The sequence below is a fragment of the Dulcicalothrix desertica PCC 7102 genome (assembly GCF_003991905.1).
Lineage (GTDB): Bacteria > Cyanobacteriota > Cyanobacteriia > Cyanobacteriales > Nostocaceae > Dulcicalothrix > Dulcicalothrix desertica.
The window spans coordinates 277,146-334,816 of the sequence record NZ_RSCL01000007.1 but is presented as its reverse complement, the minus strand read 5'-3'; the positions used below and the strand labels follow the sequence as shown (position 1 = coordinate 334,816).

The following is a 57,671-nucleotide window of genomic DNA, read 5'->3' as shown; positions in this document are numbered from 1 at the left end:
CTAAGCATAACAACCTAGATGTTTACCAAAAGAAACCTGGTTTCTCACGCTTGCATAACAACCTATAATAGCCCATCTACTAAGGACGGGCGAGGACGCCCATCCCACAAGATAGATACCTAATATACCTTCTTCTTGCTAGACTACCTTCGGTAAACAAATCGAGGGTACTTTATCATGATTGACCTATACACCTTCACAACACCCAACGGCTACAAACCCTCAATAATGCTAGAGGAAATACAACTTCCCTACAACATACACAAAATCGACATAACCAAAAACGACCAATTCAAACCCGAATATATAGCCATCAACCCTAACAGTAAAATACCTGCAATCATCGACCAAGAAACCGGAATTACAGTATTTGAATCCGGCGCCATTTTAATGTATCTAGCAGAGAAAACAGGAAAACTGCTGCCAAGCGACCAAAAAGGTAAATATCAAGTCATTGAATGGCTAATGTTCCAAATGGGAAGCGTTGGACCGATGTTTGGACAACTCAACCACTTTAAAAAATACGCTCCAGAAAAAATTCCCTACGCTATCGAACGCTACGAAAAAGAAACAATACGTTTGTACGGAGTTTTAGATAAACAACTTAGCAATAACGAGTATATATGTGGAGAATATTCAATTGCCGATATTGCCACATATCCTTGGGTAGCAATTTACGAGATGCAAGGTTTGACCTTAAATAATCATCTTCACCTCAAACGTTGGGTAGAAACCCTTCAGCAGCGTCCAGCAGTACAGAAGGGGATGAGTATAGCGTAAGCGCTCTTACTTACCATATCCAGGCGCCTTTTGGAAAACTGTAGCATGGGCGTTTCGCCTGTGCAGTACATGCATTTTGTTACCACAGAGACACAGAGAATACAGAGGAGAAAGTAAAACTAGGATGAACTCCTCAGAATTAATGACACAAGTGGGCATTAAAAATTGTAGTAAGTGAATCTACCTGGTAAACTATATAAAAGCGCTACTCTGTACATTCAATAGGCTGATAATTAATATGTCCGAGGAATCTACTATCTGGGTCGTAGTTGAAGACGTTCCTGAATCAACAAGTATAAGTGGAGCTAGAGACAGTATCGACACAGGAGGAGGTTTTGGTTCAAGAATAACGGAAAAATTATCCTCTGCAATTAAAAAACGAGTACAAATAGACGCATTCACCCTTAAAACTCAGATAAGTGGTTTAGTAAAAGTGGTAGGGGATGTATTTAATCAAGCAGAGCAACAAACAGGAATGAAACTTAGCGAAGTCGAAGTTTCTCTAGAAATAAATGCGGAAGGGCAGGTAAGTTTAATGGGAACAGGAAGTAAGGTTTCCAATAAAGGAGGAATTACCTTAAAATTTACTCGTCAGTGAACCAGAAATTAAAAGATATTTGGATTGCCATAACTTGACTAATGGTGAGAAACTGGGCTATCGCAATTGGGATTAATGAATACGATTATTTGGCTCCCCTCAACTATGCTAAACGTGATGCGGAGGCATTTAGAGCTTTTTGTTTTAATCAATTAGATTTTGAGGAAGTTTACTATTTTTCTGACGACTCACCTCCTATTCAGCAGGACTACGGTTCACCAATGCGCTCACAGCCTACTTATGGTACTCTCTCACGCTTTTTACGAGCACGCTTTGAGGAAAAGTTTTTAGGAGCAGGTGACAATATATGGTTTTTCTTTGCTGGGCATGGAAAAAGACATCTTAATCGAGATTACTTAATGCCTAGCGATGCTGACCCTGGCAATATACAACGTACAGCTATTTCAATTAATTACATTAGCGAACGATTACGTAGATGTGGTGCTGATAACGTGATTCTTTTTCTTGATGCTTGTCGCAATGAAGGTGACCGAGATGGAGAAGGAGTTGGGGTCGAAAAGCAACAGGGCATTGTTACTTTTTTTTCCTGTAGTCCTAATGAGCGTTCTTACGAAATTGATGAGTTTCAACATGGCTCATTCACGTACAGTTTGCTTCAAGCTTTACGAATACAGGGAAAGAATAATTGTGCAACCGTTGACCGTCTCTACCAATATTTACGTAATCAAGTTCCTGAAATCAATAGTCGCTATAAAAAGCCTCGACAAACGCCATACACGATTGCAGAGCCGGCGACAAAATTACATTTAATCTTATTACCTAAGCAAGCAACGCCCACAGATGTTAGTATTCTCAAAGCTGATGCCTTTGAAGCTGAGGCAGAAGGAAAATTAGAGTTGGCTGAACAACTGTGGATTAGAGTTTTAGAAGCTTCTATCATAGATAACCAAGCAATTAATGCAATTAAGCGCATTGCTTTAAAAACTTCTAAAACTCAAGCTGATATTCAAACAGAATTTCAACCAGATTATACTTCCAATAGCCGCAGCAGTGAAGAAAGTTCTACATTGTCAACAAATTATGACAAACCTAATCAAAAAGCTAGTTATGTAAAATTATCTAACAACGGCGCCGAATTAGCGAATCTTGCCAAGACAGAGAAAAAATTCACTTACGCAAAACTTGCTGAGGTATGTTGCATAAGTAAAAGTACAATTCTTCGCTTCTTTAAGCAAGAAATGCTTGATACTAGGAAGTTTGAAATTATTTGCGAAGCTTTGGGATTGGTGCCAGAAAGTGTAACAGAGAATCATTCTACTACCAAATCAGACTCCAATGAGACAATAAGCTTACTAAATATACCACCTCAAATATTGTCTTCTTCCTTTACTACTTCTACTTTTAAGTTTGAAGTAGTATCAATAGACCAGAAGGGGCAGGAGATACAACGTAATCAGCAAACAGCCGGACAATACATAGAAAAACGAGTTTCACTAGAGTTAGTGTTACTACCTGGTGGTAGATTTCTTATGGGTTCACCTGAAACAGAGGAAAGACGACTTCCGAATGAGGGACCTCAACATTCAGTAGTAACCAAACCATTCTTAATAGGGAAATATCCAGTAACTCAAGCACAGTGGAAAGCAGTAGCAACTCTAAATACAGTTAATAGGGATTTAGAACTAGACCCCTCACATTTTAAAGGGGCAAATTTACCTGTTGAACAAGTTTCTTGGTACGATGCAGTGGAATTTTGCCTACGTCTTTCTAGAGAAACAGGACACGATTATAGGCTGCCAACAGAAGCAGAATGGGAATATGCTTGTCGTGCAGGCACTAAAACTCCTTTTCATTTTGGAGAAACTATCACCTCCAAACTGGCAAACTATGACAGTAATTACAGCTATAGGTCACAACTTAAAGGAAACTTCAGAAAAAAAACAACTCCTGTTGAGTTTTTCCCTCTCGCTAATGCTTTTGGACTTTTCGATATGCATGGTAACGTTTGGGAGTGGTGCTTAGATTGCTGGAGTGAAAATTACAATAATGCTTTGAGCGATGGACAAGCATGGTTTGATGATAATAGTACCAATTTACGATTATTAAGAGGTGGTTCTTGGTATAACGACCCGAGAGATTGTCGTTCAGCCTTCCGTAAAAGTTGGGATTCAAATGATAAATTAAACCGCGTTGGCTTTCGTGTAGTATGTGTTGCTAAGTAATTGTAATGACTTATTAGTTCTGTTCATACTCATCATCATCCCACGAAGGCGTATAAGTTGATTGGGGGGCTTGAGTTTCACCGCGTTCAATAGCTTGTGTTTTATAAAATTCTTCTGCTTCTGCTATTTTAGTGAACCTAATTTCCGGTTTACTCACACTTTTGGTTTCTTCCGCAATTTTTTCAACAGCATTAGCTATTTCATCTAACGTAATCCGAAAAAACTCCTTACGCTCATTAACTTTGTTCAGGCTTTTGTTTCTAAAATAGTTATGTAATAAATTCTCCGTTTCTGGAGCATTTTCTGAAAATATCATTGCATGTACGTCAAACTTAAAAGGAACTGATGCTCCACTAAGTTCTTTAATGCGCTCTTCTGGTTCTAAGCGTCTTGTCATACCTATTTTGTAAACATTTCCCCAAATGAGCCAATATTAGAAATAACATAGACATACCCAGATTTTGTCATTTGAGCGCGCGATATAGCTCGTTCCTTATTTTCTAAAGCTGCCTGAAGCTGTTGATTGAGTTGCTGGAGTTTGTTTTCTAATACTTCTCGCTGTCTGCCAGTTGCTTGCTCTACCTCTTGACGAGCTTTTTCCAAAGCTAGTCTATAACGTTTCTCTTCTTTTTCGGCATCTTGTTTTGCTTTTTCTATTTCACGTAAAGCTCTTTCCTCATCTCGCATTTGTTCTTTAATCCTTCTTTGTTCTTCAAGCTCTTCCTGTTTTTTCTCTTGAAACTCATGTGTTAGATATAGCTCTTCTAACTTTGCATTAAAATAATCACGTGTGATAGCACAATGATTTGTCTCTGCTAGCTTATTTAAAGTTTCAAAAGCTTTGTTAATTCTTGTTTCTAGCTTAGTAATATTATTATATTTGACTTGAAGTATAGCAGCATCGCATTCTCCATTAAACGCTCTAAGTACTACAGTTAGGTAATCACTAATCATTTTTTTACCTTTTTTAGCGCTGTTTTCTACTTCCCACTTTGTATAACAAGTTGCAGCGGCATCATTTTTTAATAAGCTTTTTTGCTTATTTCTAATTTTGTCCAGTTTGAATTTATACTCCTCTGAACTCCCAAAATTGTATTTTGATTTATAAAAAGCAAATCTCTGAATATACTCTTCTTCGTGAACTTCGGTTAGTTTTTGCTGTATAGTTCGAGTTTGAGCATATATATTATCTTGCTCTATCTGTAATTTTTTGATTTCACTCTCTTTCAGAACAATATTCTCATCTAGTTTATCTTCATATTTTTCTTTCGAGACAAGTCCATCATATTTACTTAAGCTCTCCCTTAGCTTATCTTGCTCAATCTTGGCTTCTTTTTTAATTTTTTGAATTTGCTGTGTGAAGCCGATAGTTAATCCCAGTATTGCTAACAAGAGTAATGCTACTAACATAAGGCATAGTGGAGGTACTTACGTTTATTTTAATTTAGCGTAAAATTGGCACTTTATAAAATCCGTAAGCATCTTTTCTGGAAAAGTAAAATTCTCTGATTAAAAATAATTAGCAGAGTAGATACATAGCTATTCAATTCGAGAGTTGGCGCCAAATCTCTTCCTCTTCTCTCTGCGTACTCTGTAGTAAAAATAAATACAGGTAATGCACAGGCAGGGATGCCTGTTCCACAATGTTCCACAAGAGGTTTTACATAAATTGATATGTAAAAGACTTGGAGATATTGGCACGAGCATGGTCAAATAAAAATGACGCTCACTCACGAGCGCAGTTTACTACGGTTTTGCAGTCATTACAGATATTCTGCATAACCTGTGTGAAATGCATCTAATAAAGAGTAGAAACATTTTTATAATTTGGTCATGAAAAAAGTTATAACTAATACAATATTACTTACTGCTAGCGCTTTACTAGTTACAGCTTGTGCTGGTGGAAACGCTGGTAATACAAATAATGCTGGAAAAAGTGGCGCCATTCCCATTGGCATTGGTTTTGCTCAAACTAGTAATGTGGCATTACTTGGTCAAGATGGGATAAATGGAGTCAAAATAGCCGAGAAGTATTTTAATGATAAGGGGGGTGTGAACGGTACGCCGATTAGATTAGTGTACCAAGATACTGGTGGAGATGAACAAGGCGCCATCAATGCCTTTCAAGCTTTAATTAATAAAGATAGAGTCGTAGGAATTGTTGGGCCAACGTTATCGCAGCAAGCATTTAGCGCAAGTCCCATAGCTGACCGTGTAAAAGTACCAGTAATTGGAGCATCGAATACAGCTAAGGATATTCCAGAAATTGGCGATTATGTAGCGCGCGTTTCAGCACCTGTATCTATAGTGGCGCCAAACGCGATTAAAGCCGCATTAAAGCAAAATCCCAATATTAAAAAAGTCGCTGTCTTCTTTGCACAAAACGACGCTTTTAACAAGACGGAGACAGAAATTTTTCAAAAAGCCGTTAAGGATGCTGGTTTAGAAGTAGTTACAGTCCAAAAGTTTCAAACTACCGATACCGACTTTCAGGCACAAGCGACAAGTGCAATTAATGCCAAACCTGATTTAGTAATTATATCAGGACTGGCTGCTGATGGAGGTAATATAGTTCGACAGTTACGCGAACTTGGCTACAAAGGTTTAATTGTAGGTGGAAACGGGTTTAATACATCTAATATATTTAAAGTTTGTAAAGCTTTGTGTGATGGTGTAATGATAGCTCAAGCCTACAGTCCTGAACACAAGAGCGAAATTAACAAGACATTTCGTCAAGCATACTTTAACCAGTTTAAAACAGAACCACCGCAATTTAGCGCCCAAGCTTTTACAGCAGTCCAAGTTTATGTCGAAGCTTTGCAAGCACTAGATAAAAAGACAAAAGTTAGCACATTACAACTTCCACAACTGCGAACTGAGTTAAACAAGCAGTTATTAGCAGGTAAATATAACACTCCATTAGGTGAAATATCATTTACACCTGTAGGTGAAGTAGTACAAAAAGACTTCTATGTGGCGCAAATAAAAATGGAGAAGGACGGCAGTACAGGTACATTTGCGTTTATTAAATAGCTATTCTTGATTAAATAATGCTTACAATCTTTTTTCAACAGCTTCTTAACGGGTTATCTATTGGTAGTACCTATGCAATTTTTGCATTAGGGTATACGCTTGTCTATTCTATTTTAGGAATAATTAATTTATCGCACGGCGCCGTTTTTACGCTTGGTGCATATTTTACTTATGCGTTGATGGGGGGTGCGTTTGGGTTTAGTGGAGTATTGGCAAATACAACGTTACCTTTTGGTTTACCGTTTGTGTTAGCTGTAATACTAAGTAGTTGTTTGGCTGGTTTAGTTGGAGTTGCTATAGAACGAATAGCATTTTTACCTTTACGACGTAGAGGTTCTGACCCTTTGTTAACGGTGGTTTCTAGCTTGGGTGTTGGTGTAGTTATCGTTAACTTAATTCAATATTTAGTTGGCGCCGAAAATTATAATTTTCCTGCTAATACTTATGGTGACTTACCTTCTGCTATCAACTTTGGTACAGATGATAACCCTATACCTATTCGCACCGTCCAAATAGTTATCTTTATTGTTTCAGTAATAATTGTAGCGCTTTTAACTTACTTTATTAATCGCACTAAGTATGGAAAAGCGATGCAGGCAATTGCCGAAGACCCCACAACAGCAAGTTTACTAGGAATCAACGCCGACCAGTTTATAATACTAACGTTCTTTATTAGTAGTTTTTTAGCTGGTGTTGCGGGGAGTTTACTAGCTTCGAGTGTGAGTATTGCAGGGCCATATTTTGGTATTGCTTTTGGTTTACGAGGTTTAGCGGTAATTGTTTTAGGAGGTTTGGGGAGTATTCCTGGTGCTGTTGTCGGAGGATTTTTGATTGGTATTATTGAAGCATTTGTACCAGGTCAGTTTTCTGGCTATAAAGATGCTGTTGCCTTTGGTATTTTATTCATCATGCTACTGGTGCGACCACAAGGTTTACTGGGACGCAAGTTTATTCAAAAAGTCTAACGATTTTAGATTTTGGATTTTGGATTTTGGATTAAGTTTAGAGTTCCAAGTCTAAAATTCTCTAGTCTAAAATCTAAAATCTAAAATTTAAAATCTAAAATCCAAAATCCCAACATGGCTGATTTTTTTAATACTTATGGTTCGTTGATAGTCTCGATGGTGTTAGGTGCCTTGCTTGGACTATCATTATATTTACCTTTGATGGCAGGACAGTTATCGCTGGCAAGTCCTGGTTTTTATGCGCTGGGTGGATATATTGCGGCAATTTTATCGACGACTGTGTTTAAAAGTGATGGTGGATTTCCTGTATATTTGCTAATTCTTGAGATGGTAATTGCTGGTGTGGTGTCGGGGTTGTTAGGGGTAGTCGTGGGTATTCCTGCTTTGCGGTTGCGAGGTATTTATTTAGCTATTGCGACTATTGCGTTTGTGGAAGTACTGCGGGTATTAGCGCTTAATTTAGATATTACAGGTGGCGCCGTTGGTATTTTTAATATTCCTCAACCTTTTTTAAATCCAATTGAATATTTATGGGTGGGTTTACCGTTGTTGGTTGTGACGATGGTATTAATTTATCGTTTGGAACGAGTACGTGTAGGTAAGGCTTTGATTGCGATTCGTGAAGATGAGTTAGCTGCGGGGTCAATGGGGATTAATCCAACTTACTATAAGGTATTGGCTTTTACTTTAGGGTCAGTATTAGCTGGTGTTGTTGGTGCTATTAGCGCTCATTTTTTGAATACTTGGAATGCTCGTCAGGGTACTTTTGATGCGAGTATTATTTATTTGACTTTTGTGTTGATTGGTGGTTCGAGAACTTTTTTGGGGTCGGTGGTTGGTGCGATGGTGTTTACTGCTTTACCGGAGGTGTTGAGGGGGTTGGCTGATACGGGTGGGTTGCCTGTTTGGTTGGCTCAGTTTTTACGTGATGGTCGGTTGATTATTTTTGGAGTGTTAATTGTTGTGGGGACTATATTTTTTCCACAAGGGTTGGTTACTCCGAGGGTGTTTGGGAGGAAGAAGGGGTGAGATATGGATTTTTTTACCACAGAGACACAGAGAGCGCAGAGTAAGAGGGAAGATGAGTAATATTATTTTGGAGTCGCGGTCTTTAACACGACGTTTTGGTGGGTTGGTGGCAGTTAATGATGTTTCGTTTGCTGTGCATGAGCATGAAATATTTGGTTTAATTGGTCCGAACGGCGCCGGTAAGACTACTTTATTTAATTTGATTACTGGTTTGATTTCTCCTAGTGATGGTAAGTTGGTTTATAAGGGGACAGAAATATCTCAGAAAAAGCCTCATGATATTGCTTCGTTAGGTATTGCCCGAACTTTTCAGAACATCCGTTTGTTTGGTGAGCTTTCTGCTTTGGAAAATGTGATTATTGGTAGACATTTACATACCAAGAGTGGAATATTCACAGGTGTGTTTGGAATACCACCAGCACCCAAAGAAGAAATTGAAAGCAAACAAAAAGCATTAGAATTACTCGAACTAGTTGGTTTACAAGAGCGCGCGCATGAAAGTGCGAAAAACTTTCCCTATGGAGACCAACGTCGTTTAGAAATAGCACGTGCGCTTGCACTTGAACCAGAAATACTCCTACTCGATGAACCAGCAGCAGGAATGAACCCCAACGAAAAACAACAACTAAGCGACTTCATCCGACAAATACGTAACACATTCAACCTAACCATTATCCTTATAGAACATCACGTTCCCCTAGTTATGGGACTATGTTCACGCATAGCAGTATTAAACTTCGGTCAACTAATAGCCCTAGACAAACCCGACATAGTAAGAAACAACCCAGCAGTCATCGAAGCTTACCTAGGAAACGAATAATCCTCTCTTCCTCTGCGCTCTCTGTGCCTCTGTGGTAAAAAGAAAAAACATATGAACACCATAACAATCTTAGAAACAAAAGACCTCTGTGTAAACTACTCCGGAATTCAAGCTCTAAAAAACATCAACTTATACATTAACAGCGGCGAAGTAGTAACCTTAATAGGCGCCAACGGAGCAGGAAAAACAACTACCCTGCGAGCCATATCCAAAATCATCAACATAAAAAGCGGTGAAATACTATACTCAGGACGAAACATTATAAAACGCCCACCGCATGAAATAGTAAAACTAGGTATAGCACACTCACCCGAAGGAAGAAGAGTCCTCGCCAAACAAACAGTGTACGATAACCTAATGCTAGGCGCCTTCATTCACAACGACAAAGCGAAAATCCAAGCTGATATCAAACATCAATTTGAACTATTTCCAAGACTAGCCGAACGTCGCAACCAACTAGCAGGAACCCTCAGTGGAGGAGAACAGCAAATGTTAGCTATTGCGCGCGCATTAATGAGTAGACCCAAATTATTATTACTTGACGAACCTAGCTTAGGATTGGCGCCTGCAATAGTCAAAGAAATATTTACAATTATTCAAAACCTGCGTGAGACAGGTGTAACAATTTTACTAGTAGAACAAAACGCCAACTTAGCCTTACAAATAGCTGATAGAGGATACGTATTAGAAGCAGGTAGCATAACATTAACAGGCGCCGCATCAGAACTAATTACCGATGAACGTGTAATGAAAGCTTATTTAGGTTAGTTTTGAAATAGAAGTCGGGAATCTTCTTGCCGATGATGATACATAAACCGCATGTTGAGGGAACAATAATGTTGATCGAAAATCAACTTCTCAAACATGACATCAAACTCGGCTAGAGATTATCATACAAAGCGCCTAAAAAAAATACCCCTCCGACTAATTCTTGTAGTTCCCTTTATCCTACAAATATTTGCAGCAGTGGGATTAGTTGGGTGTTTATCGTTTATCCAAGGGCAAAAAGCAGTAAATGACCTTGCATCACAGTTGATGGACAAAACAAGCAAGCAAGTGGATGAACATTTAGATAAATATCTAGCTTTGCCTTCTCAGCTTATGCAGATGAACGCGGATGCGATAATTGATGGGCAGCTTAACTTGAATGACCAGAAAGCAAACGAACGTTATTTTTGGCGCCAAGCCAAAGCTTTTACAAGTATTAGCTATATCGGTTATATCTTACCAGATGGTAGAGAAGCAGGCGCCGGACGTTGGATTAACGGTGTGGATTTGCTAGTTTGCGAAAATCTGAAAGGAGATGGTAAAACTTCAGATTATATAGTTGATAACAAGGGAAATCGCGCGCAACTGTTGCAAAGCTATGATTTTGACCCATTATCACAAGCAGCGTATAAAGATGCAGTCAAAACAGGCAAACCTATTTGGGGTCAAGTCTTTAGCTTAGGCGCGACAAATATACAAATAAGCAACTCTGGTAAGGCTTTAGAAAAGAATGTTCCTAATACCAATATTGGCATGGATTATTACATGCTACCCGCAAGGAAAGCAATGTATAGTAGCGATGGCAAGCTGATTGGTGTTATGGCTATTGATATAATGTTAACGGATATTAGCAAGTTTATTAGTACCTTAAAAGTAAGTTATCATGGACATATTTTTATTATGGAAAAAGATAGCTTATTAATAGGAAGTTCAAAAAAAGATTCGATTTTATCTCAATTCAATGGCAAAACTGAAAGATACAGCGCGCTTCAAAGTCCTGACCCACTTACTCGTAACGTTGCTAGCGAGTTAAAAAAACAGTTTAATTCATTTCAAGAAATTAAACATAATTTAGAGACTAATATTACTTTCAACAAAAAATCTTATTTCGTCCGAGTTACACCTTGGAAAGAAGAGTCCGGTTTGGATTGGTTGGTAGTTATTGCTGTACCAGAATCCGACTTTATGGCACAAATTAATGCCAGTACTCGTACTACTATTTTACTGTGTATAACTGCTTTATTCGTTGCAATATTGATAGGAATATATACAGCGCGCAATATTACTCAACCAATTCTCAAATTGAGCGAAGCAAGTGAAGCTATTGCAACTGGTAAACTTAATCAGAACATTTCTGAAAATAAAATTAATGAATTAAATATTCTTGGTAGTTCATTTAATCGCATGGCACAGCAGTTACGCGATTCATTTACTGCTTTAGAACAAGCAAATTTAGAACTTGAAAAAACAAATGAAGAATTAGAAAATCGAGTTATTCAAAGAACAGAAACACTTACCCAAACTCTGAACGAGTTAAAACAAACACAAGCAAACTTAGTACAAGCAGAAAAAATGTCTTCTTTGGGGCAAATGGTCGCAGGAATAGCACATGAAATTAACAATCCCGTTAACTTTATCCACGGTAATTTATCCCATATAGATAATTATACCCAGGACTTGTTACAGTTAATAGAAGCATATCAAATATATTTTCCCAATCCTCCTGAAGCACTTCAAGAAATTATTGATACGATTGATTTAGATTATCTGACAGAAGACCTAAATAAAATTATCGCTTCGATGTCCACAGGCACTAAGCGGATCCGAGAGATTGTGCTATCGCTTCGCAATTTTTCCAGGCTTGATGAAGCCGAATGTAAAGAAGCAGATATTAACGAAGGTATAGATAGCACTTTAATGATTTTACAGCATCGTATGAAAGCGAAATCTAATCATCCAGAAATTAAAATCGTTAAAGATTACGGTCAATTACCGTTAGTTAATTGCTATGCTGGACAATTAAATCAGGTTTTTATGAATATTCTAGCAAACGCTATTGATGCTTTAGAAGATTCATCGATAAATAATCCAACAATTTGGATTCATACTCAGCTTACAGAGCATAATCATATATTAGTATCTATTGCCGATAACGGCGCCGGCATTCCAGAAAATGTTCTAAGTAAATTATTTGACCCTTTCTTTACGACCAAACCTGTAGGAAAAGGAACAGGTTTGGGGCTATCAATTAGTTATCAAATTATAGTTGAAAAGCACAAGGGTAAAATTTACTGTGATTCCAAGCTGGGAGAGGGGACAAAGTTTATAATTGAAATTCCAGCGTGCAGGTTATGAAGTAATTAAACAGGTGTAAATTTAATGTGTAGATTTTTTAAGCCACGAGCAAAAAATCCATACTCTTCGGGTAATTTATCATTAAATTGCATATTTTCCATACTATTCAATAATAAATTTGTGGCAATAATTACTTCTTCTCTCGCTAATTTTGTACCAATACAGAAATGTTTTCCTCCACCAAAAGCTAGATGATTTGCGGCGCCGGAAAATGCTCGATTCACATCTAAATCGTGACGAAAAATGTTAAAATTATCAGGTTCCGAATATTTGCGAGGGTCGCGATTAGCAGCAGCGATTAATCCGATAACCATTGAATTTGCAGGAATAGTGCCACCTGTCATTTTTACATCTTCAAGCGTCAAACGCATTAACCACTGTATAGGAGGTGAATAGCGTAGCGTTTCTGTAAAAGCTCTCTCAACTAGACTGCGGTCTGCAATAACTTGTTGTAACTGTTCTCGGTGTACAATCAAATTTCTAAACATTAAAGCTAGCGCTTTATCTGTCGTTTCTCCACCAGCACCAAACAATAGCATTGCCAGCGATGTAATTTCGTCATCAGTTAACTTGATACCGTCTATTTCAGCTATACATAAGCTAGATAGTAAATCATCTTCTGAATTTTGCTGTTTTCGCTTAATAATTGGCGCCAAGTAAGCTTGAAACTCTTTTCTAGATTGTAAACCAGCCGCAGTTACTTGTGGATTTTGTGATAAATTTGAAAGAAAATTGCTGATATCTATACACCATTTCTTTAGGAATGGCATATCTTCCTTCGGTAAGCCAAGTATAGTTCTGATAACGTTGAGAGGATAAATACTAGTGAACTCTTCAACTAGTTCCACTTCTCCTCTGCTGCTAAATTTACTCAGCAGTTCTCTAGCATTTTCTTCAATGAGTGGCAAAAACTTTTCGTTTAACTTGTAACTGCCAAGTGCTTGTATCACTAAATTACGATTTGTTGCATGTTCTCTGCCATCCATTTGTACCATCGTTCGACCATATACTGGTTCAAACTGCGCTTCTGCATGACGACTGGAAAATGCAGGGTCTTTAAATGCGCGTTCTACATCTTCGTAACGACTAACTACATAGCTGTTGGTAGCTTCATGAAAAAACAACGGGTAATTTTCACGTATATTTTCAAACAACTGGTAGGGAGATTTATCAAACTCTGCTGAGAGGATATTAGGCGCCTGCATGTTTTAAGGTTGTAGTTTAAATAACAAGAGAATCTAAATGTTTTACATTTTTACATAAAAAATGTTGAAAATACTGATAACTTTCACTCACTTTTTGGGAATTCTATAGTGTAAAGAATTATTTTGCAAGTCTCAGGTGAAATTATGCTGCCCATAGCAATTCCTGGTTATGAAATTACCGAAGTAGTCCGTGAAGGCTTAAACACAGTCATATACCGAGGTGTATCTAATCAACAGCTAGTTATCCTTAAAGTGTTGAAAGCAGAATATCCTAGTTTAGAGCAAATTACTCGCCTCAAGCACGAATATAAAGTTACCGAAAATCTTGAATTAGAGGGAGTTGTCAAAGTTTACGGGTTAGAAACATATCAAAACCGTTTAATTCTAGTTGCAGAAGACTTTGGTGGTATTTCCCTTAAAGAATTTTTAGTAAAAGAAAAATCTCAAAAATTGCCTTTGATTATCTTTCTCAGTATTGCTGTACAATTAGCGCAAGGGCTAGTATCGCTACACAAAAACCAAATTATTCACAAAGATATTAAACCTGCCAATATCATTATTAATCCCCAAACGGGACAAGTAAAACTAACAGACTTTAGTATTGCGAGTCGTCTGGGTCAAGAAACAGCATGTTTGACAAACCCAAACCAATTAGAGGGAACTCTTGCATATGCGTCTCCTGAGCAAACAGGTAGAATGAATCGCTCAGTAGATTTTCGTAGTGATTTTTACTCTTTGGGTGTAACTTTTTATGAAATTATCACAGGTCACTTACCTTTTATTAGCAATGACCCCTTGGAATTAGTACATTGCCATCTTGCTAAACAACCAACTCCAATTCAGGAATTAAATTTAGAAGTTCCGACAGTTTTGGTAGAAATTGTGAATAAACTTATGGAAAAAAATGCTGAAGACCGCTATCAAAGTGCTGAAGGGCTTTTGGCTGATTTACAGCAGTGTTTAATAGAGTTGAAACAAGGTAAAATTACTTCCTTTACACCGGGAGAATATGATAAAGCTTCTCAACTGCTTATTTCTCAAAAACTTTACGGACGAGAAAAGCAGGTAGAAATTTTGCTCGAAGCTTTTGAACGGGTAAGTAATGGTGGTTTTGAGCTTGTACTGGTGGGTGGTTATTCTGGAATTGGCAAAACTGCATTAATTAACGAAATTCTCCGAGGGTTAACTCGTCGCAAGGGATACTTTGCCAGTGGAAAGTTTGACCAATTTCAGCGTAATGTTCCTCTTGCTGCTTCAATACAAGCTCATCGAGATTTAATACGTCAACTTTTAACCGAAAGTGAGGAGCATCTAAAATATTGGAGAGAAAAGTTTACTGTTGCATTAGGCGCCAATGCTCAACTTATCATTAATATTATTCCAGAACTGGAGCTAATTATAGGCGCCCAACCACCTGTAGTAGAATTAGGGGCAATAGAAACAGCTAACCGTCTAAATCGAACATTCCAACAGTTTTCTCAAGTTTTTCAAAGTTCCAATCATCCAGTTGTACTATTTATGGATGATTTGCAATGGGCTGATATAGCTTCACTGCAGGCATTACAAACATTTATGAGTGATTCGACAAATTGCTATTGCCTTGTTATCGCTGCTTATCGCGATAACGAAGTAAGTTCTACCCATCCTTTTATGCAAACGGTAGAAGTAATTCGTCAAACTGGGGCAAAAATTAGTGATATTCAGCTAAAACCACTCTTCGTTGATGATGTTACGCAACTAGTAGCAGATACGTTGCGGGCACCATTAAAAAATGTTACGTCTTTAGCAAGTTTGTTATTTGAGAAAACCCAAGGAAACCCTTTTTTCTTAACGCAGTTGTTCAAGTCGTTGTATGATTCGGGTTTGCTGTCGTTTGAGACTCCCCTTTCATCCCCCCTACAGGGAGGACAGAGGGGGGTATGGCAGTGGGATTTAGAGAAAATTCATAAACAAGGTGTAACAGATAACGTTGTTGAGTTGATGATTAATAAAATTCATAAACTCGCGGCGCCAACACAAAAGATATTACAATTAGCTGCGTGTATTGGTAATAAGTTCGATTTACAAACCTTAGCAACAGTCGCACAACAGTCATACTCATCAGTTGCTGAGGATTTATGGTCAGCGCTCACTGTAGGTTTAATTGTACCAGTAGGAAATAATTACCTTTTGCCACAGGTATTTGGCGCCCAAGAAATAGTAGAAGTTATTCAAGGTGAAAATATTGAATATAGTTTCTTACATGACCGGGTACAGCAAGCAGCTTATGCGCTAATTATAGAAGAACAAAAACAAGCGACTCACGCTAAAATTGGAAAACTGCTGTTGCAAAAGTGTTCCATAGTTTCATCAACAGAAGAACTAGAAGCCAACATTTTCAAGATTCTTAATCATTTGAACATGGGTATTGATTTAATTCTAGAATCATCTGAAAAAATAAAGCTAGCAAGACTTAACTTAATCGCAGCGCAAAAAGCCAAAGCATCAGCAGCGTATGATGCAGCATTAAAATACTGCCGTACTGGTTTATCGTTGTTGCCAATTGATAGTTGGCAAATTAACTACGATTTAACTTTGGCATTGCATGAAAAAGCAACCGAAGCTGCATATTTCTGTCGTGAATTTGAGCAGATGCAACTATTTGGTGAAATTCTTAAACAAAATGCTCAAACAACACTTGATCAAGTCAAAGTTTATTATTTTTACATCCTCGCCTGTATCGCTCAGAAACAACTGCCCAAATCAATAGCTATTGGGTTAGAGATTTTGGAATTGTTGGGAATGCTTTTTCCTAATTCACCAACTGAAGCTGACATTCAGCAAGCATTAACAGAGACAATCTTGTTAGTTCCACAATCAACAATTGCATCAATAATTGACTTACCATTAATGACTAATCCTAAATCATTAGCAATTTTACAAATATTAGACGCAATTAGTTCAACAACTTATTTCCTTAATCCACCATTATACACACTTACCACTTTGGCAATGATGAAATTGTCAGTGCAGGATGGTAATACACCTCTATCCCCAGTTATCTATAGTCAATACGGCTGTATTCTTAATGCTATTATAAACGATATAGAATCAACTTATCAGCTTGGAAATTTAGCGTTAAATTTACTGAATAGTTTAGCTGACAAGACCTATGCTCCTAAAACTCTATTTATTACAGCGACTTTTTCAACACATTGGAAATCTCATTTCAGTGAGAGTTTAGCACTGTTTAACCTTGGAGGGCAAAAAGCTTTATTCGTTGGAGACTTTGAATACGGCGCCTGGAATTATGTTTATGAATGTCGTACCGAAGTTTTAATGGGCAAACCACTTAATGAGGTGATGTATAAAATTTCGATTTTTAAAGCAGAAATTAAAAAAAATAAACAGCAAGTTTCTTTGAATCATATTGAAATGCTAGAGCAGATGGTAATTAATTTGATGCAAGAGAGTAATAACCCATCTTGTTTAATCGGTGACGTGTATAATGAAGAAAAATCATTGATTGATTATTATAACATTAAAGATGGATTTTCGCTTGTAACTTTGCATCTGTACAAGCTGACTTTGAGTTATATTTTTGAATCATATAATCGAGCTACTGAAAATATAGATAAATCAGTCAATTATTTAGCTGCGGCATCTGCAATAGATATTGCTCAATTTTACCTTTACTCTTCGCTTTCATATTTAGCAGTCTATAATTCCGTCAATTCAACACAGCAAAATCAATACATAGAAATAGTTGACACAAATCAAGCAAAAATGCAAGAATGGGCACATCATGCGCCGATGAATTATTTACATAAATTTCAATTAGTAGAAGCAGAAAAATTTCGAAACTTCTAGCAACGGGTACCCTAAGCTAGGTAAGTAAAAAGGTGCTGCGAATGCTGGATGGACTCCTAACTGCTGCAAATAGCGTTATTTCGGTTTGCTACTTTATTATTGGTTTTTTAATTTTGCTGCCATTTATACGAGGGCAGCAGAAGACTCCACTTGTGCTAGCTACTATCTGCGTGTTTTTTAGTTGTGCTTTAGGACACGGCGCCCATGTTTTAATGATGCTATTTGCTAGTCAGCATCATTTACTCTTACTCAAATTTCAAATAGGAGTAGATATAATTACCGCAACCGTCGCTATTACATATGTTGCCCTTCGACGCTATTACTCTTTTTTAGTCGATGGTCCACTTTTATTAACCCAAACGCAAGAGCAGTTAGAAATTGCAAATGCTGAACTAAAAAGTCTTAACGCAAAGTTAGAGTCTTTAGTACTAGAGCGAACATTAGAATTATCAAGAGCAAATGAAGAATTAGCAGCAAAAGCCACTGAGCGACAACAAATAATATCCGCACTCAACCGCAGCAATGCGTTTCTCAAAGCTCAACAAGAAACAGGTGTAGATGGTATCTTAGTTGTAGACGAAAATAACCAAGTCCTGTACTATAATCAAAATTTCTATCAAATCTGGCAAATTCCAGAATCATTAGTACAACAGGCTGACGACCGTAAAATTTTGGAATTAGTTGGCACAAAGCCTGTTAATGAAAAAGAATTTTTAGCTAAAGTAAATTATCTTTACCAGCATCCAGAAATTGTTAGCCGAGATGAAATTTTACTCAAAGATGGACGAACTTTAGATAGATACACCGCAGCTATTTACTCATCTGAAGGTACTTATCATGGTAGGATTTGGTTTTTCCGTGATATTAGTGAACTGAAAGCAAAAGAAGAAGAGTTGCGACAATCAAAAGAGTTTTTGCAGCTAATAATTAATGTTATGCCGCAACTTGTCGCATGGAAAGACCGCAATTCTATTTATTTAGGTTGTAATCAGAAATCAGCTTTAATTGCAGGACTAGAGGCGCCTGAGCAAATTGTCGGAAAAAATGACTATGAGTTAGCGTGGAAGAAAGAAGAGGCAGATTTTTTTAGAGCTTGCGATGCTCGTGTTATGGAATCAAATCAAGCAGAAATGCATATTATAGAACCACAACAGCAGGCTTCTGGAAAACAAGCTTGGTTAGACACTAGTAAACTGCCCTTGCATGATAAAGATGGAAACGTAATTGGAATTCTTGTTGTTATAGATGACATTACTGAGCGCAAAGCTGCATCTGATGCCCTTCAAGCTTCTGAAGCGTTATTAAAACACAAAGCATCTGAGTTAGAGGCAACTCTATACGAACTTCAACAAACCCAAGCACAATTAATTCAGACTGAAAAAATGTCTGCTTTGGGACAATTAGTAGCAGGAGTTGCCCATGAAATTAATAACCCTGTAAATTTTATCTTTGGCAACCTCACGCACGCAAGCCAATATATTGATGAACTAATGGATTTACTCAAATGCTATCAGCGAGAATATCCTAACCCGTCTTCCGCTTTGCTTAATAAAATGGAGGATATTGATTATAAATATCTTATTATTGATTTGCCTAAATTACTCTCCTCAATGAAAATTGGAGCAACACGCATTCGAGAAATAGTTCTTTCACTTCGCACATTTTCCAGATTAGACGAAGCATCGATGAAAGCAGTAAACATCCATGACGGGATTGATTCGACGCTTCTAATTTTACAAAGTCGGCTTAAAAATAAGGCAGGTATTGAAATTAAAGTTATCAAAAATTATGCTGATTTGCCAGATGTACAATGTTATGCCGGACAACTCAACCAAGTATTTATGAATGTGTTATGCAATGCAATAGATGTTCTAGAAACAGAAATTAATATCCCAACACCAACTATTGAAATTCGGACGAAGCTACAAGAACTTCATCGAGTCATTATTACAATTGCTGATAACGGATATGGGATACCAGAATCGGTGCAAAAACAAATTTTTGACCCATTTTTCACTACAAAACCTGTAGGTAAAGGTACTGGTTTAGGATTATCAATTAGCTATCAAATAGTAGTTAATAAACACGGAGGCGTTTTTAATTTTACCTCGGCGCCTGGGAAAACAGAATTTTGGATTGAAATTCCCCTGACTCAAAGTTAAAAAATCATCTTACTAAAGAAGGATATTTAAATCGGCGCCTTTACCATATTCTTTCCTTGCTTCACCTGACTTAAACACAACTATGTTTTTATCACCTATTAACTTAACTGAGGAATTCTCAATCTTTAATATTGTCCCCTCTGGTAAACCAACAACAGTGATATTTGGATTAACAGCTAAAAATTCTTCAATCCTGCTTTCTCTTGTTTCCCCATTATGGTCAGGGACAACTCCATCTGTATAATGAGGATTGATCTGGAAAGGTACTAAATTCAACCCTTCAAAACTCATTGGTTCAATAATTGGCATATCGTTGGTCGTCTTAATAGTCGGACAAGCAACGTTTGAACCTGCACTCCACCCTATATAAGGTGTGCCGTTATTAACTTTCTCTCTAATAATGTCAATTATTCCAGCTTCATGTAAGCGATGAACCAAATGAAAAGTGTTGCCACCAGAAACTACAATAGCTTCAGCATTTTCTACCAAAGCGCGCGGGTTCAAAGTAGAATGCACAGAATCAATGCCATAACCCAATTCTTGGAATACTTTACCCACTTTTTCGGTAATACCGTCGTAGCTAATCACATTTGCAAACGGTATAAATAATACTTTTTTGATAGAGGCGCCTAAAAAAGCTTTTATTTCCTGCCGTGGGTAAGATAAATACTCTTCTCCGTAGTTGGTAGAATTGCTCAACAGTAGTAATCGTTTGTTCATACACTGCACCCCCCCTGTGCTTATTCTAGTGTTAAAAGCTTTACCATAGGAGCCACACCTCGACTTTATCAATCCACATGAAAATTGCAGCCTAAAAGCCTTACTAATTCGTAGTTGGTGCCTAATCCACTTTACTACAATCTATTGGTTTATGTAGTTAATTTTGGGGAGTTGTCGCAGATTATAATCCCCCCTACCCCCCGCGAATTCGGCTACCGTGTACACACAAGTATTCCCCGCATAGGTTTCGGGTTTTAAGCACCCCTTAAATGCTCAAATAAACGCCAATTAAAGTAAACCGTCGTCTTCTCGCTCTTCGTCATCATTTAGATGACTAATATTGTTGAAACCAGTCCATTTCAATGGACTTGTGCTATGAGACTGGGATTAAAAATCCCAGACGGGATAGGGTTTTCGCGACTTGTGTGTATACCGTAGCCTTACTAAGGGGGGGTTGGGGGGGATTTGATTCTACAACCAGACAAAACTTATGACATGAACTACTATGTTGGGTTCCGTTCCTCCACCCAATCTACAATCAAATTTCTGTACGGTTTATTCGGTTAACCGTACAAAAAATACAAACGGTGCCGTAGGGTAAAACCACAAAATTTGTCTAAGGCTTTCAATGCTTAACATAACGAAACATGTCATTATATATATTTCCCACCCTGCGTTTATCCTCGCACTCGCTGGAAATAGAGTGAATGTCTCAGATAATTTGGATTGCCAGACACGCTAACCGTCTCGACTTTGTAAACCCCGACTGGTTTCTCACTGCTGAACGTCGTTATGATCCACCACTTAGTGAAGATGGGTTTATTCAAGCACAACAATTAGCAAATCGTCTTAAAGGCGAAAAAATTCATCATATATTTGTATCACCGTTTTTACGAACCGTTCAAACTGCACATGCTATCGCTGATGTCCTAAATTTACCAATTAAGTTAGAAACAGGCTTGAGTGAATGGCTAAATCCTGATTGGATGGATGAAGAACCACAACTTCACCCAGTTCGCGAATTGGTCAAATTTTATCCCCGTATAGACGCTAGCTACACACCTATCATTGCTGCTAGGTATCCAGAAACACGAGCGCAAGTTCGCGCACGTGCTGGACAAGCAGCCAGATGTTTGGCTACTGAACACTCTCCAGAAAATATACTATTAGTGGCACACGGTGCATCAGTCAACGGTGCTGTAATGGGAATTGCAGGAGAATCTATTTACCAAGCTGAAAAAGTGAGGTTGTGTAGTTTGTTTAAGCTTGTTCGTCAGTACCCTGAATGGTGGATTGAGCTAAAAGGAGATACATCGCACTTGACTGAGGTGGAAGAAATGGTTCGATTTAATTAAAAGAGTGATGGAATAATGGTTAATTGCAATTAACCATTAACTCTTGACTACTAGCTGTACAAATATTATGACTTTATTACTAGCCGGCGATATTGGCGGAACTAAGACGATTTTACGATTGGTTGATGCAACCGAGAAGTCATCATTACAAACGGTACATGAGAATGCTTACCGCAGCGGTGATTTTGTCGATTTGGTACCTATGGTCAAGCAGTTTCTTACTGAAGCTAATTCTGACCATCCACAAAAAGCGTGTTTTGGTATAGCTGGGCCTGTTGTTGGTGATACTGCTAAATTAACCAATTTGGCTTGGTATCTTGATTGTGAACGTCTTCAAGAGGAATTAAATATACCTCATGTAGCTCTAATTAACGATTTTGCTGCTGTTGGTTATGGAATTTTAGGGCTAGAAAGTCAAGATTTGTTTACGTTACAAGATGGCAAACCTTGTGATGATGCTCCAATTGCCATTATTGGTGCCGGCACAGGTTTAGGGCAAGGTTTTTTAATCAAGAAAGGACAAGAGTACTATGTTTATCCTTCTGAAGGAGGACACGCGGACTTTGCACCACGCACAGAATTAGAGTTTCAATTATTAAAATATTTACTCGATAAACATGATATTCAACGGGTTTCTGTCGAACGGGTTGTCTCTGGTTTGGGACTTGTCTCGATTTATCAATTTTTGAGAGACCGTAAAATAGCTACTGAGTCTCCCGACATTGCACAAGTAGTTCGCACATGGGAACAACAAGCAGGACAACAAGAGAAAAGTGTTGACCCAGGCGCCGCTATTGGTAATGCTGCACTCAATAAAACTGATAATTTGTCTGAACAAGCAATGCAGTTATTTGTCGAAGCTTACGGCGCCGAAGCTGGAAACCTTGCGTTAAAGCTTTTACCATACGGGGGATTATATATTGCTGGTGGTATTGCTCCTAAGATTCTGCCACTTATTGAAGGTGGTGATTTTCTACTGCACTTCAGCCAAAAGGGAAGAATGCGAAGCATCTTAGAAGACATACCAGTAAAAATTATTCTTAATCAACAAGTTGGACTAATTGGCGCCGCTATTCGTGCAGCTAGGTTATAGGTGAGTTATAACAGATTGGCATGTACGTGATATTAACATCACAATAGCCAAATCTATGACATTAACACCTTTGACTCGACTAAAATTCAGAAATAAAATTCAGGGTTTTCTACCTTTTTTGACCGCAGCTTTAATTTTTGCGCTCACTACAACTGTAGAAGCACGTTCCTCACGTAAACCATCAGCACCAAAACCAGACGCATCAGAGGTAGAAAAATTCCGATGGAAAGTATTTACTCCCTCTGATGGACGTTTCAGCGTTTTAATGCCGGGTCAACCAAAGGTAACATCCCAGACACAAAGAACTTTTATGGGAGAAATAAACCTACAGGTGTTTATTGCCCAACCTCCCAGACAAGAAGTTGCTTATGTAGTTGCATTTAACGACTTCCCCGACAGCTACGGGCAAATGGCAGACCCCGAAGAAGTACTAAAAAATGCTCAAGAAATGGCATTAAAAACAACCAAAAGTAATCTTTTAACCGAAAAAAGCATTCGTAGCTCTAACGGACATCCAGGACGAGAAATTGAATACATCAACGCTGGGGGTAAAATTACTAGAAACCGTTTATACTTTGCTGAAGGGCGCCTGTATCAAGTAATGGTCATCACGACTAAAAGACAGCAAAAGTTTTTAACCAAAAGTATTGCAGGTTATTTAAATTCATTCAACGTCGTTCTGAAAAAATAATATTTCTCGTTGCAAAAACATGGCATCTATTTCAAAAGAAGAACTTCAGCACTATCGCACGCAGTTATCCAATTATCCTGATGCAGGCGCCAAAACTGCACTTGACACTATTGAGAAATATAATGGTGATCTCGAAGTTGCATTTACACAGTTATCAAAACAAGATGGCGCCCAATTTCGAGAAGTTGATTTAGATGAGTTAGCACGAAAATGCCGTGAAACTGTATGTAGTCAACCAGCAGAAGATTTTTTAGGGTTGTTAAATTTAGTAGCAGGGTTTTTACCTCCACCTGTTTCTCTTGCTGTTCCAGTAACTTTATACATACTTAAGATAGGTATTAGAAATTACTGTCAAGAACCAAAATCTGCTTAGAAGTTTTAGATTTTTTATAGTTTTTTAACAGTACTACTGGTTTAGATTAACCAGTAGTACCAATCTTGTGGGATGGGCATCCTTGCCCGTCATACAATTTAAAAATATATTTTTAGGTTGTGAAATATAGGGTAGAGGCGGGCAGGGATGCCCGCTCCACAAGAGCTAAAGAGCTATGTAAGATAATGATTTTAGCGAGGGGTGAAGTTGTAGGCTTCTTGCTTTTCGCGTCGTGTAGATTGTGATGGATTATACCCATCGTTTCGGGCACGGCGCCTTAAGTCACCAACATCAGGGGAAGCATTAACTGCATCTTCGACGCGAATTTGCCCGGTTAGCATTAATTCGCATAGTGCATGGTTCATAACCTGCATTCCATCCGAAGTGCTATCCTCCATAAGTTGGTAAGCTTGAATGTCCTCACCTTTAAGCAAGAAGTCTTGCATTGTAGGAGTGTTGAGCAATATTTCCATTGCGGCAACTCTTCGAGCATCGGTTGTAGGAATTAATTGCTGGGCAATAACGGCAACTAGTGAATCTACGATTTGGACTCGCATCGCAGCTTGTTCATCAGGGTTATAGATATTTAGTAGTCTGTTAATAACAGCCATTGCGTTTTTGGTATGCAATGTGCCTAAAACTAAATGCCCTGTTTGCGCTGCTTTTAAGGCTGTATCTACAGTTATACGGTCGCGCATTTCCCCAATTAAAATTACATCTGGGTCTTCACGCAATACTGACCGTAGTGCATCATGAAATTCGTAGGTGTGTAATCCTACTTCACGCTGACTTATTAAACATTTTTGCGAAGTGTGGACATATTCAATTGGGTCTTCAATCGTAACAATATGTTTTTGCGCTGTTTCGTTGAGAAAGCGAATCATTGACGCAATTGTGGTCGATTTACCCGAACCCGTTGGACCTGTAACTAAAATTAAACCCTGTTTTTTGGAAACAATGTCTTTGAGAACAGCTGGTAAGCGCAAGCTGTCAATTGATGGTACTTCTAAGGTTATTAACCGCAGCACCATTGCTCCGCCTGTCAGGGTTTCAAAACAATTGACTCTACAACGTAAAAAGCCAGGATAGAAAATTCCTGTATCGAGTTCTTTGGTTTCGGTAAACCGTTGTCGTTGCGATGGGGTAAGAACTTCGGTTAAATAACTTTCAAAAGTTTGTGGTGAGACTATTTCGCCTTTGCTGTAAACCACCATGTGGCCCCGAATCCGAAATCTTGGTACTTCTCCAACACGAACATGTATATCTGAAGCTTGTTGGGCATAAGCATCGCGCACCATTTGTTGAACGGTAACGCTTATAAGAGGCGGTTGACCGACTACTTGCAGTACAGGTGGTGGTGGAGGTGAGCAACGCATTACCGAGGATACTCGTGAGTTATCCATAGGGTTTTGACCCGTCATGGCTTTTGCGGGTAGATGCTCTAGTTTGGGATTTTGTAACGGGGACGTTGTAGATTCGTCCATGACTGCGTCCTTTCGCCGATTGCAGGTTGTAATTATTTTTTCAATCTAAAAAGTTATATTTTATTCAGTATCATTACTGATACATGAATATTTACTGTCTTTTGCACGACCGTAAACTTACTTAGATTGCTATTGCTAATGTACATCTATCTTAGTTAATTTCTACGGCTCTCAACCCATCTTTACAGTGATTTCATTAAATAGCGTGGTTAGTGTGAACTAGCTATGTTGATAGGTTAATCTTGAGTGGATACTATGCTGCTAACTGATAGCAGAGCAAGTAAATGTGATTTTTTTGACATTAGAAAACCTATATTTATGAAGCGTATTATTAATTATTTTGAAACTCGCGCTTGTGCCCCTGCTTATAGTGGTTGGGTATTGAGTGGAATTACGATTTGTTTTTTCGGCGCCGCGATTAACACGATGGCAGGCTGGTTGTATGTTATTAGCGGTGTAAGTTGTGCGCTGTTGGTTATTGCTGCAATTTTACCGAGCAGTTCATTGAAGCGACTATCTATCAGGCGCCGTCCAATAGAACCTGTAACGGCGGGTGATGATTTGGTAGTGGAGTTTGAAATAACTAACCAATCAAAACAAGACGTAAGTTTGTTGAGCGTAAAAGATATATTACCTTATACACTCAATACTCTATCAGTTTTGAGCAACCAACATGCAATCAATATAATCGGCGCCAAAAGTAATTACTCGTTTTCTTACCGTGTAAATGCCGAACGTCGAGGTTTATATCGTTGGCATACAGTTGAGTTTAGAAGTGGGGCGCCGTTTGGGTTATTTTGGAGCAGACGCGAACATAATTGTCCAGCCTACTCTATTGTTTATCCGCAGGTTTTACCGCTAACAACTTGCCCCTTAATTGATGAGATTGGTTTGGATTATAGTTGTAGAGGCAACCCGCAAGGAAACCCGTTAATGCAAGCAACAGAAGGACTCATGCGTTCTTTACGTCCTTACCACGTTGGCGACCCAATTCGATTAGTACATTGGCGTACTAGTGCCCGTTATGGCGAATTAAGAGTACGTGAGTTTGAGACAATTACTGGTGGGCAAGATATTATTATTGCCCTAGATAGTGGGGGAAAGTGGGATGAAGAGAACTTTGAACAAGCTGTTATTGCCGCTGCATCGCTGTACTTTTATGCTATGCATCAACAAATGAACGTACAACTGTGGACAAAAGACACAGGTTTAGTTAAAGGGGAACGTTCTGTACTTGAAACTTTAGCAGCAACTACGCCGTTACAAGACGAAGTAATCGCGGAGCTACCTAAATTACCAATAATTTGGCTGTCGCAAAACCCAGTTACACTCTCTTCAATAAATAATGGTAGTCGTTGGCTACTATGGCAACCAAAATCGCCTGAGACACAAGAGATAATAAATCGAGAGGCGCCAGGTATTATTTTGAGTCATGATGAACAACTGCAAGTTCAATTACAAAAGCGTCTTGGCAACGGATTATGAACGGATGTAACGGATGGTTTAAGTATCTCTAATTGTATGCATTCAATATTTCAATGCTGGTATAAAGAGGTTACTGTGCCTGTCTAAAATTAGTTAATTGGTGATACATTCAAGGCGGGTCGCGCGTTCGACTCGTGTAAAGAAAGGGGAGTATCACCCAAGTTTTGAGTTGTCGGGTGCGGTACAATGCTGCATATGTATTCAAACTCAACTCTTCTAACACAAGTCCTATGATTGCATCAGACGCATCAGAAGTTAATTCAAAGTCCAGCGATAAGAATCTTGAAGCAATGCGCCATTTTTCGGAGCAGTATGCAAAGCGCACTGGTACTTATTTCTGTTCCGAACCTTCGGTTACTGCTGTTGTAATCGAAGGCCTCGCTAAACATAAAGATGAACTAGGGGCGCCTTTATGCCCTTGTCGGCACTACGAAGATAAAGAAGCTGAAGTGGCTGCTACTTTTTGGAACTGCCCCTGTGTACCAATGCGCGAACGTAAAGAATGTCACTGCATGTTATTTCTTACCCCAGACAACGAATTTGCAGGTGATAAACAAGACATCTCGCTCGAAACCATTAAAGAAGTGCGAGAAAGCATGGCATGAAGGAAGAAATGCCTTCGCAATATTGGCAAGGTGTAGAACAGTTCAATACAGGGCAATTCTACGCCTGCCACGATACCTTAGAAGCTTTATGGATAGAAGCCCTAGAGCCGGAAAAAACTTTTTACCAAGGTATACTGCAAGTTGCTGTTGCTTTGTATCACTTGGGTAACGGTAATTTACGCGGCGCCACAATTTTACTTGGAGAAGGCACTAACCGCTTGCGACGTTACCCATCTGTTTTTGGTGGTGTTGATGTAGATGAATTTTTAGATCAAAGTGTAGCTTTATTAAAAATACTTCAACACACTCAACCAGAAATGATTACAAATCTCATACTCGGTGAAGATGAAAGATTTCCTATTCCAAAAATAGTAATGAGTGCTGAGTGCTGAGTGCTGAGTGCTGAGTATTTGTAAATATTAAGAATTTTTGCGTTAAGTTAAAAGTATACAGCGACGCTCTAATAAAGGTATTAAAACATATGGACTTACAAACACTCAAAGCACGCATTGCCCAAGTTGAAACCAAACGAGAATACCTGCTGCAACTTCTGGAACAGCCAAATTTAGGTACTTTGAGAGTTGATGTCAATCAAGCCTTGGAAGAAATGGATGATTTAATTGATGAATATAGACGCACCTTCCCGCAAACAGGAAGTTTATAGTTTTTTCGCTTTTCTAGGTGAGGTTATAGACGATTCTAATTTGAAATAGGCGCCCTGATACATTAAAAGAGCATTAGTACTTATCACATACTAGATAAGTACTAATGCTTTAGCCAGGAGTACTTGTAGATAAAATACTCTTGACAATTGAAATATATGGATATTCAACTCATTCATAGGCATTGCAATTATCAAGCTGCGGATTCGTTATTTCCGTTTCCCAATTCACGCACTAGGGCAATCAACTCAGTAGTGGGTACGTCCTTTTTACAAAAAACATCCCAACGACCCATATCGTTATTAGCACCTGCATTTTTAGCATCTTCTACTGACGAGTAGGCGATGATTTGGGTATCAGGAGCAATTTCCTTGATTTTACCCGATGCCGTCCAACCATCCATAACTGGCATTTGTAAGTCTAGGACAATTACGTCTGGTCGGTGGCGTTTTACCATATCAACAGCTTCTTGACCATTGGTTGCTAAACCAACTACTTGCATATTTTTTTGGCAGGAAAGTACCATTTGCAGGGTCATACGAGTTAGTTCGTGGTCGTCAACTACTAACACCCGCAGGGTAGAAGGCTCACAGGACAACATTAACATCCAGTTTAATGAACGAATTATATAATATAACCCTTACAGTTTAAAGGAACATTCATTCAAATCAACTCTATCTAATGGGTGAATAAATCGCTAAAATGGACTATTACCACTGATACTGGGGTTAAATCTTTTTGACTTATTTCAAAACATTTCAAAATCGTTGAAAATAATTATCAAACTTTAAGTCTTTTTCATAATTCATTCGACTATATAAAATTCACATCAAGGACAAATAAGAAACCGGGTTTCTAAGCAAAATCGTTATTTAGATTACAAGTTATCGACGAAGAAACCCGGTTTCTCTTCCAAAATCGCTGTTTAAATTACAAGTTATCGACGAAGAAACCCGGTTTCTCTTCCAAAATCGTTATTTAGATTACAAGTTATCGATAAAGAAACCGGGTTTCTAGGGTTTCTAATTTCGTACAGCACTTATTGGTTCTATATTTGAGGCAACCCCATTTGACCCCAATGCCATTGCCATTAAAGCTTTCTGTGAGTTCGATTCTGGACAATTATCGCCTGGGCGCCGTTGAATATAGGTACCATTAGATTGTAATTCCCAAGCTAAACGGTTATCAGCAAGCATTATTCCTAATATTTCTTGCAAATCTTTGGCAATATCTATGTCTAGAATTGGAGTAATTGCTTCGACACGACGGTCTAAATTACGTGGCATCCAATCAGCACTGCCAATAAATATTTCTTCCTGACCATTGTTATAAAAATAATAAATGCGAGAATGTTCCAAAAAACTGCCAATGATGCTAATAACGCGAATGTTCTCGCTAATATCTTTCAATTGCGGACGCAAACAGCAAACACCGCGAATTATTAAATCAATTTGTACTCCCGCGCGCGATGCTTCATATAAAGAGGCAATTATTTCTGAGTCTACTAATGAATTCATTTTCGCAACGATGCGTCCCGATAATCCATTCTGAGCATTTTCGATTTCGCGACGAATAAGAGCTAAAAAACGGTCGCGCATATTGACGGGAGCAACAAGTAACTGTCTGTAAGATTTTTGTCGCGAGTAACCAGTTAGATAATTATATAAATCGGTTAAATCGGCGCCTAATTCATCGCGACAGCTAAATAATCCTAAATCGGTATATAACCGTGCAGTTTTATGATTATAGTTACCTGTACCAATATGTACATAACGACGAATACGGTCTTTTTCACGTCGCACAATTAGTATAGTTTTACAGTGTGTTTTTAAGCCAACTAAACCATAAACAACGTGTACACCTACACTTTCTAGGCGCCGTGCCCAATATATATTATTCTCTTCATCAAAGCGGGCTTTAAGTTCAACGAGTACTGATACTTGCTTACCATTTTCGGCAGCAGCAATCAAAGCATTTACAATAGGAGAATCACCAGAAGTGCGGTAAAGCGTCATTTTAATCGCGAGTACATCTGGGTCTTGCGCTGCACTAGAAATAAATTTAACAACAGATGATGAGAAAGATTGATAAGGATGATGAACTAATATGTCGCGTTCGCGAATTACAGTAAAAATATCTTTACCATCTTCAACGTCGTGTACTTGGGGGTTATTGGGATTTGGTTCGCGAATACGCTGTAATCTTGAAGGGACTACTGCTTGCCAAGGACGGTCTTTATGTTCGGGTAACGGGAGTGACATAAAATACATTAAATCCCGTAAACCTAATAAACCTTCAACTTCGTAACAATCAATTTCATCCAATTCTAAATCTTCTAAAAGTCGAGAACGTACAGACTGTGGAGTTTGAGACTGAATTTCTAAGCGTACAGGGTTTCCACCAACACGACGTTTTCGCAATTCTTGCTCGATAGCAATTAACAGGTCATCAGCTTCATCTTCTTCAACCTCTAAATCAGCATCACGGGTAATGCGGAAAGTATGATATTCCTGAATAGTCATACCTGGAAACAAAGATTCCAAGTTATGAGCAATAGCTTGTTCCAACGGAATACCCGTCCAATGTGCAGGTTTGCCATTATGAGTCATTCCTAATTCAGGAGGCAAAGCTAAAAATCGCGGTAATACCTTGGGAACTTTTACACGTGCGAAAAATTCTTCATCGGTGTCGGGGTTTTTGACGACAACAGCCAAATTTAAACTAAGATTAGAAATGTAGGGGAATGGGTGGCTAGGGTCAACTGCCAACGGTGTAATTACGGGAAATATCTGTTCTTCGTAGTAATTATCAAGATAAGTGCGCTGTTTATCGCTAAGTTCAATATAATTAACTAAATAAATACCGTTTTGTGCTAACTGCGGTCGCAGAACTTTTTCAAAATGTTGGTGCTGCTGAATAACTAAAGGACGCAGCGAAAAACTAATATCATCTAACTGCTGCTGTGGGGTTCGTCCATCGAGTCCTAACTGGGTAACTTTTGCTTCTACCTGCTGCATTAATACAGCAACCCGCACCATAAAGAATTCGTCCAAGTTAGAACAAAATATCGCCATGAACTTGAGACGTTCCAACAAAGGAGTACGCGGGTCAAGTGCTTCATGTAAGACACGGTTATTAAATTCTAACCAACTTAGCTCGCGACTGTTGTAGTACTGTGGGTCTCTAAGGTTGAGAGAATTAGCGCTTTTTTTTGGTTTTGCCATGTGTACTTTTAACACCCACGCTTATAGATGAATCTAGCAATATTCTATAGTAGAAGGGCTATGGCAGGTAATTCCCTCGATGGTAGAAGACAAAACTTGATGTTTTGTGAGATTATTCCAAAATTAGGTTGTCTATTGGAACAAATACAAGTGTCATGAGTCGCGAACGAAGCATCTTCAAGATTTCCACCCAATTAAAAAGTCAACTTGTAACAAGCTTTTAGTATAGAACGGGTAGAAGTGTGTATAAAGACGGGCAGGGATGCCCATCCCACAAGAGATGCATTATTAAATAATTATGATTTTTTCTTAACTGCTGCCGCAGAAACTGGTAACTGTAGATTTTGATTGTAAACAAACTCATTGCTAATCTCAATTTGGCGCTTGGGTAGCGAATCATTGCGGTTGAGTTCATCTAACGGCGATACTCGTAATGTGTATTTACCTACAGGAACACCATCAAGACGGTATAAACCAAATTGGTCAGTTACAGCAGATATCACCCTTGCTCCTTCAAGATTATTTAACTCAACTCGTACCTGTTCTACTGGTTGACCTGCAACATCAGTAACTTTCCCTGCTAAACCGTATTCAATTCTGACAGGAAAATCTAAACGAGTAACAGCAGAGTTTGCGACTTGAGCGATTAAACTTGTTTTTGGTACTGAAAGTTCTACAGGTAATTCGTCGGGTTCTAGTTCAACAATATAAGTACCTTCTGGTAAATTGCCGACCATGAAACCACCTTTCGAGTCTGTTCTAGCGCTGCCTATTAGCTTGTTGCGGTTATTGTAAACTCGGACATTCGACCCGCTCAAATCGAAGTTTTTAGCAATGCTTCCAACAGCTAGCTGTCCAGAAATGGCGCCACGTTCTTTGCCAACACCACCACTCCAGGATGGAGCAACTCGACCACCACCAAAAGATAAATCAGAAACAAGAGAAATTGACAAACGGTCATCACCGAAACCACCGAGATAACTTAAACTTCTCGAAGGAATGCCTTGATATTCAATCCTTCCTAATAAACCAGGTAGTACTTGCATACTTGCACCAGCAACGGGTCCGATTTGCCCATCTCCAGTTACTCCGAGTCCAACATTCCAACTCAATGCTCTGAAATTATTGGGACTATAACCGAAACGGGCAGTGTAACGAGCAGCATCATTACCACCAAATTCACCACCAAAAGACATCTGGTAATTATTATTAAGCCTATAGCTGAAATCAGATATATAAGTATCGCCGTAAGTATTAAAAGATAATCTAGTCGCCCAAGTTGGCTGATAGAAAGCATTAAATAAATATCTTCCTTCAAAGTCAGGTCTACCGCTTAGAAAAAGTGAAGAGAAAGGACGCGCTGAAAAAGTCGGCAGAATGTAATTAGCTGAATTACTTTCTGACTGACGATTACGCGCGATAAATCCTAAATCTAATCGATTACCAAAGTTATATTTTACTTCTAAACTGTGATTAAAAGATTCTCTAGAATTGCTAAAATTTGAAAAGTATCGCTGAGGCAATGATTGCGAATTAGCGTTAATTTGCAAACGGTCTAACTGTATATCTAGGTCGGCAGTGTAACCAAGCTTATCATTGGAGCTACCAACACTAGCTGAAAGAATTGCTGGGTTTGCTAGGCGCCACACTAAACCAGCTTGAGCTTGGAATGTTTCGGGTAAAGCTTGAATTCCACCTTCAAAGGTCAAATTATTCGTTAGACCCTGACGCATTTGGTAAAAACCAGCAAGCTGTCCTTCGTTTTCTAATTGAAATCTTGAATCTCCAAATAAAGATGTTTGGGCTAAGTTACCAGTCAATCCTAAACCTGCTAACTGTACATTACCTCCTGCTGGCAGTAGTAAATCAGAAGCATTGATTCTAACGGTACGAATTTCTCTAGGGGCACGTAAATTATTACGGTCAAAAATTAATATTTCAACATCGTTACTTTGCCCAGCAGGTAAATTCACATCTAAAAATTCATACTGTCCATTAAACCCTACTTGCTGCTGTGCAACTATCGATCTACCAACTCTTAACTGTACTAAGCTAACTGGAGGCGCCGTACCGCGAAATGTTTGTACTGGTCTAGAACGTCTTGGCAACAACTCGTTGGCACTATAGCTTGTATTAAAAGTTTCTGCGGGTAAATTAGTATAACCAAATTGCAAACCAGTTAAACTAAGACCATCCAACAACGGATTTAAGCCTAAAAACTGTCTACCAATTTGATAGCGGAATTGACCGTCACGTTTGTAATAAAAATACTCGCTTAGATTGGGCGCATTTTTAAAATCATTTTCTAAACGCGCGCGCCAAGCACCACCTGCTAATCTGCCACCCAACAGCGTAGAACTACGAATATCAGTCCTGTTAGAAGAGGTTGTGATATTCAAATTTTGCTGTAAAGTCGAAAAAGCCGTACTTGGTGGAAGCACATCAGGTTTGAGTTGAGCCGCAGAACCAGATTGCCTACCACCTCGCCAAGGTAGTTCAACAAGTAAATTAATATCAGCAGTATTTAATTCAACATCGACTTTTAGTTTTTGCTGTAAAGTAGATTTACTAATATAAACAACTCCATCAATTTGGCTTAAATCATTTGGCTGTAAATTAACACTACCTAATGGAGTTTTTGCACTTAGTATTTGGTTATTTTGCTCAATTGTAAAGCTAGCAACTTTTGCAAAGCTTTCTAATGGAATAAATAAAGTATTATTTTGTATAAGAACATCTATAGTACCGGCTTCTCTACCATTGATAAGTACACCTACCAAAAAGGGAGTATCTGGTACTTGCGCTAATTCTAAAGCAGGTTTATTAGTAATAGTTGAATTAGGATTATTTTGGCTAGCAGAATTTTTGAGTGCAGCAATTAAATTTTGTTGCTTATCAACTTCTGGATTAGTAGGAGTAATTTGATTGCTGCTAGCTACTTTAGAATTATTGGAATCCGGCGATTGTGGTGGTGTCAACGCAATTTTTTCGACTTTACTTTCTACTTTAACGGCATCATTCAAAGTATTGTTAAGTGATGCATGTAAAGAAGCACTTATAAGCTCTTGAACAACTGCTATAATTTTTTGTGTATTACTATTTCCTGATAAACTACTAGCAACTTTTGAGGTAGTAATGCTATTATCTCTATTTTGCTCAGATGTATAAGTATCCTTATAAATATTACTAGTAGCTATTTTCTGAGAATCTTGACTATCTGCTGTAGTAGTATTTTGTGTACTATTGCTAATCGTATTTTCAATATTATTATTTATAGAAGCATATAAGGAGACGCTAATCAACTCTTGAACTTTTTCAAGAATTTGACCAATAGGATTTTTATCTACAGCTTTTTCTTGCTTATTCTGTTTAGTAGAATGTGTGTCTTCTAGTTCAGACTGTAGCTCTGTAGTATTTGTATCAGTGACTGAAGCTTTACCTGTTCTCGCCGCACCCTCAATAACATTTACATTTTCCTCTTGTATGGGTATAGGAGAAAAACCTTTTGATACCTGTTTATGATTAGTGGCTAATTTACTATTTGTAGGCTTACTCGCATCAGAGTGCGTAGCAGAGGTGCAATTGTTTTTAGCTACGTTAGTACTATAAGAAGTTTTTACGACGCTAGTATTCTTCAGTATTTTGTTTAGTAAATTACTGACTAAATCTGACTGCTCAGAGGCATTAGAAGATTTGCAAGAGTCGGATTGTGTAGTTGCCACTCTAACAGTGCCATCATTCCGGGAAGAAGCTTGAAAGCGGCGACTATTTGGAGAAGTTTTAGTTTGCAAAGCTTCAATTTTCACCTCTTGAGGTGCCAATGTGGCAACAATTGGTGCTGGCGTGGGTGGTAAAGCTAGGTAGAGCATAAGCACAAGTATTTGAATATTAAGCCTTGAAAAAATCTAGGAACAGCAATGATTTTTTAGCAGTAATTACCGATTGAATTAAAGTAAAAAAGTTTTGAACTGGCGGATTTGGAACTCAACACTGCTTAATAGTTGAGATTAATTGATTAAAATTTTTTACAGCAAGTTAACTCAGGGTAGTAATCAATTCTTCCTGAAGAATAAGTGTTGCAGTAAAATTACTTAGTTGAGCTATTAGTAGTTTTAGGATTAGGTGGTAAAGCATTAGTATTTGGCACTGTGAAAGGAATACCCTTATCAACTACCATTCCACTCAAATCTCCATTTATGTCTAAGACATAGTTACCAGGAGGTAATTTTCCTAAAGGTAATGCAAGTTGGCGCCGATTATTTGGTAGAACAGGTGAGAATTCTATTTTCCCAGCATCAATAACATTTGCTGGTAGTTTTGTTTTTGAACTACCTGCACCAGCAATGAACTGTGTTGCTTTCGCACCTGGATAATTAGCAGCACGCCAAATAGCATACTGACCACCCATTCTAACGTGTGCGTTACCCTTATTTGAAATATCGAATACTGCTCTCATTCCGCTAGGTTTTGTATCCACTGTAATAGAGTCAATGCTACCAACCCGTTTAATTTCTCCAGCATAACCATAAATTACTACACCTATACGACCAATAGCCTTTATACTACTTGTAGTAGGATTATTAGATGCCACTTCCTCTAGATAAAGAACAGCACGATATTCGCCAGAATTCGGTTTAATTTTAGGACGAATCGCAAAACGAACAGTTTGAGTACTACGAGGTGGAATTGTAAATCTAGATGGAGTAAATACAACCCATTGGTCTAAAGATTGCTCATTAGATGGTGCGTCTTTAAACTCATTTTTGTCATTCATTACCCAGTTTCGTATATAAGCCCTCATTTCTGCTGGCTTGTCAGATAAATTCGTAATTTTAATCGAATTGGAGCGGGACTGCTTATTATTAATATCCACTTCAAAACGTGGAGGAGTAACAGTAACTTCTATAGCAGTAGCACTTGATGGCACTAAGCTCGCTAATGCAATTAAACTTGACAATAATATCTTTACAGTTTGATTAGACATTTTAATCGCTCAAATCCTCACTTCAATAAATAATTTAATAATTATTAATACTAATTAGCAGCTTTTTAAGCATACTCGAATATTCGCTCGAAAAGGTATTGGTTGCTGTTGAGTACGAGTCGGTTTAATCCGGTGTAAATCTCGAAACTCTAAAGTCACTTCACCTCTTATTACCGCCGTCTTCTCATCGCAGCTTCTGACAGCATCATTAAAATTTTCAGCTTTAACAACAACAGAATTAAAAGGATTACCGTTCCTCCTCTCTGGTGCTACCTGATACTGAATTTGATTAGCGTTAATAGGCAAGTCTGTTTTGTTAACTCGCATTTCCCACACTAAGGGACGAGTAATCAAATCATTTAATCGCGGTCTAGCTGAAAATAGTGATTGCTGATTATCAACTCGCTCAACAGAGTTTGCTAATATATCTGAAGATGTTATTTGATTTAGTTGTAGTCTAGGTACCTCATAAATATTCAATTGACAAGAATCAATTCTTTCCTCTGCAAACGCTTGTGGCTGTTGTGCGATAAGTATTGCAAAAACAACAAATAAGTTACATTTTCTAAAAAGTCGGTCATTCATTTTAATTATTAAGCTATAGGAACAACATATGTCATCAATTATGAGTGTTTACAGCGACTAATTAATTTATTCAATTCTATATTTAGCCTGCATTCGGTCATAAATTATGACATAAGCTGCTTGAACAACCTGCAGAAAACTGCAATCAATTGAGGCATAATTATATTTCACTTATGAGAGATACTGGAAACAGGCACTCAGGCCTGCACCAGAAATCTTAAAAAAGTTAGTATTCTTACGGAGTAACAACACTAATTGTTAGTTCACCACCACTGTATACAGGATTTCCTGTTCTTGACGACGCACGGGTAGCAGGGAATGTAAAATCTAACGTTACATCACCATCAAAAAAACCGGACTCGTCTGGCTCTCCAATTTCTTTAACAGCAGTGTCTTCACTTACTTCCATAGTAACTACCTCAGTTGCTCTTCCAACTCTTTCGAGATTCATGTCAGACGCACTAATTCTTACCTCTCCGCCAGCAGGAGATGCAACTCTGTACAAAGGGCTAACAGTTCTGGAAATTGTATTTGAAGCTGCTTCACCTTCTGGTAGTACACCTGCTGGTAACGTAGTCTCACCAGTTTTTTCATCGTATGGAACTGTCTGGCTTACTGAACCACCAGCAAGGAAGTCGTTCTCGTTAACTAGAAACTTCAATTTATTATATGTAATTAAGTAAACAGAAGGTTGTACTTCTATTTCAACTGGTATGGTGGTTTGTGCATGAGCAGGCGCCGCTACAATTGCGCTACCTAATGCTGCTAAGCTTCCTGCGATGATTGATGCAATCTTCTTATTCATGTGAAAAATTTCTCCAAAAAATTTACAATTGAGTTAGTAGAGTCAGATTTTTAAGTTTGATGAACTCTCGCTTTGTACTCATCAAAGCTAATAATTTTTTTGTTAATTATTTGTTGATAGAGCGACCCTTATGCAAGCCGGAGAGTTTGCGGTAAAATACAATGTGTCAACATCAAATAGATGTTAATGGCTTATTTTCTATATATGAACTTTTACCTATACAGCACTCCTCTTTATATAAAAAACAGTAAATACCACACAAAACACCACAAGAACCTTCGCGTGTAATTTTTATTTCTTTACATCGCTCGATTACATAAAGAATTTAACTCTTTTAATCTCAAACCACCTTCAGTGAGAATATGGAATTATGAGGTATTGACGACAAAAAATACTCAGTAACAACACTGAGTATAGACAACCGCCTGAGTTATATATGATTCTAGGGTGTTGGCGGTTGAAGACTTTAACATTTGCAATTTCTGCTGTCAATGTGCTAATGAAGCGAAAAAATTCAGAGTCTGGGTAGCACAACAGAAGCTTTACATACTAATATTCTTTACGTAATCGAATATTTATAAACAGGAATAAAACAAAACCACCAACCTTATGCGTCTCAATATCAAGGGCGGGCAAGGATGCCCACTCCACAAGAATTTTTGAATATTGCCCACTCCACAAGACTTTTTGAATGTTTTAGTACTAAATAGCTGCTACACAAAAATGTTTCAAGCGACTCGTCGGCGCCTAGCGCTCTGGTACACTTCAATTACAGCCGTATTACTGCTATTGTTTGCGAGCGGAGTATACTTATACGTTCGTAGTACATTAGTTGAACGTGTTGATGATACTTTGAACCATGTGGTCGAAGTCGTTGAGCGTGCGCTTGTAATTGAACAGGTAAATCGTCAAAAGAAGGAATACCGTATAAATATAGAGGCGAGTTTTCGCAATAATGCTAATTCGGTAGAAGATGACCGTATTGATATCGAATGGTTTAGTCCTACGGGAGAGTTACTTTGGACAACTTTCCCTGAACCTATAAATATTCCTATTCACTCAAACCGTAACGGTGAAACTGTTCGCATCGAAAACAAAGGAACCCACTCAACACTCAGAACTCAGCACTCATCACTATTACTACGTCAAGTTACCGACCGTGTGGAAATTGGGCGCCAGGTTTTAGGATATTTACGTGTGAGTCATCCTTGGTTTGAAGTGTCAAAACCTAGTCGGCAATTAATGTTTGATTTAGCTTTGGGTACTAGTTTAATGGTGCTTTCAGTCGCTTACTGTGGTTGGTTTCTCTCTGGAAAAGCTATGGAACCTGTAAACGAGTCTTACCAACGCTTAAAACAGTTTACCGCTGATGCTTCCCATGAGTTGCGAAGTCCTATTGCCCTAATTCAAACGAATGTGCAGGTTGCGCTATCTGATTTAGAGTCAAATTTACAAGCAAATGAAACAAACGGCGCCACTAAGTCGCACTATAAGCAACAATTAAAAATTATCGAAAAACTTACGCAGCGTTTAGGCAAGCTAGTTAATGATTTATTATTCCTCGCGCGTCAAGATAGCGGTATCAGCAAAGATATATTTTCATCTTGCCCACTCGATGCTTTACTAATGGAAGTTGTGGAAGAACAGCAGTTGTTTTCAAAAGAGAAAAAAATTGCGCTTTCATTGACATTAATTGACCCACCTGAGACAGAAACCAACCCAGAAGTACTTGATAACTGGTTTGCGCTAAATGGTGACTGGGGTCAACTAGTGCGATTATTTACAAATTTAATAGGCAACGCATTACGCTATACTCCATCTGGTGGAACAGTAGATGTAGAATTGACACGTATCGAATCTATTTATCGAGTATCTGGACTGCGTTATCTTACTCCTTTACTAAAAGTAAAAGTTATTGACACTGGCATCGGTATTCCTACGGAAGCTTTACCAAAATTATTTGACCGTTTTTACCGAATAGACCCAGCGCGCGCACATAACCAGAGTGAAATTACTGAAAAAGCAACTGGTTCAGGTTTAGGTTTAGCTATTGCCCAAGCTATAGTAGAACTCCACCAAGGTCAAATTCAAGTTGAAAGTACAGTTGGTAGGGGTACAACGTTTATCGTGACTTTACCTATTGTTAAGAGTCACGAGTAAGCTTATATACTTTGAGGAGGACGGGGCTTGCGATGCCCATCCCAGAAGAGTTTATCAGAAGTTATGGCTATTATGTAAATTGAATATCAACAGCATGGTAGTGTGGCTTTTATGCGCTAGCAGGCGCCAGATTATATAACTCTTCTAACGGCTTGTCGAAGTCGTCAGACATCCAAACCGAACCTTCTGCACTACCTGGTTGACGATTGCGCTTTACACTTCGTTTAACCGGAGTCAATTTTACCACAGGCAAGTCATCCTTGATGATGACTATTTCTTCCCCTGTAAGGGCTGCATCAATAAACTGAGCTAAATTTTCGGATGCTTCTGTAACAGAGATTTGCAGCATAACAGTCGCACTCATTGAGATTACAATCTGATTTTAGCTTTTTTAACCCAGAGAAGGAATGAACGGCGCCTTTCTCCGTAGTATCATAGTACTTCTGCCTGTGGTGACTTCTGTAAAATGCGACACGAATCGAAACGTAATTCCTCGGCGCCTTCTCTAAAACGGGTGCTGGGCATTTTAAATACTTATCGCTTGCTGGTGTTAGGCGCCATCACTAGTTTATTACTACTAATTACAATCAATGCCATAACTCCACAGCTTTTTCGGTGGGGTATTGACCAGGGTATCGCAAAGGGTAATCTAGATGTTGTATACAAATGCGCGCTGTTTCTAGTTTTAGCAGCAGTTGGACGAGGATTATTTAGCTTTGGGCAGAGTTTTTTCGCAGAGGCAACTTCGCAAAATGTCGCTTACAATCTTCGTAATCAAATTTTTACTCAAACTCAGTATTTGAGTCAGAACTACTATAACCGCACAACAAGCGGACAGTTACTAACGCGCGTTACCAGCGATATCGACCAAATTCGGACTTTTGTTGGTACTAGTGTACTACAAGTGTTTAGCGGGCTAATTACTTTAGTTACGAGTGCGACTATTGTACTTGTAATGAATTGGAAGTTAGCACTCATAACATTGCTTTCAATACCAGTTGCAGGATTTATAGTGGGAAGGTTCTTTAAAAATAACTCACAGTTATTTAGATTAGTCCAAACACAGCTAGCAAATTTGAATGGTGTTCTTGAAGAGAATTTACTGGGTGTGCGGGTGGTAAAAGCATTTGTACGCGAAAAATCAGAAGTATTAAGATATACAAACCTTAACGGTGAGTTGTTAGAGTCGAACATGAAGACTGTAAGGGTGCTGCGAAATGTTTTCCCTGTTTTGTTTTTACTGAGTAATTTTATTACTTTAGCAGTTTTGGGATTTGGCGGCGCCGAAGTAATCAACAAGCAACTATCTTTAGGTGAGTTAGTTGCATTTAATTCGTATTTAGCATTTATTATCCAACCAGTGCTACAAATAGGTTTTGCATCTGGAGTTATTGCCCAAGCATCAGCTTCAGCAGGACGTGTATATGAAGTTATCGATGCACAAATAGATATTCACAACCGCGCAAATCCTATTACTTTAGAAACATGTGCAGGTAAAGTAGAATTTGAAGATGTAGATTTTCGTTACCCAGAAGCAAATACTAATGCGCTCTCTAAAGTTTCTTTTACAGTGAAACCAGGTGAATTTGCAGCTATTGTAGGGATGACAGGAACGGGTAAAAGCACAATTGTTAATTTAATTCCCCGCTTCTATGATGTTACATCAGGCGCCGTGAGAATAGATGGCTACGATGTGAGAGATTTAACGGTTGATAGTTTGCGTTCGCATGTTGGTGTAGTCTTTCAAGATGCAACTTTATTTTCAGGAACTATTCGCGATAATATCGCATATGCTGTACCAGAGGCGCCTTTAGACAAGATAATTGAAGCAGCTAAATTTGCAGCTATTGATGACTTTATTAGTAGTTTACCCGATGGTTACGACACAATTGTTGGCGAGCGGGGTATTGGGTTATCTGGAGGACAAAAACAGCGAATAGCTATTGCACGTACTGTACTTACTGATTTTAGTATTCTCATTCTCGATGATAGTACTTCTGCTGTCGATGCGAAAACAGCTACATTAATTCAAGAGTCTTTGAATGACTTAATGCGGCGGCGCCGTTGTACAGTAATAATGGTTGCTCAAAGACTCAGTAGTATCCGCAATGCTGACCGCATTTTACTTCTTGATAAAGGTAAGTTAGTCGCACAGGGTACACACGAAGAGTTGTTAAGTAATAAATTATATGCAGCTATTTTAGCTTCGCAACAAAAACAAGGCGCCTTGGAGAATGTATCTTAAATCTATTGATATATATACTGCAAACGGTTAAAATCTAGACCTTTGTCATGTTTAGTTCCTCAGCATGACATGAAAGCACACTTTTCAAACATCCTCTAAGACTCAAAATTTGATGGAGATTGCGTTGTTTTGGTAAATATGTTTCAGGCGACTCTGGTAATGGTAATTTGCCCAATTGATACTTAATTATGCACTCCCATACTGAAACAACGCTTAAATATACTTCGTTATCTGGGTCACGAACAGCATTTATAGTGTTAATCGATAGTTTATTATCCCCACTGATAAGCCATAAAAAAATGTGCGTGTCTAAAAGGATTTTCATCGCCCCTCAAATCCCCTAATAATATCGTCTGGTAACGGTGCGTCAAAATCATTACTGACAGTAAATTCTCCAGCACATAAACCAAATGGTCTCAATTGCTTGACAGAACTAGCAGGTTTAAGTTCAGCAATAGGTTTATCAGCTTGCATAATTACAAAGCTTTCACCTTCCTCCACTTGACGGAGATACTTTAACGGGTTGTTTTGGATTTCATCTATTGTTATACTTAGCATTGTAATTACTGACCTTAGCTTAAAAATTAGTACTTTACTTTAGTTAATTATACATTAGGCAGGGGGCAACGCTATGACTCACCAGAATGCACCTTATCCATAAGGGTAAGCAGGGCTACACCTACCGAAGCAAAAACAAGCTTTACAAGCGGATGCATTTTACTTAATTAGGTTGGAAATAGCTTTAATTAACTCGATTGGTTCGACAGGTTTTGTCATGTGAAGTTGAAAACCAGCATTTCGAGAGCGTTCTCTATCTTCTTGTTTTGTATAAGCTGTTAGTGCAATAGCAGGAATGTTACAGTTGTGTGTTGTTAGTTGGCGTATTTTTCGTATTAGTGTGTGACCGTCTTCTTCTGGCATCCCGATATCACTGATAATAATATCAGGTTGAAATTCTTCAAAAATTGCTAAGGCTTCTTTTACACAGGATGCTGTTGTTACTATTGCTCCATATTCTTCTAAAGCGCAACTTAAATAAGTACAGTTATCAGGTTCATCATCTACAACTAAGATTTTTTTGTTGGATAAAATAGTAGGAGATATTTCCTCTTGTCCTGTTTGTCCCTCTTGTCTGGTTGCTTCCTGTTCTAATAGTGGTAGCGTTACAGTAAACGTCGCTCCCTGTCCGGACCCTAAACTAGAAGCTGTAATGGCGCCATTATGTAATTCTACAAGGTGACGAACAATCGCAAGCCCTAAACCTAACCCATCTTTGGCACGTGTTGTAGTGTTTTCTACTTGACGGAACCGTTCAAATATATAAGGTAAAAAATCTGCACTAATACCTTTACCTGTGTCGGTAACTGTTATTTGTGTTGTATGATGGTTAACAATTTTAAGACAAATCTCAACCCGTCCCAAAGAAGGTGTAAATTTAATCGCATTGGTAAGTAAATTACTAACTATCTGCTGCAACCGATTCATATCACCTAAAACTAAACACTTCGTTGCATAATTTCTTATTTGCAAGTCTATTTTTTTCGCATCTGCCGATAGACGTAGATTATTAACTGTAGTTTCAATAGTCGTAGCAAGATTAACAGGTTGTAATGTTAAACGTAAATTACCCCGAATCATCCGCGAAATATCGAGCAAATCTTCAATTAACTGTACCTGTGCAACTGTGTTACGTTCAATGACTTCTAACGCACGTGCAGTATTCGCGCTATCGAAGTTACGAGTTTTTAATAACTTTGTCCAACCTAAAATCGCATTGAGAGGACTTCGTAACTCATGAGAAACAATAGCAAGAAATTCGTCTTTTGTGCGGTTTGCAAGTTCTGCTTCTTCACGTGCTGCTTGTGCTTCTGCTAAAAGCTGGTTTCTTTGCGCTTCTAATTCTTTTTGGTCGTGAATATCTGTACAGCTACCAAACCATTTAATAACGTTACCCCGCTCATCTATAATTGGGTAACCTCTAACTAAATTCCAACGGTAAGTTCCGTCAATATATTTTAAGCGGTATTGTATTTCGTATAATGAATTTGTATTACTCGTAGTTGATTGCCAAAAAGCTTGAACTCGCAATACATCATCTGGATGAATAAATTGTAACCACCCCATCTGTAGTGCTTGCTCAACGTCACACCCTGTATATTCAACCCAACGATGATTAACAAAGTCGCTATTACCATTTGAACAAGCTCTCCACACTATGTTTGGAACAGTTTCCACTACATAACGATAGCGTTCTGTACTCTCCCACAGTGCCTCTAACACTTGTTTACGCTCGGTAATATCCACAGCTATAATAGTAACAATCCATGCATTTTCAGTTTGATCGAACTGAGAAGTTAAAGTATCATTAATCCATCGTAAGCTACCATCTTTATGGTAAAATCTATACTCATAACTTACTGTTTGTTCGGCAAAAATATTTTCAAACTTAGGTAAAATCACATTTTCTAAATCGGATGGCGCCACTCTTGACAACCAAAGTTTTTTATCCTGCAATAGTTCTTGACTGGTGTAACCAAAAATTTTCTCACACCCAGGAGAATAATAATCAGACTTCCAATCTTGATTTGGAAATACCCAAAATCTGCTAATTGACGCATTTACATTATTAAGGACAAAAGCTAACTTCTCCTCAGAACGTTGCAATGCTTCTTCTGCTTGTTTACGTCGAGTAATATCAACTGTGCTACCAACTATCCTCACTGCTTGACCATTCGCATCTCGTAAAATAATTCCTTGTTCTTGTACCCACAGGTAATGACCTTGCTTATGGCGAACGCGATACTCCCCAGTATAGCGCTGCTTCGATTCTAAAATAGTCGTCAACTCCTCACCTTTGATATAGTTTATATCATCAGGATGTATAAGTTGATGCCACCATTGTGCAGTTGGTTCAGCCTCAGATAATGTATAACCAACTAATTCCATTAAACCGCGCGTTCTTTCTACAGTGTTGGTTTGTAAGTCTAAATCAAATATCAAGCAATTAACTGCCTCTGCTGCTAGTTCAAATTGTTCGGAAGTGCGAAAATGTGCTTCACTTGCTTGTAATTTGTGTCGTAGCTCGTTAATCTCAATCGCACTGCGTACCGCTATGCGTAAGGTATCAGGTGAACTAGTTTTTACTAAGTACTCACTAACTAAATGGCGAACTGAACAATTACAGGTGCCCATCATTTCGTCTCGATATTCTGTTATTCCTATTAATGGTGGTAGATATGATTTACCCATCTGAGCCTGTAAATTTGATATAAATTCAAATCCACCTGTCTTTGACTCGATAAAATCAAGCAAAACGCAATCTGGTTTAGCCTCACAACACAAAGTCAACCCCACTCTTAATTCTGCTTCTAAAATTTTATAATTATACTTTGATTCTTCGAGAAGACAGTGCCGATAAGCCACGCGGTCTTCAGCACAATCACTAATAATCAAAATAGTACGGTCTTGCTGTGTTGCCATTTTTTTCCCCAATATCCAGTTACAAGTGGTTACAGTTGCAAAACAGGATAGTAATTGCTTTAACTTTTAGATTCAAAACTTCAGAAGTGCTTAAACCTAGAATTAAAAGTACATATTATATGTCACAAGCGGTAAACTTTATTTTGACCTGGCGCCCTTTGATTTGCAAGAGGTATTACAGTCTCGAATTTAGGCATTGCTTATTCTATGCAGCATCTGGGCACAACACTTATACAAGTTACTACTTTGGAGTGATTCACATTTCTATCTTTTGAAAGGTGTTGCTTACATTATTTACTTCTAAAGTAGCTTGACAAATGCAAACTTCAAGTGTATTAACGTACTGTACAATTGAATTTGAACATTTGTTGGGTTCCGTTTCTCCGCCCAACCTACAACCGAACTTTGACGTCACTTATTATTTGCTTATTTGCGCGATACCCAATTCCAGCTTGGACATCATTATCCCAAACCTCGTGGTGGATGTGGATTGGAGGTTGCTTGGGAACTTTATATGTATGGTCAACAATTTTTGCCACACCTCAAATTGGTGCAGCACTTACACTCGGACTGACAATTGCAGGTCAAATGGTTGCAGCACTTTTTCTCGATAATTATGGCGCCATTGGTCTTACCAAATATCCCGCAAGTCCAGAGAGAATTGCAGGAGTAGTAATGGTTATATTAGGAGTTTCGTTAGTTGCTTACGCAAAGCGATAAATTATCGAATAATTAATTTATGGTGATAAACAGGAGTTTCTAGCTCACTAATTCAACCAAAGCATCCCATTGAAACCGGACTACGTGTGAGACCGAGCAGCCACGGTAATTTTCAGTTGTGAATACTGCAAGGGTGACACTGGTCTGCCCAGCATCTAAAATTTGTTTCACCTTGCAGATTTGCCTTTTGTTCTTACAGTAAGCAATGATGCGGTCACCATCCTTTATGTCCAACGCTTTAATTTTCAATTTATACTTAGCCTCATTAATAAAATTGGTTTAGCCAAAGATGGTGCTATGCTTACCGCGTTAACGGTTAGAATACTTATTCACTATAGCATAAAAATTGAGGGATGATATCAAAAGTTAATTGTTATGTCAAGATGGCCTATACTGTAGGTGATATAAGCCCAGAGGTTCAATTGCAAGTATGCCTTCAATTACATACAACCGTACTGACAGCAAGCAACCGCAAAACATCAACATTAAAGGTTATGTTGTCCATCCAGGATTACATATCCTCTCGCATCAACAGATGAAGTTGCTACGTGAGCAAATATTGCTCGATGACAAGTTAGAGTCTCTGGTTAATCAAGGTATTATTAAATTGATGGGCTAATACGTAGTTGCCTGGTAAAGATTTGAGTAAGGTGTGTTACTGCTTGAACAATCTACTAAATACGCAAAATTATAGTGCAGTAATGCACCATTCTAATAATTATAGTGATAGGTAAGCAGGTACTTGCTCAAAGTCTTTGAAAATAAAAAAATATCCAAAATTTTCTTATGGGGTGTGCATCTAAAGCAAATACTTCAATATTAGGACGGGGCACGTGGCGGGCGCCCATCCCACAAGAAAGATGTTAATTTAATTTTCATAATTCATGCAGGATTGCTATATACTAGAAAAGATATTTTATAATAAAAGCGTAGAAGCAATATAGGAAAGCTTTAAGATGAAACAGCTTTAAGTAAAAGAGACAGATACAGCGCTTGTAACATTACTTGACGAGGTAACGGCTAGCTAGTCTGAAGTTGTAATTACGCGCAATGGTCAGCCTATAGCTCGCCTTGTTCCTTGCAAAATAACATCATTTTCAACACCAAATTATCCATTGCGGGGAATGCCAATTGTAATCTCGGAAGACTTTGATGAACCTATGCCAGAACTTTGGGAAGCATTGGGCGAATGATTTTATTAGATACTCGCACTTGGCTTTGGTTACTTCACTAACCAAGTAAATTATCCAGTAAAGCCCAAGCCATCATTGATATAGAAGAACCGCAAAATGGCTTGCTAGTATCGGCAATTTCGGTATGGGAAATAGCTGTAAAATCGAGTATTGGAAAATTAAACTTACCAGTTTTACGTTGTTTGTTCGCCTTGGTTTAAAGTGACAGCGCAAGATAGTACTAAACTTAAGAAGACAAGATTACCTATGATGTAGCGGCGCCACATTCGGTTTGGTTCCATTGCTAGGCGCCACAACCATTCCATACCAATCACACGAATGAAATATGGTGCGCGAGCTATACGAAGAGCGACAAAATCAAACAGACCTCCAACACCCATACAAGTAATTTCAGGCAGGAGATTTGCGTGTTGGTCAATCCAAATTTCTTGTAATGGTACGCCCATTGCTACTAACAGTAGGTGTGGACGAGCTACCCTGATTGCTTCTAATATTTGTGGGGTTTCTGAGTCAGAGAAATACCCGTGCTGGGTTCCTGCAATTATTAAGCCAGGGTAGGCTTTTTTTAGGTTTGCTGCTGCTATTTCAGCTACGTTCGGCTTGGCGCCAAGAAGATATATTGATAGATTTTTGGCGGCGCCGTTTTTGCACAGAGATGGAACTAAGTCGGTGCCATTGAGATTATGTACTAGCGGTGTACCCAAAAAGGCACTACCCCAGCGAACTCCACTTCCGTCTGCAAGCAATAAATCACCTTGCTCCAATGCTTGTGCGAGTGCTGGGTTTCTGGCAGCAGTTACCATAGTATGCGCGTTGCCATAATATACACGACCACCTTGCCGCTTGAGTAACCGCGCTAATAGTACTTCGATTGCTTCAGATTCGGGCATCCGATCAAAATTGATGTTCAGAAAACTAACTCTGTCTGCCATATATATATAATTTGAAGCTAGTGATAAACCCTGTTTCTTCACGTAAGTCTTTGTATAGTTTGCTCTTTTAATAACAGTGAAAAATACTATCTGGTGACTATTCACAAGCTCAGGTTTAAAGCATCCTCATGGCAAGATAAAATTATCCATATAGCTATCCACTTGGTAGTAGTATGCAAATAGTTTTAACTCCATAATGTCATCATCTATAAATAAATAAACAGATGCGATTACTACGACACCACATTATTTGTAGAGACCGTATTAATACGGTCTCTACGATGCCATTAAAAATTATAGAATTAACTTGTAGCTGCTATGGAAAGGCAACGTATTATGGTTATTGGTAGTAATGTGACTACCGTGCAACGTGTTAGCAGCTACTGCTTGAAAAAGAATTTAGAAGTTTTTCCTTACTACGGTATTCCTATTGTTGATGATATAACTCTGTTTGCCCCTCATGTCGTGGTATTATGTCTACCTATACCTGAGAACTTTCAACTTTGTCAGATACATCAACCTTATATTTTTTGGTCAGAAAATAAAATCTCGGAGGAGCAAGAATTGGAAGGATTGGAAGAATTGTATATTTGTGTGCAAAAAGCTCTTCAAACTTTAAATTAAACCTTCGCGCACTGCTAAAGCTGCTGCCTGAACGCGGTCATCTACGCTAAGTTTGTTCAGAACCATACGTACATAGGACTTGACGGTTCCTAGTGAAAGGTAAAGATTATCGGCAATCTGCTGGTTTGAATATCCTTGAGCAATAAGTTTAAGAATTTCGCGCTCACGATTACTGAGAACTGGTTGTTGAATTTCTGGAGAGGAAGTTTCTGTGTCAACGCTTTTGTTGAGCATTCGAGCAACTTGTTGAGCTATTTGTGGGTCTAAATAAGCACCACCCATTTGAATTAATTGAATGACAGCGATGAGTTGTTCCCATTCAATGCTTTTAAGGCAATAACCATCTGCACCTGCTGCGAGCATCCCCATCACCTGGGTATCTTTGCCAAATGCACTCAATGCTAAAATACGAGTCTCAGGGCGCCTGCTTTTTATTTGTTGGGTAGCTGTAATTCCATCCATGACTGGCATTTCAATGTCCATCAATACTACATCTGGTTCGAGTTGAGTTGCTAATTCAATAGCCTGGGCGCCGTCCGAAGCTTCTCCAACCATAGTAAAGCCAGGTTCAAGGGTAAATTGACCTTTCATTCCTCGACGAATTAAAGCATGGTCATCGACTAATAAGATCCGCAAAGTTTTCTTTTCATCTTTTACAGTGGTCATGATGCCTCCTAGATTTCTTTCAGATGATTGAACCAGGCTTTACTTCTATCAACCGGGAGGGTGAACCAAAAGGTGCTACCCTCTCCAGGCGAACTTTCCACCCCAATAGTGCCAGAGTGAGATTCAATTATTTGACGACACAAGTACAACCCAAGTCCTGCTTTGCCATGCCGACCTTTTCCCTGAATAAAGCGGTGAAAAAGTCGTTCCTTCTCTTGTGGTGCAATTCCTGAACCCTTATCGCGCACGTATACCTGTACTTGTTCCCCAAAGCTTTTTGTCCCAAGTGAGATTTCCGATAATGGTAAACTAGCTCGCACGGCGTTATCAATTAGGTTTTGCACGACTCGTTGAATTTCTAACTCATCACCGTAAACGGTTGGCAGTGATTGAGGTATTTCTAATGTGAACTTTAATTCACACTTTGAAGAAGCTTTGATTTGAGCTATTACTTTGACAAAAATCTTTTCCCAATCAAGGGGGTCGTAGTTTAAATAGGCGCCACGTCCAGATTCATAGCGCGAGACATCTAAGAGGACTTCTACAAGTTTGAGAATATCCTCGTTAGCTTCGCGGTACTCTTCAAATATTTCTTTCCAAGTCTCCGAGACCGTCCCAAAAGCTCCTTTAATCATCCCGTCTAAGGTGGTACGAGTCGCAAGCAATGGAGTACGCAAGTCATGAGAAAGGGCGCAAATCATATCCTCAAGCTGTTGGTTACGTACCTCAATGCGTTCCTGACGGTGACGAGTTTCATCTGCCATTCCATCTAAAACTACAGCTAACTGACCGATTTCGTCTTGTGATGAATAGTCAACCTGAACTGACATTTGACCTTGGCGCCAAAGTTTGCCTGTCTCTGTCAACTGCTGTAAAGGAATTTCTGCTCGTCGATACAAACGCTGAAGGTTTAAAACCGCTCCTGCTATAATCATTACTGTGGTGAAAATATTTATAACAGTCTTGACGTGGTTTAATTGCTGTAAACTGTTTGTGCGTTCTATTAAAAGTATTTCCTCACGCTTAATTAAAACGTTAATTTCACTGCACAAGTAACTAAATAAAGTACCTCCTGTCATGTGGTAGCTACTGACATAATTAGAAAACATCTTCTGGTTAAACTTGAAAAGCCAGTGGTTATGTAAATGTTTAATTTTATCAAGTTCTTGGAGTTGGGTCGGGTTGTCCTCCATTAAATCGTATAGTTTATTAAAGCTGTCGCGAAAGGGGAAGCTACTTTCACCATAATTTTCTATCATCAACTGTTGGTGAGTGTAATATAAAGAAATCGCTGTTTGCTCATCTATTACAGCATTTAATAGGCGTTCCCCTTCATGCTGTACTATCAAGCTATGAGTTTTCCAATCAGACGCTTGATAATTAAGGTTTTCTACCCAGATGTTAAAGCCTTGCTGCCCCAAGATTAATAACACCAACACTAAAAAGCTAGTGTACAAAGGCGCGAATAAATGACTTTTTGAGGTAGTTTTGGTTAGTGAATGAAAAAGATTAATAATTAACACAACTCTACCAATCCGTAAGCTTACATAGGCGATATCAAACAGTTGGCACATATTGCTAAATTCTTCATATCACTATTGCAAGTAAAAAATCTTTTGTCAACCTTGGTCTCAAAAGCTACACAGATTCTTGCTACCGCTTTTTATCTGGATTTATAAGTATAAATATTTACCATTTATCTTTTTATTAAAATATTCTATTTCTTTTACTTTTCTACATTTATACTCAATATATCGAATTTGTTTTATCTGTGAAACACTGTAGGCGCCTGATAAGCGAATTTATGCCAAGTTTAATGTAATATTATATACCATTATATTTGCGGATGAATAATTTATTAGTATTAAACAACACTCATAATCTATATTAATTTTTGATAAAAGTATATTCAACTAAAATGAAGCTGTACTCTTTGCCAGGGATACGTTACGGTATTTTTTTATAAAGATAAACAAAGTCTATTCATCATAATTACTTATACTAAAACAGCATTATTTTAGTTTTCGCCTATACCAAAAGCACCCTGACCACTTTTGTAAAGAGTCTAAGGCGCCGATTGGTAATGTACAATCATTAATTTAGATTGATACAACATCTTGCGTGATAACATCTTGTGTGATTATATCTTGGGTGATGCGGCGCCTTTGGGTGGCTCCTGTTTTCTTGAGTGCAAAAGCTTCAATTGATTTGTAGAGGGACTGAGGTAGAAGAAAAATGAGGTAGGCAGCGACTAAGGTTAAAAGGGTACGACGTGGTTCGTAAACGATGATACGCCAGTTTGTAGATAAAGCTCCATTAACGAGTTCTACAGCCATAGAACCATCTTGAAGACTAACTGCTTTGCGAGCTAAATATCTTAACTGATATGCTCTAGCTAGTGTTCCCCATTTATCAACTAGTTCTGGTGCGTATGAGCTAGCTTTGGAAATCACCTTTTCCCAAGAGTCTAATTGTTCAAATAAATTAGCTGATAAACCGCTTGAAGTTACTCGATACAATGTCAACGCTTCAGGAATTCCTTCCAAAAGCCAATTAGTCTGAACAGAAATACGTATCCAACATTCTATATCCTCTGAGCGGCGAAAATGTTCATCAAAATAAAAATCTTCTACAGTACCGTAAAGATTATCTTGAAATTTAATCGCTTCTAAAACTGATTTACGCATTACCGCTGCTGACCCATTACTAATTGGGTTTCGGCAAAGAACTAAAGATGGAGTGATACCCGTGAGTAATGGTAATTGATAGATACCCAAGGGTTGTCCATTTTCATCAATAAAAGCAGAGCGACTAAAACTAACTCCGACTTTTGGGGCATTTTCTAGATGAGTTACGTGTTTTTCGAGTTTTTCAGGCAACCACAGGTCATCAGCATCTAAAAAAGTTAAATATTCTCCAGTTGCATGTCGAATACCTGTGTTCCTTGCTCCGGGTAGTCCGCGATTCTGTTGACGTATAATTTTAATTCTAGGGTCTGTGAATTGCCGACAAATTTCTATACTTCGGTCAGGAGAACCATCGTCAATAATTAGGAGTTCAAAATTTTTGTAAGTTTGGTCAAGAGCCGATTGCACGGTAGCAGCTACATATTTCTCGGCTTTGTAAACTGGGATAATAATAGAAACTTTTTTCATTTGGATATATTCCTGTTAAATACAACTTTGTTGGTAATCGAGCTTGTCTTGAAGAATACGCCGTTTTTGGTTAGCTCCTGTCATTTTTAAGCCTAGAGTCTCAATTAATTTATAAATAGACTGTGGCAGAAGCCAAAGCGAATAGGCAGCAGCAAACGTCAAAAACATGCGACGCGGTTCAAGAATAAGAATTCGCCAGTTGGCACTTATTGCTTGATTAATTAATTGCACAGCTATTGAACCAGATTGAAGACGCACTGCATTACGAGCTAAATACTGTAAGTGGTAAGCTCTTGCTTGGTGTTCCCAACGAGTAACTATTTGTGGAGCGTAGGAACGTGTCTTTTCAATCACTTGTTCCCAGCAATCTAACTGTTTAAGAATATTTGCTGAAAGTCCATTTGTATTAACCCGATATAAAGTTAGAGCTTCAGAAATGCCTTCTATTTGCCATTTGGTCTGAATGGAAATGCGTATCCAACATTCAATGTCCTCCGCACGGCGAAAGTTTTCATCAAAATAAAAGTTTTCTACGGCGCCATAAAGATTATCTTGGAATTTAATTGCTTCAAAAACTGAACTGCGAACCACTGCTGCCGAACCATTGCCAACAGGATTGCGACCAAGTAAATAAGGTGTAGTGATTTCTTTCAGCTTAGGCATTAGGTATGTACTTAATTTTCCAGCTTCGTTGATAAAGCTAGAGCGGCTAAAACTAACTCCAACATCAGGCGCATTTTCTAGGTGAGCAATATGTTTTTCTAACTTTTGTGGCAACCACAGGTCATCTCCATCGATAAAAGCTAAATATTCTCCAGTTGCATGGCGAATACCAGTATTTCTAGCTCCAGCTAGTCCTCGATTTGCTTGGTGAATGATTTTAATTCTAGGGTCTACAAATTTTTGACAAATTTCTATACTGTTATCTTGAGTTGCATCGTTAATAATCAGTAACTCAAAATTTGTATAGGTTTGAGCGAGAACAGATTGTATAGTCGCAGCTATATAATTCTCTACTCCATAAACCGGAATCATTACAGATACTTTTTTCATATTTAAGATAAGATAACGATAAGAAACCCGGTTTCTAAGCAAAATTTTTCTTTTGATTACAAGATTTTAAGAAAGAAACCGGGTTTCTAAAAATTGCTGTAACCTAAAATACACTGTCTCTGACGTAGTGATAGTTTACTAGAAAGTTCTAATAACTCATTTCTAGTCAATACAGCTTTGTTAAAAATTGTTATGGGTCGTCTAGATGTGTATGAATAAGTGATTGAATATCTATCTACTTTTGCAGGTGGTTTAGCACGGTGAAAAATGTTGCCTGTATCACTAAAAATTACTGTCCCAGAACCTCCAAGGCAAGGTTTCCAATTAGATGTAGGGACAATTGTTTTAATAATTTCATCAGAGATAAAACCAGAGGTATATTGAAGAGTTTTACGTAACGATGTACTTAAACATTTTGAAATGTATTCAAATGGTCCACCATTCAAAGTCACATTATTTAAATAAATGATGATTCTAACCATACGATGGTCTTCTATATCTATATGCCATTGCCTAACACCAATTAGTTTTCCATTCGCAACCTCCCTACGAAAATGGGCGCCGTGATATAGTACAGGAAGACCAATGTAATTTTCAATAATATTGAGTAATCGTTCTTCGAGTCCCCACAAAAAAATTTCTGGATACTTCATTAATTTAAATAAAGGTAAACTAATTACATAATTTCCATTGTCAGCTTCATCGTTAGAAACGGCTAATAACTCTGGTAATAACTTTTTGGCGCTAGCATTAACTAAAGATGTTGAGGGAATTGCTAATTCTTCTAAAGAGGTAATAAAAACTCCTTCTTCATTTAAAAACTCGACTTTCTTTAAGTCTTCTAAGTCAATTTTTGGTAAATATTTAACATATTTTTTGATTCGTCTTTGATACAAAAATTCTGAGACAACTCTAATAACTCCAAATTGTAGAATAATTCTTTTGATTTTGTTGGGAACACGTTTAATCTTTTCTGTAAATGTCATCTATCTTTACCTTTGCTTTATTTAAGTAGGGTGGGCAATGCCCACCTTACAAATTAGTTAAGTTGCAGGGTTTGAAAATATTAGGCGAAAAAAGCCTGTAAAGTCTTTAGTTCTTTCACGTGAAAGTAGTTGCATCAATATTAATTTTGTAGCTAATTTTTGAACTTTTCTGTTTAACAAAAGCTTTGGATTTAATCGAACAGCCGTTTGTAACTCTTGACTCGCTATTTTAGCTCCATGCTGACCAGGAATATTTTCTAAACTCATGTGAGTCAAATATTCATAAATGTTTGCTAGGCTTTGATTTTTAAGACCTAGTAGGTCTGGTGCAGCTTTCTTAAAAGCATTGTCATGAACTTGAATACAATTTTTTTTCATCAACTCAATTTTTGTAGATAATGAATTAGTTGATTTGCGGTAGAAAATCTGAGTTTTTGGAACTACAACAAAAGACCACTTAGCTGCTAAACGTAACCAATAATCCCAATCTTCAACAGGTGTTATAGAACTATCAAATGAACCAACCGATTCAATAGCTTGTTTGCGAACTAACGGAATTGAACCACAACCAAAAAAGTTTTTAACTAACAACTGGGAATAAACATTACCCTCAAACAAAAACTTTTCATGATGATACAAAAATTTACTTTGTTCATCTATAAAGCAAGTCCAACTATAAGCAACTCCTGCTTCTGGATGGTGTTGTAAAGCTGCAAGTTGTAATTCCAACTTGTCTGAACTCCATAAATCATCAGAATCAAGAAATGCAATGTAGTCACCAGTTGCATGAGTAATACCACGATTACGAGCAACTGCAACTCCAGCATTTTCGTATGAAAAAATTTTAAGACGAGAGTCTTTGACTGTATTCAGCAGTTCTACAGTTCGGTCAGTAGAGCCATCATCAATTATAATTATCTCAATATTTGAGACTGTTTGTTGACGGACTGATTCAATTGTTTCTAAAATAAAACGTTCAGCATTGTAAGCAGGAATAATGACGGATATAGTTTCCATTGCAGTTTGTACTCCTTAGAAAATTTATTAATAATTGCCTATAACTTCTTTAATAGGTTTATTTTGTAGAGCATAATTACTAGCCCAGACGGTAAATATAGGTATTGCTATTACATGAGTAATTAATACGGTTGCAGCTACCCAAAAAATTCCCCACTTTACAGCTAGTAACAAAGAAATTGCAAAAAATACAGTAAAAATTAGGTTCCAGTAAAGATTGATATGACTTTTATCTACGGAGTTTAGTAGCATAGAGGCAGCATCACCGAATGGACGTGGCGCCGCTGAAAGGCAAATAAGTATAAGTATGGGAATAGCTGTTACCCATTTATGCCCAAAAATAATTGGTACGTAGAACGGAGCTAAACTTGACTGTAGCAAAACAAGCGGAACCACAATTAAACAAATAGTTTTCAGACTGCTAAAATAACGCTGCTTAAATAGCTTAAAGTTTTCACGAACTGCACAAAGATGCGGGTATAAAGACCAAGTTAAGGCATTAATCACATTCATGCTAATTCCTAGTCCTGCATTGAAAGCAAAATAATATACTCCTAAAGCATCGACACCTAAAAAACGCCCAACAAGTAAATAATCGAAATTAGCTCTTAACTTATTTAGTAACTCAACACCGAGAATATTTTTAGCAAACTTAATAATTTCTTGCCATTGGTTAAGACTGAAAGACATCTTAGGGCGCCAGGAATGATTCATATAATTTATTACAATCCATACTGGGGTTGTCAAGACAATCGGTAAGACAATAGCCCATATTCCCATACCCAATAAAGCTAAAACTATAGTAATAATATTACTTAATAACGACTGAACAGCATTGCATATTGCAGTAATTTTTAGACGGTTTTCTCGCTGAATTAATGCTGACTGTACAGAGAAAATAGGCAACATTAAATAAACTAACGCCATTACACAAATAGGTAAAATAACTTGGTCATTCCCATAAAACCAAGCAACCGGAAATGCCAAAATGCACTGAATCAAAAAAAGTGCTATAGATAAAATCCAATTTAGCCAGTATGATGTTTCGCATATCAGATTTAAATTTTTCTCCTCAGTCTGAATAATCTTAGACCCAATTCCTGCTCTTAAGGTAAAAACAGTTGTAAATTCATAAGTCGTCATCACAATCGCAACTAATCCGTAATCATAAGCATTTAACAGTCTAGCTAAAGTTACTGTTGTTCCTAAACGGAAGATACGATTGGCTAACTCTGCTCCCCCTAACCAGCCAACATTACGAAGAAATTGACCAGATAATTTTTGTTTAAGCTGATTAATTAACATTAATAGTCCAAGCTGGTTTGACAAAATATTTGAGAAATACAAAAAGAATAGAAACCTAAACTTTTTCTTTAAATGCAATACCCATTAACACTAATCCAGGCCAATAAAGGTAGGTAAGACCTTCTATTTTTTCACCAAAAGTAAAGAGAAATATAACTAAAAGTACACTTAACCCGGCTTTAGCAGTTGTGCTTTTATGAGCTTTATAAACTAAATCTATAAAGCTCCACACCAAGGGGACTGCTAATCCAATTAAACCTACCAGCCCTTTCTCGAAAAGAATGCCGAACCAGGTGTGGTGAGTGCCAATAGGCATAAATGC

The 57,671-nt window shown here is 38.1% G+C and carries 48 protein-coding genes (1 of these 48 only partly in view); 24 read left to right on the top strand and 24 right to left on the bottom strand.

All coding sequences use genetic code 11. The features are described from left to right. Positions 1-177 precede the first annotated feature (177 nt). From DSM106972_RS17125 to DSM106972_RS53540, 3 genes are all read left to right on the top strand, one after another. Positions 178-780 carry a glutathione S-transferase N-terminal domain-containing protein gene (locus DSM106972_RS17125; RefSeq protein WP_127081816.1) on the top strand — a complete coding sequence of 201 codons (603 nt, stop codon included), beginning with the start codon at positions 178-180 and terminating at the stop codon, positions 778-780. A gap of 238 nt (positions 781-1,018) precedes the next feature. Beyond that, complete coding sequence (locus tag DSM106972_RS17120) at positions 1,019-1,378, top strand: Pepco domain-containing protein (RefSeq protein ID WP_127081815.1); 360 nt, start codon at positions 1,019-1,021, stop codon at positions 1,376-1,378. Between the two features lie 41 nt (positions 1,379-1,419). Then, on the top strand, positions 1,420-3,561 hold the full coding sequence (locus DSM106972_RS53540; RefSeq protein ID WP_233787076.1) for an SUMF1/EgtB/PvdO family nonheme iron enzyme: 2,142 nt from the start codon (positions 1,420-1,422) through the stop codon (positions 3,559-3,561). Positions 3,562-3,574: 13 nt separating this feature from the next. Here DSM106972_RS53540 and DSM106972_RS52550 read toward each other — a convergent pair whose 3' ends face one another. Beyond that, entirely contained in the window at positions 3,575-3,958 is a 384-nt protein-coding gene (locus DSM106972_RS52550; RefSeq protein WP_201800741.1) for a GIY-YIG nuclease family protein, read from the bottom strand. Positions 3,959-3,960: 2 nt separating this feature from the next. Then, the gene (locus DSM106972_RS17105) at positions 3,961-4,971 is read right to left on the bottom strand and encodes an SNIPE associated domain-containing protein (RefSeq protein WP_201800740.1); all 1,011 of its coding nucleotides are present in this window, start codon (positions 4,969-4,971) and stop codon (positions 3,961-3,963) included. 423 nt (positions 4,972-5,394) lie between these two features. Between DSM106972_RS17105 and DSM106972_RS17100 the strand changes: the two genes are divergently transcribed. The 6 genes from DSM106972_RS17100 to DSM106972_RS17075 all read left to right on the top strand — a co-directional run bounded on the left by DSM106972_RS17100 (position 5,395) and on the right by DSM106972_RS17075 (position 12,531). Next, positions 5,395-6,594, top strand: a complete 1,200-nt coding sequence (locus DSM106972_RS17100; RefSeq protein ID WP_127081814.1) for an ABC transporter substrate-binding protein — start codon at positions 5,395-5,397, stop codon at positions 6,592-6,594. A gap of 17 nt (positions 6,595-6,611) precedes the next feature. Continuing rightward, positions 6,612-7,559, top strand: coding sequence for a branched-chain amino acid ABC transporter permease (locus DSM106972_RS17095; RefSeq protein ID WP_411675315.1), 948 nt, complete (start codon positions 6,612-6,614; stop codon positions 7,557-7,559). Between the two features lie 114 nt (positions 7,560-7,673). Next, positions 7,674-8,588, top strand: coding sequence for a branched-chain amino acid ABC transporter permease (locus DSM106972_RS17090; protein ID WP_127081812.1), 915 nt, complete (start codon positions 7,674-7,676; stop codon positions 8,586-8,588). Between the two features lie 52 nt (positions 8,589-8,640). After that, positions 8,641-9,408 (top strand): ABC transporter ATP-binding protein, encoded by a 768-nt coding sequence (locus tag DSM106972_RS17085; protein ID WP_127081811.1) that lies wholly within the window; start codon positions 8,641-8,643, stop codon positions 9,406-9,408. A gap of 51 nt (positions 9,409-9,459) precedes the next feature. Then, on the top strand, positions 9,460-10,176 hold the full coding sequence (locus DSM106972_RS17080) for an ABC transporter ATP-binding protein (protein ID WP_127081810.1): 717 nt from the start codon (positions 9,460-9,462) through the stop codon (positions 10,174-10,176). Positions 10,177-10,272: 96 nt separating this feature from the next. After that, positions 10,273-12,531, top strand: a complete 2,259-nt coding sequence (locus DSM106972_RS17075) for a sensor histidine kinase (RefSeq protein WP_127081809.1) — start codon at positions 10,273-10,275, stop codon at positions 12,529-12,531. Positions 12,532-12,536: 5 nt separating this feature from the next. On the opposite strand, the gene DSM106972_RS17070 is transcribed toward DSM106972_RS17075, so the two are convergent. Continuing rightward, entirely contained in the window at positions 12,537-13,736 is a 1,200-nt protein-coding gene (locus tag DSM106972_RS17070) for a cytochrome P450 (protein ID WP_127081808.1), read from the bottom strand. A gap of 144 nt (positions 13,737-13,880) precedes the next feature. Between DSM106972_RS17070 and DSM106972_RS17065 the strand changes: the two genes are divergently transcribed. Both DSM106972_RS17065 and DSM106972_RS17060 read left to right on the top strand, forming a co-directional pair. Further along, entirely contained in the window at positions 13,881-17,585 is a 3,705-nt protein-coding gene (locus DSM106972_RS17065) for an ATP-binding protein (protein ID WP_127081807.1), read from the top strand. Between the two features lie 41 nt (positions 17,586-17,626). Beyond that, complete coding sequence (locus tag DSM106972_RS17060) at positions 17,627-19,747, top strand: ATP-binding protein (RefSeq protein WP_127081806.1); 2,121 nt, start codon at positions 17,627-17,629, stop codon at positions 19,745-19,747. A gap of 12 nt (positions 19,748-19,759) precedes the next feature. Here DSM106972_RS17060 and pepE read toward each other — a convergent pair whose 3' ends face one another. Continuing rightward, entirely contained in the window at positions 19,760-20,467 is a 708-nt protein-coding gene (pepE, locus tag DSM106972_RS17055) for a dipeptidase PepE (RefSeq protein WP_127081805.1), read from the bottom strand. A gap of 707 nt (positions 20,468-21,174) precedes the next feature. Here pepE and DSM106972_RS17050 point away from each other — a divergent pair. The 4 genes from DSM106972_RS17050 (at position 21,175) to DSM106972_RS17035 (ending at position 23,979) form a co-directional block, all read left to right on the top strand. Beyond that, positions 21,175-21,822: a histidine phosphatase family protein gene (locus DSM106972_RS17050; RefSeq protein ID WP_127081804.1), complete on the top strand. Its 648-nt coding sequence runs from the start codon at positions 21,175-21,177 to the stop codon at positions 21,820-21,822. A 67-nt stretch (positions 21,823-21,889) separates the two neighbouring features. Continuing rightward, a complete protein-coding gene (locus DSM106972_RS17045) occupies positions 21,890-22,915 on the top strand; it encodes a glucokinase (RefSeq protein WP_127081803.1) in 1,026 nt (341 codons plus the stop codon). Between the two features lie 55 nt (positions 22,916-22,970). Continuing rightward, on the top strand, positions 22,971-23,606 hold the full coding sequence (locus tag DSM106972_RS17040) for a hypothetical protein (protein WP_186538408.1): 636 nt from the start codon (positions 22,971-22,973) through the stop codon (positions 23,604-23,606). Between the two features lie 19 nt (positions 23,607-23,625). Further along, on the top strand, positions 23,626-23,979 hold the full coding sequence (locus DSM106972_RS17035; RefSeq protein WP_127081802.1) for a hypothetical protein: 354 nt from the start codon (positions 23,626-23,628) through the stop codon (positions 23,977-23,979). A gap of 191 nt (positions 23,980-24,170) precedes the next feature. On the opposite strand, the gene DSM106972_RS17030 is transcribed toward DSM106972_RS17035, so the two are convergent. Beyond that, positions 24,171-25,400 carry a type IV pilus twitching motility protein PilT gene (locus DSM106972_RS17030; RefSeq protein WP_127081924.1) on the bottom strand — a complete coding sequence of 410 codons (1,230 nt, stop codon included), beginning with the start codon at positions 25,398-25,400 and terminating at the stop codon, positions 24,171-24,173. A 381-nt stretch (positions 25,401-25,781) separates the two neighbouring features. Between DSM106972_RS17030 and DSM106972_RS17025 the strand changes: the two genes are divergently transcribed. The 4 genes from DSM106972_RS17025 (at position 25,782) to DSM106972_RS17010 (ending at position 28,217) form a co-directional block, all read left to right on the top strand. After that, positions 25,782-26,948 (top strand): DUF58 domain-containing protein, encoded by a 1,167-nt coding sequence (locus DSM106972_RS17025; RefSeq protein WP_127081801.1) that lies wholly within the window; start codon positions 25,782-25,784, stop codon positions 26,946-26,948. A gap of 230 nt (positions 26,949-27,178) precedes the next feature. After that, a complete protein-coding gene (locus DSM106972_RS17020) occupies positions 27,179-27,553 on the top strand; it encodes a ferredoxin thioredoxin reductase catalytic beta subunit (protein WP_127081800.1) in 375 nt (124 codons plus the stop codon). Then, a complete protein-coding gene (locus DSM106972_RS17015) occupies positions 27,550-27,945 on the top strand; it encodes a DUF309 domain-containing protein (RefSeq protein WP_127081799.1) in 396 nt (131 codons plus the stop codon). Before DSM106972_RS17020 ends, DSM106972_RS17015 begins: the two co-directional genes overlap by 4 nt. An 89-nt stretch (positions 27,946-28,034) precedes the next feature. Further along, positions 28,035-28,217: a hypothetical protein gene (locus DSM106972_RS17010; RefSeq protein WP_127081798.1), complete on the top strand. Its 183-nt coding sequence runs from the start codon at positions 28,035-28,037 to the stop codon at positions 28,215-28,217. Between the two features lie 191 nt (positions 28,218-28,408). Here DSM106972_RS17010 and DSM106972_RS17005 read toward each other — a convergent pair whose 3' ends face one another. The 6 genes from DSM106972_RS17005 to DSM106972_RS16980 all read right to left on the bottom strand — a co-directional run bounded on the left by DSM106972_RS17005 (position 28,409) and on the right by DSM106972_RS16980 (position 37,813). Then, positions 28,409-28,822, bottom strand: a complete 414-nt coding sequence (locus tag DSM106972_RS17005) for a response regulator (protein ID WP_127081797.1) — start codon at positions 28,820-28,822, stop codon at positions 28,409-28,411. Between the two features lie 415 nt (positions 28,823-29,237). Beyond that, complete coding sequence (gene ppk1, locus DSM106972_RS17000) at positions 29,238-31,439, bottom strand: polyphosphate kinase 1 (RefSeq protein WP_127081796.1); 2,202 nt, start codon at positions 31,437-31,439, stop codon at positions 29,238-29,240. Between the two features lie 296 nt (positions 31,440-31,735). Continuing rightward, positions 31,736-35,308 carry a carboxypeptidase regulatory-like domain-containing protein gene (locus DSM106972_RS16995; RefSeq protein ID WP_127081795.1) on the bottom strand — a complete coding sequence of 1,191 codons (3,573 nt, stop codon included), beginning with the start codon at positions 35,306-35,308 and terminating at the stop codon, positions 31,736-31,738. A gap of 218 nt (positions 35,309-35,526) precedes the next feature. Then, positions 35,527-36,423, bottom strand: a complete 897-nt coding sequence (locus DSM106972_RS16990) for a fimbrial biogenesis chaperone (protein WP_127081794.1) — start codon at positions 36,421-36,423, stop codon at positions 35,527-35,529. 54 nt (positions 36,424-36,477) lie between these two features. Continuing rightward, complete coding sequence (locus DSM106972_RS16985; RefSeq protein ID WP_127081793.1) at positions 36,478-37,008, bottom strand: hypothetical protein; 531 nt, start codon at positions 37,006-37,008, stop codon at positions 36,478-36,480. 235 nt (positions 37,009-37,243) lie between these two features. Then, positions 37,244-37,813, bottom strand: a complete 570-nt coding sequence (locus tag DSM106972_RS16980) for a hypothetical protein (RefSeq protein ID WP_127081792.1) — start codon at positions 37,811-37,813, stop codon at positions 37,244-37,246. 723 nt (positions 37,814-38,536) lie between these two features. Between DSM106972_RS16980 and DSM106972_RS16975 the strand changes: the two genes are divergently transcribed. Further along, positions 38,537-39,973, top strand: a complete 1,437-nt coding sequence (locus DSM106972_RS16975) for a sensor histidine kinase (protein WP_127081923.1) — start codon at positions 38,537-38,539, stop codon at positions 39,971-39,973. A gap of 109 nt (positions 39,974-40,082) precedes the next feature. On the opposite strand, the gene DSM106972_RS16970 is transcribed toward DSM106972_RS16975, so the two are convergent. Continuing rightward, entirely contained in the window at positions 40,083-40,337 is a 255-nt protein-coding gene (locus DSM106972_RS16970; RefSeq protein ID WP_233787078.1) for a type II toxin-antitoxin system Phd/YefM family antitoxin, read from the bottom strand. A gap of 102 nt (positions 40,338-40,439) precedes the next feature. Here DSM106972_RS16970 and DSM106972_RS16965 point away from each other — a divergent pair, with 102 nt between their 5' ends. Then, positions 40,440-42,218, top strand: coding sequence for an ABC transporter ATP-binding protein (locus DSM106972_RS16965; RefSeq protein ID WP_127081791.1), 1,779 nt, complete (start codon positions 40,440-40,442; stop codon positions 42,216-42,218). 34 nt (positions 42,219-42,252) lie between these two features. Here DSM106972_RS16965 and DSM106972_RS16960 read toward each other — a convergent pair whose 3' ends face one another. From DSM106972_RS16960 to DSM106972_RS16950, 3 genes are all read right to left on the bottom strand, one after another. Continuing rightward, positions 42,253-42,543, bottom strand: a complete 291-nt coding sequence (locus tag DSM106972_RS16960; protein WP_201800739.1) for a type II toxin-antitoxin system VapC family toxin — start codon at positions 42,541-42,543, stop codon at positions 42,253-42,255. Beyond that, the gene (locus DSM106972_RS16955; protein ID WP_127081790.1) at positions 42,540-42,776 is read right to left on the bottom strand and encodes a type II toxin-antitoxin system Phd/YefM family antitoxin; all 237 of its coding nucleotides are present in this window, start codon (positions 42,774-42,776) and stop codon (positions 42,540-42,542) included. Before DSM106972_RS16955 ends, DSM106972_RS16960 begins: the two co-directional genes overlap by 4 nt. A gap of 159 nt (positions 42,777-42,935) precedes the next feature. After that, on the bottom strand, positions 42,936-45,698 hold the full coding sequence (locus DSM106972_RS16950) for a PAS domain-containing protein (RefSeq protein ID WP_127081789.1): 2,763 nt from the start codon (positions 45,696-45,698) through the stop codon (positions 42,936-42,938). Between the two features lie 405 nt (positions 45,699-46,103). Here DSM106972_RS16950 and DSM106972_RS16945 point away from each other — a divergent pair, with 405 nt between their 5' ends. Continuing rightward, on the top strand, positions 46,104-46,418 hold the full coding sequence (locus DSM106972_RS16945; RefSeq protein ID WP_233787080.1) for a DMT family transporter: 315 nt from the start codon (positions 46,104-46,106) through the stop codon (positions 46,416-46,418). A gap of 430 nt (positions 46,419-46,848) precedes the next feature. Next, complete coding sequence (locus DSM106972_RS16935; protein ID WP_127081787.1) at positions 46,849-47,037, top strand: hypothetical protein; 189 nt, start codon at positions 46,849-46,851, stop codon at positions 47,035-47,037. 747 nt (positions 47,038-47,784) lie between these two features. On the opposite strand, the gene DSM106972_RS16920 is transcribed toward DSM106972_RS16935, so the two are convergent. After that, positions 47,785-48,543: a WecB/TagA/CpsF family glycosyltransferase gene (locus DSM106972_RS16920; protein WP_127081786.1), complete on the bottom strand. Its 759-nt coding sequence runs from the start codon at positions 48,541-48,543 to the stop codon at positions 47,785-47,787. A 318-nt stretch (positions 48,544-48,861) separates the two neighbouring features. Here DSM106972_RS16920 and DSM106972_RS16915 point away from each other — a divergent pair, with 318 nt between their 5' ends. Next, positions 48,862-49,167: a hypothetical protein gene (locus tag DSM106972_RS16915; RefSeq protein WP_233787081.1), complete on the top strand. Its 306-nt coding sequence runs from the start codon at positions 48,862-48,864 to the stop codon at positions 49,165-49,167. Here the strand turns inward: DSM106972_RS16915 and DSM106972_RS16910 are convergent. The 8 genes from DSM106972_RS16910 to DSM106972_RS16875 form a co-directional block, all read right to left on the bottom strand. Continuing rightward, the gene (locus DSM106972_RS16910) at positions 49,159-49,833 is read right to left on the bottom strand and encodes a response regulator (protein ID WP_127081785.1); all 675 of its coding nucleotides are present in this window, start codon (positions 49,831-49,833) and stop codon (positions 49,159-49,161) included. The genes DSM106972_RS16915 and DSM106972_RS16910 overlap by 9 nt on opposite strands. An 8-nt stretch (positions 49,834-49,841) precedes the next feature. Continuing rightward, a complete protein-coding gene (locus DSM106972_RS16905; RefSeq protein WP_233787893.1) occupies positions 49,842-51,290 on the bottom strand; it encodes a sensor histidine kinase in 1,449 nt (482 codons plus the stop codon). Positions 51,291-51,932: 642 nt separating this feature from the next. Beyond that, complete coding sequence (locus DSM106972_RS16900; protein WP_127081784.1) at positions 51,933-52,988, bottom strand: glycosyltransferase family 2 protein; 1,056 nt, start codon at positions 52,986-52,988, stop codon at positions 51,933-51,935. A 15-nt stretch (positions 52,989-53,003) separates the two neighbouring features. Beyond that, positions 53,004-54,041 carry a glycosyltransferase family 2 protein gene (locus tag DSM106972_RS16895; RefSeq protein ID WP_127081783.1) on the bottom strand — a complete coding sequence of 346 codons (1,038 nt, stop codon included), beginning with the start codon at positions 54,039-54,041 and terminating at the stop codon, positions 53,004-53,006. Between the two features lie 86 nt (positions 54,042-54,127). Beyond that, the gene (locus tag DSM106972_RS16890; RefSeq protein WP_127081782.1) at positions 54,128-55,027 is read right to left on the bottom strand and encodes a hypothetical protein; all 900 of its coding nucleotides are present in this window, start codon (positions 55,025-55,027) and stop codon (positions 54,128-54,130) included. 57 nt (positions 55,028-55,084) lie between these two features. Beyond that, positions 55,085-56,044 (bottom strand): glycosyltransferase family 2 protein, encoded by a 960-nt coding sequence (locus tag DSM106972_RS16885; RefSeq protein ID WP_127081781.1) that lies wholly within the window; start codon positions 56,042-56,044, stop codon positions 55,085-55,087. Between the two features lie 27 nt (positions 56,045-56,071). Beyond that, entirely contained in the window at positions 56,072-57,349 is a 1,278-nt protein-coding gene (locus DSM106972_RS16880) for a lipopolysaccharide biosynthesis protein (protein WP_127081919.1), read from the bottom strand. 55 nt (positions 57,350-57,404) lie between these two features. After that, positions 57,405-57,671, bottom strand: the end of a protein-coding gene (locus DSM106972_RS16875) for an O-antigen ligase family protein (RefSeq protein ID WP_127081780.1). Its footprint extends 978 nt past the window's final position; 267 of the gene's 1,245 nt are visible here — the last part of the coding sequence; its start codon lies beyond the right edge, outside the window; the stop codon is at positions 57,405-57,407.

What these genes read in the sequence shown, in the direction of transcription:
- DSM106972_RS17125 (WP_127081816.1), top strand. Translation starts at nt 178, where the DNA reads ATGATTGACCTATACACCTTCACAACACCCAACGGCTACAAACCCTCA.
- DSM106972_RS17120 (WP_127081815.1), top strand. Translation starts at nt 1,019, where the DNA reads ATGTCCGAGGAATCTACTATCTGGGTCGTAGTTGAAGACGTTCCTGAA.
- DSM106972_RS53540 (WP_233787076.1), top strand. Translation starts at nt 1,420, where the DNA reads ATGGTGAGAAACTGGGCTATCGCAATTGGGATTAATGAATACGATTAT.
- DSM106972_RS52550 (WP_201800741.1), bottom strand. Translation starts at nt 3,958, where the DNA reads ATGACAAGACGCTTAGAACCAGAAGAGCGCATTAAAGAACTTAGTGGA.
- DSM106972_RS17105 (WP_201800740.1), bottom strand. Translation starts at nt 4,971, where the DNA reads ATGTTAGTAGCATTACTCTTGTTAGCAATACTGGGATTAACTATCGGC.
- DSM106972_RS17100 (WP_127081814.1), top strand. Translation starts at nt 5,395, where the DNA reads ATGAAAAAAGTTATAACTAATACAATATTACTTACTGCTAGCGCTTTA.
- DSM106972_RS17095 (WP_411675315.1), top strand. Translation starts at nt 6,612, where the DNA reads ATGCTTACAATCTTTTTTCAACAGCTTCTTAACGGGTTATCTATTGGT.
- DSM106972_RS17090 (WP_127081812.1), top strand. Translation starts at nt 7,674, where the DNA reads ATGGCTGATTTTTTTAATACTTATGGTTCGTTGATAGTCTCGATGGTG.
- DSM106972_RS17085 (WP_127081811.1), top strand. Translation starts at nt 8,641, where the DNA reads ATGAGTAATATTATTTTGGAGTCGCGGTCTTTAACACGACGTTTTGGT.
- DSM106972_RS17080 (WP_127081810.1), top strand. Translation starts at nt 9,460, where the DNA reads ATGAACACCATAACAATCTTAGAAACAAAAGACCTCTGTGTAAACTAC.
- DSM106972_RS17075 (WP_127081809.1), top strand. Translation starts at nt 10,273, where the DNA reads ATGACATCAAACTCGGCTAGAGATTATCATACAAAGCGCCTAAAAAAA.
- DSM106972_RS17070 (WP_127081808.1), bottom strand. Translation starts at nt 13,736, where the DNA reads ATGCAGGCGCCTAATATCCTCTCAGCAGAGTTTGATAAATCTCCCTAC.
- DSM106972_RS17065 (WP_127081807.1), top strand. Translation starts at nt 13,881, where the DNA reads ATGCTGCCCATAGCAATTCCTGGTTATGAAATTACCGAAGTAGTCCGT.
- DSM106972_RS17060 (WP_127081806.1), top strand. Translation starts at nt 17,627, where the DNA reads ATGCTGGATGGACTCCTAACTGCTGCAAATAGCGTTATTTCGGTTTGC.
- pepE (WP_127081805.1), bottom strand. Translation starts at nt 20,467, where the DNA reads ATGAACAAACGATTACTACTGTTGAGCAATTCTACCAACTACGGAGAA.
- DSM106972_RS17050 (WP_127081804.1), top strand. Translation starts at nt 21,175, where the DNA reads ATGTCTCAGATAATTTGGATTGCCAGACACGCTAACCGTCTCGACTTT.
- DSM106972_RS17045 (WP_127081803.1), top strand. Translation starts at nt 21,890, where the DNA reads ATGACTTTATTACTAGCCGGCGATATTGGCGGAACTAAGACGATTTTA.
- DSM106972_RS17040 (WP_186538408.1), top strand. Translation starts at nt 22,971, where the DNA reads ATGACATTAACACCTTTGACTCGACTAAAATTCAGAAATAAAATTCAG.
- DSM106972_RS17035 (WP_127081802.1), top strand. Translation starts at nt 23,626, where the DNA reads ATGGCATCTATTTCAAAAGAAGAACTTCAGCACTATCGCACGCAGTTA.
- DSM106972_RS17030 (WP_127081924.1), bottom strand. Translation starts at nt 25,400, where the DNA reads ATGACGGGTCAAAACCCTATGGATAACTCACGAGTATCCTCGGTAATG.
- DSM106972_RS17025 (WP_127081801.1), top strand. Translation starts at nt 25,782, where the DNA reads ATGAAGCGTATTATTAATTATTTTGAAACTCGCGCTTGTGCCCCTGCT.
- DSM106972_RS17020 (WP_127081800.1), top strand. Translation starts at nt 27,179, where the DNA reads ATGATTGCATCAGACGCATCAGAAGTTAATTCAAAGTCCAGCGATAAG.
- DSM106972_RS17015 (WP_127081799.1), top strand. Translation starts at nt 27,550, where the DNA reads ATGAAGGAAGAAATGCCTTCGCAATATTGGCAAGGTGTAGAACAGTTC.
- DSM106972_RS17010 (WP_127081798.1), top strand. Translation starts at nt 28,035, where the DNA reads ATGGACTTACAAACACTCAAAGCACGCATTGCCCAAGTTGAAACCAAA.
- DSM106972_RS17005 (WP_127081797.1), bottom strand. Translation starts at nt 28,822, where the DNA reads ATGTTAATGTTGTCCTGTGAGCCTTCTACCCTGCGGGTGTTAGTAGTT.
- ppk1 (WP_127081796.1), bottom strand. Translation starts at nt 31,439, where the DNA reads ATGGCAAAACCAAAAAAAAGCGCTAATTCTCTCAACCTTAGAGACCCA.
- DSM106972_RS16995 (WP_127081795.1), bottom strand. Translation starts at nt 35,308, where the DNA reads ATGCTCTACCTAGCTTTACCACCCACGCCAGCACCAATTGTTGCCACA.
- DSM106972_RS16990 (WP_127081794.1), bottom strand. Translation starts at nt 36,423, where the DNA reads ATGTCTAATCAAACTGTAAAGATATTATTGTCAAGTTTAATTGCATTA.
- DSM106972_RS16985 (WP_127081793.1), bottom strand. Translation starts at nt 37,008, where the DNA reads ATGAATGACCGACTTTTTAGAAAATGTAACTTATTTGTTGTTTTTGCA.
- DSM106972_RS16980 (WP_127081792.1), bottom strand. Translation starts at nt 37,813, where the DNA reads ATGAATAAGAAGATTGCATCAATCATCGCAGGAAGCTTAGCAGCATTA.
- DSM106972_RS16975 (WP_127081923.1), top strand. Translation starts at nt 38,537, where the DNA reads ATGTTTCAAGCGACTCGTCGGCGCCTAGCGCTCTGGTACACTTCAATT.
- DSM106972_RS16970 (WP_233787078.1), bottom strand. Translation starts at nt 40,337, where the DNA reads ATGAGTGCGACTGTTATGCTGCAAATCTCTGTTACAGAAGCATCCGAA.
- DSM106972_RS16965 (WP_127081791.1), top strand. Translation starts at nt 40,440, where the DNA reads ATGCGACACGAATCGAAACGTAATTCCTCGGCGCCTTCTCTAAAACGG.
- DSM106972_RS16960 (WP_201800739.1), bottom strand. Translation starts at nt 42,543, where the DNA reads ATGAAAATCCTTTTAGACACGCACATTTTTTTATGGCTTATCAGTGGG.
- DSM106972_RS16955 (WP_127081790.1), bottom strand. Translation starts at nt 42,776, where the DNA reads ATGCTAAGTATAACAATAGATGAAATCCAAAACAACCCGTTAAAGTAT.
- DSM106972_RS16950 (WP_127081789.1), bottom strand. Translation starts at nt 45,698, where the DNA reads ATGGCAACACAGCAAGACCGTACTATTTTGATTATTAGTGATTGTGCT.
- DSM106972_RS16935 (WP_127081787.1), top strand. Translation starts at nt 46,849, where the DNA reads ATGCCTTCAATTACATACAACCGTACTGACAGCAAGCAACCGCAAAAC.
- DSM106972_RS16920 (WP_127081786.1), bottom strand. Translation starts at nt 48,543, where the DNA reads ATGGCAGACAGAGTTAGTTTTCTGAACATCAATTTTGATCGGATGCCC.
- DSM106972_RS16915 (WP_233787081.1), top strand. Translation starts at nt 48,862, where the DNA reads ATGGAAAGGCAACGTATTATGGTTATTGGTAGTAATGTGACTACCGTG.
- DSM106972_RS16910 (WP_127081785.1), bottom strand. Translation starts at nt 49,833, where the DNA reads ATGACCACTGTAAAAGATGAAAAGAAAACTTTGCGGATCTTATTAGTC.
- DSM106972_RS16900 (WP_127081784.1), bottom strand. Translation starts at nt 52,988, where the DNA reads ATGAAAAAAGTTTCTATTATTATCCCAGTTTACAAAGCCGAGAAATAT.
- DSM106972_RS16895 (WP_127081783.1), bottom strand. Translation starts at nt 54,041, where the DNA reads ATGAAAAAAGTATCTGTAATGATTCCGGTTTATGGAGTAGAGAATTAT.
- DSM106972_RS16890 (WP_127081782.1), bottom strand. Translation starts at nt 55,027, where the DNA reads ATGACATTTACAGAAAAGATTAAACGTGTTCCCAACAAAATCAAAAGA.
- DSM106972_RS16885 (WP_127081781.1), bottom strand. Translation starts at nt 56,044, where the DNA reads ATGGAAACTATATCCGTCATTATTCCTGCTTACAATGCTGAACGTTTT.
- DSM106972_RS16880 (WP_127081919.1), bottom strand. Translation starts at nt 57,349, where the DNA reads ATGTTAATTAATCAGCTTAAACAAAAATTATCTGGTCAATTTCTTCGT.